The organism is Amycolatopsis sp. NPDC051102 (assembly GCF_040682815.1).
Taxonomy (GTDB): domain Bacteria; phylum Actinomycetota; class Actinomycetes; order Mycobacteriales; family Pseudonocardiaceae; genus Amycolatopsis.
This window is the reverse complement of sequence record NZ_JBFBBT010000005.1, coordinates 169,040-225,309: the sequence shown is the minus strand read 5'-3', so window position 1 is coordinate 225,309 and position 56,270 is coordinate 169,040. Positions and strand designations below refer to the sequence as shown.

Below are 56,270 nucleotides of genomic sequence, written 5' to 3'. Positions count from 1 at the left end.
GATGGGCGAGTCGTGGCACAACTCCCACCACGCGGACCCGACGTGCGCCCGCCACGGGGTGCTGCGGGGCCAGGTGGACGTGTCGGCGCGGGTGATCTGGGCGTTCGAGCGCCTCGGCTGGGCAACGGACGTGCGGTGGCCGCGGATGGAGCGGCTGGCCGCCAAGCGGGCCTGAGCCGGCAGTCACTCACCGTCACCCGCCTTCCTCCATAGTGGACAGACACCCTCAGTAACTTTCCCTTACGGCAACTCGAAGAAGGGAAACGAACCAGTGCTCGACAACGGTGGCGAAGGCAACGGCAGCGGCAACGGCGGCGGGAACACCGGCAACTAGCCGAGCCGGCCCGAAGGAAGCGGGCCACACCCCGGTGTGGCCCGGCCTCGATCACTCCGGCGGCCACCTGAAGGCGATTCCGTACTCCTCGCGCGGCTGACAGGGGCCCGCGAAGGTGTGCTGCACGAAGCCGTCCTCGACCACGAGCAGGTGCGGATCACCGGCAGGCGGCCGTCGCAGGCGTTCGTACTCGGTCTGTTCCGCGTACCACCAGCACGCCTCCGGGAGCCGGCCTGGGTCGAAATTGACCTGGATGGTGAGCCCGGCAACCGGTTCGCCCCGCCGATCGCGCGTTCCGGCGGCGATCCCGTGGTGGTCGATGTCGACGTTGATCCACCTCCGTTCCTGGTCGAGGCGATCGTCGGTCGCCTCCGAAACGAGGCTGTACGACTCCCCCTGGCGCAGCGTCTTGCGGAAGCGCAACCGGGCCATGACCGGGTCACCCGGGTGCTCCCCGGGAACGGCGACGAGACGGCAGTTCCAGATCGCCTGCACGGGGAGGCCGGCGAGGTCGCCCGTCCAGCCGGTCAAAGCGCGCACGTCATAGCCCTCGACGCCGTCCCGGCAGGCGACGAGGGTGCGCTCGGTCAACCGGCGCACCGGCGTTCTGCGGCCCATGACCACCCGCACGAGCATGCGTTCGATGAACACCGGCTGCGCCCCGCGGGACGGGGGCCGGCGGGCGGGAACGCCGGCACCGGCCCCGGCAGCCGCTCTCCCGATCTCGACGCGGCTCTGCCAGCCGGAACCGTCGTGCTGCAGGCGGGCGAGTTCGCGCTGCACGCAGCACGCCAGCCGTTCGACCGCGCGCCGCCAAGCCTTGTGCATGGGGGTCGTCGTGCTGGGTGGCGGAACACCGAAGACACCGCGGAGCGCCGTCAACTGCTTGAAGCGGTCGTCGAGGGTGCCCTTCCACGCCGCCGCCGGTCCGGGCGCCGGAGGCAGCCGGAAGGCGGCCCGCAAGGTGGTGCGGCGGCGGGAATCTTCGGCGGAGCCCACTTTGGCGACTTCTTCGACGATGAGGCCCCAGACCGCCAGGGCACGCGTCTCCGGCGTCTCGCCGGGCAGGGAAGCCGTGGGTCCGGTCAGGCAGCCGACCGCGGCGGCCGACTCACTCGCCGGATCTTCGATCGCGTACCGGAGGAACCGCAGCGGTTCGCCCTCCTTCCGGGTCGCGAGCCAGCGCAGTGCGGCTTCGACCGCACCGGGCGAAGCCACCTCGTCGACGCGTTCGAAATCCAGCTGTACGGTCACGGCGTTCCTCCGCTGCCCGGCAATGATCGACAACGAGCGACAACCCGGGACAACGGCGAGACCAGCGACGACAGGGGGCCGACGGCGAGAAACCCGCCGCGACCACAAAAGATCAGTTCCGCATCCGGCTGCCGTGGCTCACCATTGCCCACAGGTGTACTAGTACACGACACAGAGGGGTAGAACAATGGTGAAGAAGCCCGTCCGCGGATCGGCCGCCCCGGCACGCCACGACGGTTTCCGCGGGTTGCAGGAATTGATCAAGGCCGGTCTCACCGGAATCGGCGCCCTCTACCTGATCACCGGTTCCGTCGCCGTCACCGCGATCGGCGCGCTCGTCGCCCTCGCCGCCGCGCGGCGGCCCCTGCCGTGACTACGCCAGCTGCTGCCGCACCGCCGACGCGAAGCGGACCGCCGCGCTCGGGTCCGTCTGGCGGAAGCCCAGTGACGGCTCCGTCAGCTCCAGCTCCAGCAGCAGCGGCTTGCCGTCCTCGCCACGCACCAGGTCCACCCGCGCGTACAGCAGCTCCGCCCGCAGGATCCCCAGCAGCGCCGTCGCCGCGTCCAAGACGTCCTCGGCCAGCGCCACCGCGTCCGCGGGCGGGGAAGCCGGCGCCAGCTGCTCCGACAGGTACAGCCCCGAAGAATCCACAGAGGACCCCAGCATCGCACCTTTCGAGAACGCGTGCGAGTAGATTCCGCCGAGGTAAACCAAAGCCAGCTCGCCCGAAGTGTCCACACTGGACTGGTACGGCTGGATCAGCGCCGTGTGGCCCTCCGCGTGCAACGCCGCCACGTGCGCGGAAGCATCAGCCCCGGGAGCGAAGCGCGCCGCGCCACGGGATCCCGCGCCCACCGACGGCTTCACCACGAAGTCCGACGACGGGAAAGAGGCCGGCGAGTCCGGCGGGACCAACGCAGTCGGGACCACCGCGAGGCCGGCGTCGAGCAGCTCCACCAGGTACGACTTGTCCGTGTTCCACCGCACCACCTCGGCGGAGTTGAACAACGACGGCACCGACTCGCACCACGAGAGGAACTCGGTACGCCGGGCCGCGTAATCCCACGTCGCCCGCAGGATCACCGCGTCGGCCGACGCAAAGTCCGCCGCAGAATCCCACGGTGCCCACGACACCGAAAAGCCCAGCGAGGACAGCGCCGGCACCACGGCGTCGTCGTCGCCGTCACCCGAAGGGAGTTCCGTGCAGCCGACCAGGATCGCCGTGGGGCTCACTTGCCCGCCATCTTGCGGCGGTGCTCCGGGCCGATCTTCGCCTGCTTGACCGTCTCCGCGTCCCACGTGGCCGGGGACAGGTCCTCGACCGCCTCGACCAGGGCTTCGCCGGTCGCCACCGAGGGCACCACCACGTCGCCGAGGGCGCCGTCCGCGCCGACCATGACCACGCGGGTGCCCGCCCGGCCGATGTTCTCCACCACCGCGCGGGACGGCTTGCCGTGCGCCTTCACGAACTTGCGCGCCGCGCTCAGCTGCGCGCCCGAGGGCGCAACGACGGTCTCAGATGATTCAGCCACGTCCCGAACGATAACGAACAACCGGCCGGAACGCGGAACAGCGTGGCATCGGCCATAGTTGCACCCGGGAGAACCCGACCCGAGGAGGACGCATGCCCACCGCAGTGCAGGTGACGAAGACCGGCGGCCCCGAAGTGCTCGAACCGGCCGAAGTGGACGTCCGCGCCCCGCAGGACGGCGAGCTGCTGGTCGACGTCGCCGCGGCCGGCGTCAACTACATCGACACCTACCAGCGCCAGGGCATCTACCCGATGGAACTGCCGGTCGTCCTGGGCCTCGAAGGCGCCGGCACGGTCGTGGAAGCCGCGAAGGGCACCGGGTTCGAGCCCGGTGACCGCGTCGCCTGGCAGGGCTCGATCGGCAGCTACGCGGCCCGGAAGCTCGTCCCCGCGTCGGTGGCCGTCAAGGTGCCCGAGGGCGTCTCCCTCGAAACCGCCGCCGCGACCATGCTGCAGGGCATCACCGCGCACTACCTGGTCGCCTCGACCTTCGAGGTCAAGCCGGGTCACGACGTGCTGGTGCACGCGGCCGCGGGAGGCGTCGGGCTGCTCCTGGTGCAGCTGGCCAAGGCGCGCGGCGCCCGCGTCATCGGCACGGTGTCGACCGAAGAAAAGGCGAAGCTGGCTCGCGAAGCCGGTGCCGACGAGGTGATCCGCTACGACCGCGACGACTTCGCGAAGGTCACCCGCGAGCTGACGGACGGCGAGGGCGTCGACGTCGTCTACGACGGGGTCGGCAAGGACACCGTCGACGGCAGCCTGGCCAGCCTCAAGGTCCGCGGCCTGCTCGCGCTGTTCGGCGCGTCCAGCGGCCCGGTCCCGCCGCTGGACCCGCAGCGGCTCAACTCCGGCGGCTCGCTCTACCTGACCCGTCCGACGTCCGTGCATTACACGCGCACGCGCGAGGAGATCGACTGGCGGTCGAAGGAGCTGTTCGACGCCATCCTCGCCGGCGAGCTGAACGTCCGCATCGGCGGCAAGTACCCCCTGGCCGACGCGCGCAAGGCCCACGAAGACCTGCAGGGCCGCCGCACCACCGGCAAGCTCCTGCTCATCCCCTGACGCACCGAAGGCCGCCCCGGGGTGCACCCGTGGCGGCCTTCGCGCACGTCAGGCGGCGGTGACCGCGACGGCGTCGGTCACGAACACCAGCGTCTCGTTCGGCTTCATGCCGTTGCCGCCCTCGCCGTACGCGAGGTCCGGCGGGATGATCAGCAGCCGGCGGCCGCCCTGCTTGATGCCCACCAGGCCCTGGTCCCAGCCCGGGATGACCTTGCCGGCGCCGAGCTGCAGGTCGAACGTCTGCCCGCGGTCGAACGAGCTGTCCAGCTTCTGCTTGTCCGACCACGTCACCAGCAGGTAGTTCATCTTCAGCTGCTGGCCGGCCTTCGCGCCCTCGCCGGTGCCCTCGGACAGGTCCTTGGTGATCAGCTTCTTCGGCGGGTCGCAGTCGTCGGGGATGGTGATCGTCGGCACTTCGCCGAACTTCCCCGTCGTCTTGATGTCGTCCGCGGTGCACTCGCGGCCCTTGCTCTGGGTGGCCGGCGCGGCGGTCGACGACGGGGCGGCCGACGACGGCGGCGCCGCCGTCTCGGTCTTGGCCTGCTGGCCGCACGCGGCCAGCGACAGCGCCGCCGCGGCGACGACCACGATCTTCCCGATGTTCTGCATGCCGGGCACCCTAGCCAAGCACGGAGAGTGCCGGTACCTCGTCACCGGTCCGGACCACCCCGAGCCGCCGGGTCGCCCGCGTGAGGGCCACGTACAGGTCGTTGAGGCCCCGCGGCGAGCCCGCGACGACCTCGTCCGGCGCGACCAGCACCACCGAGTCGAACTCCAGGCCCTTCGACCGCTCGACCGTCAGCACGCTCAGCCGTTCGTCGTGGCCGGCCAGCAGCGCGGAAACCGCGTCGTACCGCCGTCCGGGCACCAGGACCGCGACCGTGCCACCGTCCACTTCGGACAGCTCGCGGGCCGCCAGCCCGGGCAGCTCCGCGTCCAGCGAAGCCGGGCGCACCGACCACGGCGGCACCCCGGTCTCCCGCACCGACGAAGGCGCCGACAGGGAAGGATCGACCTCGGCCAGCACCCGCGCCGCGACCGCCATGATCTCGGCGGGCGTGCGGTAGTTCACGGTCAGCTCTTCCAGCCGCCACCGGTCCGCGACGTACGGCGAGAGCACCTCGCCCCACGACCGCGCCCCGCCCGCCGCGCCGGTCTGGGCGACGTCGCCGACCAGCGTCATCGACCGGTTCGGCGACCGCCGCATCAGCAGCCGCCAGTCCATCGCCGAGAGCTCCTGGGCCTCGTCGACGATCACGTGCCCGAACGTCCAGGTCCGGTCCTGCGCGGCCCGCTGGGCGGCGGTCAGCTCGCTGCGCTCCTGCTGGCGCTCGGCGAACAGCTCGGCGTCGAGGACGTCGGAGACGCGCAGGAGCTCCTCGTCGATGATCTCCTCGTCCTGTTCGAGGATGTCGAGCACGCCCTCGGCGTACGCGCGGTCCTCGCGCTCGCGGCGTTTGCGCTCGACGCGGGCCTCGGTGTCGTCGACGCCGATCAGCTCGGCCAGCTCGTCGAGCAGCGGCACGTCGGCCGGCGTCCACCGGGCGTCGCGCGGGCTCTCCAGCAGCGCGCGGTCCTCGGCGGACAGCAGCTTGCCGGCGGCGCGGGCGAGGCGTTCGCGGTCGGCGAACAGGTCGTCCAGCACGCCTTCCGGCGTCAGCACCGGCCACAGCTCGTCCAGCGCGGCGGCGACATGGTCGTCGGCGGCCAGTTCGGCGCGGATGTCCTGGAGGTCCTGCCCGTCGAGGAGATCGTCCCCCAGCTTGCGGGCGGCCTGGCGGGTCAGCGCGTCGAGGACGTCGGAGACGAACAGGCGCCGCGCCGGGTTGTGCGGCCGCCGCGAGCGGCGGGCGCGGGTGCGGGCGTCGGTGCAGGTCTTGCGGTCCAGCCGCAGCACGTCGTGCTCGTACTCGATCTCCAGGACCGGCTCCGGCACGCGCTGGCGGTCGCGGACGGCGTTGGCGAGCACGTCGGCCAGCACCAGCCGGCCCTTGACCTCGGTGGTCGCGCGGGATTCGACGCCGTCGGCGTCCAGGCCCGGGTAGAGCTGCCCGATGGTGGCGAGCAGCACGCCGGTCTCGCCCAGCGACGGCAGCACCTGGCCGATGTAGCGCAGGAACGTGCTGTTCGGGCCGACGACGAGCACGCCGCGGGTGGTGAGCTGCTGGCGGTGCGTGTAGAGCAGGTAGGCCGCGCGGTGCAGCGCGACGGCGGTCTTGCCGGTGCCCGGGCCGCCCTGGACGACCATGACGCCCCCGAGCGGCGCGCGGATGATGCGGTCCTGCTCGGCCTGGATGGTCGCGACGATGTCGCTCATCTCGCCGGTGCGGCGCTGCTCGAGCGCGGCCAGCAGCGCGGCTTCCCCGGCCAGCCCGAGGTCCTGGCCCTGGTCGGCGGCGGTGAGGTCGAGGATCTCGTCGTCGAAGCCGGTGACCTTGCGGGTCAGCGACCGCAGGTGCCGCCGCCGTCGCACCCCTTCGGGTGACGCGGCGGTGGCGAGGTAGAAGGGCCGCGCGACGGGCGCCCGCCAGTCGACGAGCAGCGGCCGGTAGTCGTCGTCTTCGTCGAACAGCCCGAGCCGGCCGATGTAGGTGGTTTCTTCGGCGCTCTCGGGGACGAAGTCGAGCCGCCCGAAGGCCAGCCCCTGCTCCACGGAGCCGAGCTGGGCGAGCCGGTCGGTGTAGAGGGTGGTGGCGACGTCGCGTTCGGTCCGGGCCTGCGGCGTGCCGCCGGTCTGCCGGAGCGTCTCGTCGAGACGGCGCTGGGCTTCGAGGCGCTCGGCGTCGAGCTTCGTGTAGAGGGTGGTGACGTACGCCTGCTCGCGGGCGAGCTCGGCGGAGAAGTCGTCCGAGGAGACGGACAAGAGCATCCTGCTTTCGCCTCAAGGGAAAAAGAGCCAGTGAAGTGTAACGGCGGCCGCCGCGCGATCATTCCGTGCCGAGAGCGCAGTACGGGTAGACCTCGGCGGCCCGGACAGCGGCGGGCAGCACCCGCTCCCCCGGCGCGCACGACGCGCTTTCCGGCGGCAGCTGCGCACCCCCGGTGATTCGCCCGCCCGGGGCGCGGAACAGCACCGCGGCACCGCGGCTGGTCAGCGCCCGGCAGTTCGCCGAGCGGTAGCGGACCCCGCCGGGGATGACGGTCGCGGTCACCGGCGTGAAGCCGCCGAGGGCCTCGGGCGCGAGCCAGATCACCGGACCGACGGCAGGCTTGTCCAGCACGACGCCGATCCGCTGCCCCGGCGTGAGCACCGGCACCTCGACGGTCGCAGTGCCGGAGGTCACCGTGATCCGGTAAGCCGCGAGGGTGCCGGTGTTCTCCAGGACCGCGGCACCCGGTCCCTGTTCGGCGACGCGGACGGCGCCGCCGTCGGGGGCCGGTCCGGGGACCGCGGTGATCTTGGCCGGGATGGCGCAGCCGGTGCCGAGGAGCCGGTTCTGGTCGAGGTCGAACCGGCCGCGGCCGAGCAGCGCCAGCAGGGCGAACACGGCGACCGCGACCACGCCGATCCCGATCTTCTTGAGCATCGGCATTCTCACGGGATGCCGGTGCTCGAACTCGCGACGCGGTAGAGCTCGCCGGCACGGCCGTAGTAAGCCCCCTCGACGACGGAGACCACGATGTGCGCGTCCGGCTGCCAGTACGCGCGCAACTCGCCCGCTTCCGCCGGGTACGGCACCTCCCGCAGCGGCACGCCGCGGTCGGCGAGCAGCGCGCTGACCTCGCCGAACGTCACCGGGCCGGGGAAAGCGCCGTAGCGGTCGCGGATCACCCGGTTGACCAGGTCAGGCTCGGCGTACCGCAGCCGGTGGGCCTGGATCGAGAAGTGGGTCCCCACCCACGGCGCGCGCCCGCTGCCGCGCTCCCAGAAGAACTCGACCAGGCCGTGGTCTCGGCCCAGGGAGTGCTTCGACGGGTTGTCGCCGTAGTCGTCCCCGAGCAGCTCCGCCACCCGCTCTGGTGACCACGTGGGGTCGGCGCCCAGAACGGTTCCGGACTCGATGACGTCGGCGAAGAACGCCGCCGGGCTCAGAACGGCAGGCCGAGGGTCGGCAGCCCGATCGCCGAGTCGACGGCCAAGGCCACGAACACGATCATCAGGTACGTGTTCGACCGGTGGAACAGCGCCATCGGCTTGGTCTCCTCGCCGCGCCGCACCGCCGCCTGCAGGCTGTGCGCGTAGAAGAGGAACCACCCGCCCGCGAGGATCGCGAACGTGCCGTACAGCCAGGACGTCACCGGGAGCAGCAGGAGCGTCCACGCCACCATCACCCACGAGTAGATGACGATCTGCCGGGCGACGTGCTGGGCGGTGGCGACCACCGGCAGCATCGGGACGCCCGCGCGCTCGTAGTCGTCGCGGTACTTCATGCCCAGCGCCCACGTGTGCGGCGGGGTCCAGAAGAAGATCACGCCGAACATCACGAACGCCGGCCACTGCACGGTGCCGGTGACGGCTGCCCAGCCGATGACCACCGGCATGCAGCCCGCCGCGCCGCCCCAGACCACGTTCTGTGACGTGCGCCGCTTCAGGCCGAGCGTGTAGACGAAGATGTAGAAGAGGATCGTCGCGATCGCCAGGATCGCCGAGAGCAGGTTCACCGTGAGGTAGAGCACGGCGGCCGACGCGACGCCCATGACCAAGCCGAAGATCAGCGCACCGCGGCGGGGCACCGAGTCCTTCACCAGCGGGCGGCGCTTCGTGCGGTTCATCACCTTGTCGATGTCCGCGTCGATCACGCAGTTGAGCGCGTTCGCGCTGCCCGCGGCCATCGTCCCGCCGACCAGCGTGGCCAGCACCAGCCACGGCGACGGGATCTGACGGCCGGCGAGGAACATCGCCGGGATGGTGGTCACCAGGAGGAGCTCGATGACCCGCGGCTTCGCCAGCGCGGCGTAGGCGCCGACGACCCGGCGGAGGCTTCGCCGGTCACCGTGCGGTCGTTCACCGGTCGGGTGCACGGCGCTGGTGTCTTCACTGCGTCCGTGCGCAGCGTTCACCGGCGACATTTCACTCCCTGCGTCAGGTTCGGGCGGGACCAGTCCGGGTAGCCGAAGAACCAGCCCTACTGAACCCTCGAACGATGTTAGACGTGGTGAATCCCGTGGGTGATCGCGGGTCCTCGACCGGCCGAAGCACTAGGCTGGCCGCGACGGGCCGCGATTGCCCCTGCGCATGGCCGCGAGCTGGAATATCGTCCCTTCGGGATCGATTGAGATAAGTAGCCGCGCGCACGGGTAACCGGAACGAGGAAGACCAGCCGCAACCATCATCACCGGGAGTTGGAGTTCAGTGTCCGAAACCGCCACTACCAGCGAGAACAACCCACTCCTCCGGCGCAACACGCCCGCCGACTGGACCGACACCGACACCCGCGCCGTGGACACCGTCCGGGTGCTGGCCGCGGACGCGGTGGAGAACTGTGGCAGCGGCCACCCCGGCACCGCGATGAGCCTCGCGCCGCTGGCCTACACGCTGTTCCAGCGCACCATGCGGCACGACCCGAACGACCAGCACTGGCCGGCCCGCGACCGGTTCGTCCTGTCGGCCGGCCACTCCAGCCTGACCCTCTACATCCAGCTGTTCCTCGCCGGCTACGGCCTCGAGCTCGAGGACCTCAAGCAGCTGCGCAAGTGGGGCTCCAAGACCCCCGGTCACCCGGAGTACCGGCACACCGACGGCGTCGAGACCACCACCGGCCCGCTGGGGCAGGGCCTGGCGAACGCCGTGGGCATGGCGATGGCCGCCCGCCGCGAGCGCGGCCTGCTGGACCCGGACGCCGCGCCCGGCGAGAGCATCTTCGACCACCACATCTACGTGATCGCCTCCGACGGCGACATCGAAGAGGGCGTCACCTCCGAGGCCTCGTCCATCGCGGGCCGCCAGGAGCTGGGCAACCTGATCGTCTTCTACGACGACAACAAGATCTCGATCGAGGACGACACCAACATCGCGCTGTCCGAGGACACCGTGAAGCGCTACGAGGCCTACGGGTGGCACACCCAGGTCGTCGAGGGCGGCGAGGACGTCGTCGCGATCGAGGAGGCCATCAAGGCCGCCAAGGCCGAGACGCAGCGGCCGTCGTTCATCGCGCTGCGGACCGTGATCGGCTACCCGGCGCCGAAGAAGATGGGCACCGGCAAGGCGCACGGCGCGGCGCTGGGCGGCGAAGAGGTCGCCGCGGTCAAGAAGATCCTCGGCTTCGACCCGGAGCAGTCGTTCCAGGTCGAGGACGACGTGCTCAAGCACACCCGCCAGGCGGCCGAGCGCGGCCGGGCCGCGCACGCCGAGTGGCAGGAGAAGTACGAGGCCTGGGCCGCCGCGAACCCGGAGCGCAAGAAGCTGGGCGACCGGATGGCCACCCGCACGCTGCCCGAGGGCTTCGCCGACAACCTGCCGAAGTGGGAGCCGGACGCCAAGGGCATCGCGACCCGCAAGGCCTCCGGTGAGGTCCTCAGCGCGCTCGCCGAGCCGCTGCCGGAGCTGTGGGGCGGCTCGGCCGACCTGGCCGAGAGCAACAACACCACGATGAAGGGCGCCGACTCGTTCGGGCCCGAGAAGGCCGCCACCGACATGTGGCAGGCCAACCCGTACGGCCGGACGCTGCACTTCGGCGTCCGCGAGCACGCCATGGGCTCGATCCTCAACGGGATCGCGCTGCACGGCGGCACCCGCCCGTACGGCGCGACGTTCCTCATCTTCTCCGACTACATGCGCCCGCCGGTCCGGCTGGCCGCGCTGATGAAGGCGCCGGTCACCTACGTCTGGACGCACGACTCGATCGGCCTCGGCGAGGACGGTCCGACGCACCAGCCGATCGAGCAGCTCTCCGCGCTGCGCGCGATCCCGGGCCTCAACGTCGTCCGCCCGGCGGACGCCAACGAGACCGCGTACGCCTGGAAGGCCGTGCTGGAGGACACCGACCACCCGTCCGGGCTGGCGCTGACCCGCCAGAACGTGCCGGTGCTCGAGGGCACCAGCGCCGAGGGCGTCAAGAAGGGCGGCTACGTCCTGGCCGACTCCGACGGCACGCCGGACGTCGTGCTGATCGCCACCGGCTCCGAGGTCCAGCTCGCGGTCGAGGCGAAGAAGACCCTGGACGCCGACGGCGTCAAGGCGCGTGTCGTGTCCATGCCGTGCGTCGAGTGGTTCGACGCGCAGGACGCGGCCTACCGCGAATCCGTCATCCCGGCCGGCGTGAAGGCCCGCGTGTCCGTCGAGGCGGGCATCGCCCAGTCGTGGCACCGCTTCACCGGTGACGCCGGGGTGAACGTTTCGATCGAGCACTTCGGTGCGTCGGCCGACGCGGCGACACTGTTCCGTGAGTTCGGGTTCACCGCGGAAGCCGTCGTCGAGGCCGCCCGTCGCTCGATCCAGAACACCAAGAATTCCTGAAGGGGATGACAGCAATGAGCAACGACAAGCTCGCGGCTCTGTCCGAAGCCGGCGTATCGATCTGGCTCGACGACCTCTCGCGTGAACGCCTGAACACCGGCAACCTGGCCGATCTGATCCGCGACAAGCACGTCGTGGGCGTGACGACCAACCCGACGATCTTCGCCAACGCGATGTCGAAGGGTGACGCCTACGACGAGCGCACGCGGGAGCTCGCGGCCCAGGGCGCCGACGTCGAGGCGACCATCCGCGACCTGACCACGACCGACGTGCGCAACGCCGCGGACCTGTTCCGCGACGTCTACAACGCCACGAACGGCGTCGACGGCCGCGTCTCGATCGAGGTCGACCCGCGCCTGGCCAAGGACTCCGACAAGACGGTCGTCGAGGCGCAGGACCTCTGGAAGACCGTGGACCGGCCGAACGTGCTGATCAAGATCCCGGCCACCCAGGAGGGCCTGCCGGCGATCACGAAGACCTTGGCCGAGGGCATCAGCGTCAACGTCACGCTGATCTTCTCGGTCGAGCGCTACCAGAAGGTCATCGACGCCTTCTTCGCCGGCCTGGAGCAGGCGAAGGCCAACGGCCACGACCTGCGCGGCATCCACTCGGTGGCGTCGTTCTTCGTGTCCCGCGTGGACACCGAGATTGACAAGCGCCTGGACGCCATCGGCACCGACGAGGCGAAAGCGCTTCGCGGCAAGGCGGCCGTCGCCAACGCCCGCCTCGCCTACGCGGCCTTCGAGGAGATGTTCGCCTCCGACCGCTGGAAGGCCCTCGCGGCCGACGGTGCCCACGCGCAGCGCCCGCTGTGGGCCTCGACCGGCGTGAAGAACCCGGACTACTCCCCCACGCTGTACGTCGACGACCTGGTCGTGAAGGACACGGTCAATACGATGCCGGAGAAGACCCTCGACGCGGTCGCGGAGCACTCCGAGCTCAAGGGCGACCAGGTGACCGGCCGCAGCGCCGAGGCGCAGGAGGTCTTCGACAAGCTGACCGCGGTGGGCATCGACATCACCGACGTGTTCCTGGTGCTGGAGAACGAGGGCGTCGAGAAGTTCGAGAAGTCGTGGACCGAGCTTCTGGACACCGTGAACGGGCAGCTCGAGAAGGCGAAGGGCTGACGCACGACATGACGACAGGCGAAAAGACCGGCGTCGAGATCGTGGACGCCGCACTGGCGGAGCGTGCCACGCCGCTGGCCGGGCAGCTGGTCGCGGACCAGGCCGCGTCGAAGCTGGCGGCCGGGGACGCGACGCTCTGGGGGCCGGACGCCGAATCCGAGGCGTCGATCCGGCTGTCGTGGACGACGCTGCACAAGTCGTCGCGGCCGCTGATCGGCGAGATCGAAGCGCTGCGGACCGAGCTGCGGTCCGAAGGCGTCGACCGGGTGGTGCTGGCCGGCATGGGCGGCTCGTCGCTGGCGCCGGAGGTGATCACCGCGACCGACGGCGTCGCGCTGACCGTCCTCGACACCACCGACCCCGGCCAGGTGGCCGACGCGCTGGCCGGCGACCTCGAGCGCACGGTGATCGTGGTGTCCTCGAAGTCCGGCGGCACCGTCGAGACCGACAGCCACCGGCGGATCTTCGCGAAGGCGTTCGCCGACGCGGGGATCGACGCAGGCCGGCGGATCGTGGTCGTCACCGACCCGGGCTCGCCGTTCCAGGAACTGTCCGAAAAGGAGGGATACCGCAAGGTCTTCCTCGCCGACCCGCACGTCGGCGGCCGCTACTCGGCGCTGACCGCGTTCGGGCTCGTCCCGGCCGGGCTGGCCGGCGCGGACGTCGCCCGGCTGCTCGACCAGGCCGCTTCGGTGGCCGAGGAGCTCGCCGCGGACGACGCGGCCAACCCGGCGGTCAAGCTGGCCGCCGCGTGGGCCGCCGCGCACGAGACGGGCGCGGAGAAGGTCGTGCTGGCCGACACCGGCTCCGGCATCAAGGGGTTCCCGGACTGGGCCGAGCAGCTGATCGCCGAGTCCACCGGCAAGCAGGGCACCGGCCTGCTGCCGGTCGCGGTCGAGGGCCCGGAGGCGGCCGGTTTCGCCGACGCCAAGTCCGACGCCACGCCCACCGCGGTCGGCAGCCCGCAGGGTGCGGCGAAGGTCGCCGTCACCGGCTCGCTGGGCGCGCAGTTCCTGCTCTGGGAGTTCGCCACGGCGCTGGTCGGGCGGCTGCTCGGGATCAACCCGTTCGACCAGCCCGACGTCGAAGCCGCGAAGAAGGCGGCCCGCGCGCTGCTGGACGACCCGGAGAAGCTGAAGGGCGGCGAGGAGCCGTCCAATGTGGATGGTCCGGTCGAGATCTTCGGCAGTGACGGGGTTTCCACGGACGGCAGCCTCACCGACGTGCTCAGCGCGTTCTTCGCCTCGGCGCCGGACGCGGGCTACATCGCGGTGCAGGCCTACCTCGACCGGCTCGACGACGCCTCGACGGCGGTGCTGCGCGGCGAGATCGCCAAGCGCACCGGGAAGCAGACGACGTTCGGCTGGGGCCCGCGGTTCCTGCACTCCACCGGCCAGTACCACAAGGGCGGGCACCAGAACGGCGTCTTCCTGCAGCTCACCGGCGCGGTCGAGCAGGACCTCGACGTGCCGGACCGGCCGTACACCCTCGGCCAGCTGCAGCACGCGCAGGCCCTCGGCGACGGGCAGGTGCTCGCCGAGCACGGCCGCCCGGTGCTGCGCCTGCACCTGACCGACCGGGCCGCGGGCCTCGCGGCCGTCGTCCGCGCGGTACAGGAGGTCGCTGTACAGGAGGGGCAAGCATGACGTGGAGCAACCCGCTGCGCGACCCGCGGGACAAGCGGCTCCCGCGGATCGCCGGGCCGTCCAGCCTGGTGATCTTCGGCGTCACCGGTGACCTGGCCCGCAAGAAGCTGATGCCCGCCATCTACGACCTGGCCAACCGCGGGCTGCTGCCCGCGGGCTTCTCGCTCGTCGGGTTCGCCCGCCGCGACTGGGAGCACCAGGACTTCGGCGAGCTCGTGCACGACTCGGTCAAGGAGCACGCGCGGACGCCGTTCAAGGAGTCGGTGTGGAACCGGCTCGCCGAAGGCATCCGGTTCGTCCAGGGCACCTTCGACGACGACGATGCCTTCGACCGGCTCGCGCAAACGGTCCGCGACCTCGACGCCGAACGCGGCACCGGCGGCAACACCGCGTTCTACCTGTCGATCCCGCCCGGCGCGTTCCCGGTGGTGACCAAGCAGCTGGCCCGCTCCGGGCTGGCGAACGCCGACGAGAACACCTGGCGGCGGGTCGTCATCGAGAAGCCCTTCGGGCACGACCTGAAGAGCGCCGAAGAGCTCAACGCGATCGTCAACGACGTCTTCCCCGAGGAGTCGGTGTTCCGCATCGACCACTACCTCGGCAAGGAGACGGTGCAGAACATCCTGGCGCTGCGCTTCGCGAACCAGCTGTTCGAGCCGATCTGGAACGCCAACTACGTCGACCACGTGCAGATCACCATGGCCGAGGACATCGGCCTCGGCGGCCGCGCGGGGTACTACGACGGCATCGGCGCTGCCCGGGACGTCATCCAGAACCACCTGCTGCAGCTGCTCGCCTTCACCGCGATGGAGGAGCCGCTGTCGTTCGAGCCGCGGGCCCTGCGCGCGGAGAAGATCAAGGTGCTCTCGGGCACCAAGCCGCTCGGGCCGCTGGGCAAGACCACCGCGCGCGGCCAGTACGCGGGCGGCTGGCAGGGCGGCACGAAGGTGCCCGGCCTGCTGCAGGAAGAGGGTTTCGCGAAGGACTCGAAGACCGAGACCTACGCCGCGGTGACCCTCGAGGTGCAGAGCCGCCGCTGGGCCGGGGTGCCGTTCTACCTGCGCACCGGCAAGCGGCTCGGCCGCCGCGTCACCGAGATCGCCGTCGTGTTCAAGCGGGCGCCGCATCTGCCGTTCGATTCGACGTCGACCGAGGAGCTGGGGCAGAACGCCCTGGTCATCCGGGTCCAGCCGGACGAGGGCATCACGCTGCGGTTCGGCTCGAAGGTGCCGGGGACCACGATGGAGGTCCGCGACGTCACGATGGACTTCGGGTACGGCCACGCGTTCACCGAGTCCTCCCCGGAGGCCTACGAGCGGCTGATCCTGGACGTCCTGCTCGGCGAGCCGTCGCTGTTCCCGGTGAACGAAGAGGTCGAGCTCTCCTGGAAGATCCTCGACCCGATCCTCGAGCACTGGGCGAAGGAAGGCGCGCCCGAGCAGTACGCGCCGGGCACGTGGGGTCCGCCGTCCGCCGACGAAATGCTGGAGCGCACCGGCCGGAAATGGAGGCGCCCGTGATCATCGACCTGCCGTCCACCACGACTTCGGCACTCAACAAGAAGCTGGTGGAGATCCGCGAACAGGGCGGGCAGGTCGCGCTGGGGCGCGTCCTGACGCTCGTGATCGTGGCCGACGACGACAGCCACCTCGAAGCGGCGATCGAAGCGGCCAACGGCGCGAGCCGCGAGCACCCCTCGCGGGTGATCGTGGTCGCCAAGGGAGCGCGCACCGCGTCGCCGCGCATCGACGGCCAGATCCGGGTCGGCGGCGACGCCGGCGCGAGCGAGGTCATCGTGCTGCGCCTGTACGGCCAGCTGGCCTCGCAGGGCCAGAGCGCGGTGGTGCCGCTGCTGCTGCCGGACGCACCGATCGTGTGCTGGTGGCCGGGTGCCGGCCCGAAGGACCCGGACAAGGACCCGCTCGGCGAGCTGGCCCAGCGCCGGATCACCGACTCGGCGGCGGAGAAGAACCCGGTCAAGGCCCTGACCACGCGGGCGAAGGCGTACACCGAAGGCGACACCGACCTGGCCTGGACGCGCCTGACGCACTGGCGCGCCCAGCTCGTGTCGGCGCTGGACCTGCCGCCGTACGAGAAGATCACGGCGGCGACGGTGACCGGCGAGGCCGACTCGCCCTCGACCGAGCTGCTGGCGGCCTGGCTGGCCGAGTACCTGAAGGTGCCGGTCAAGCGGGTCAAGAGCTCGGGCGCGGCCGGCATCATCTCGGTGACGCTCGAGCGCAAGTCGGGCCCGGTGGAGCTGCACCGCCCGGACGGCCGCGTGGGCACGCTGACCCAGCCGGGCCAGCCGACCCGCCGGATCGCCCTGCAGCGGCGCAGCACGCAGGACTGCCTGATCGAGGAGCTCCGCCGGCTCGACCCGGACGAGGTCTACGAAGCGGCCCTGCAGGGCCTGGGCAAGATCACCTCGGGCACGAACGGCAAGACGGGCGCGCCCGCCAAGGCGGACGTGACGTCACCGGCGGCGGCCGCCGGTTCGGCTGCGTCGGGTGCCGCGAAATGAGCAAGACCGAGGTCGTGGTCTACGCGAACCAGGACCTCCTGGCCGCCGCGGCGGCCGCCCGCCTGGTGACGCGCCTGGTGGACGTCCAGGCGGCCAAGGGATCGGCGTCGCTGGTCCTGACCGGCGGCGGGACGGGGATCGCGGTCCTGTCGGAGCTGCGGGCCTCCTCGGCCCGTGACGCGATCGACTGGTCCCGGCTGGACATCTATTGGGGCGACGAGCGGTTCGTCCCGGCGGATTCGGACGAGCGGAACGAGAAGCAGGCGCGCGAGGCGCTCCTGGACCACGTCCCGCTGGACCCGAAGCGGGTCCACGCGATGGCGCCCTCGGACGGCGAGTTCGGCTCCGACGTGGACGCGGCGGCCGCGGCTTACGCCGAGGTGCTGGCGTCGAACGCGGGCCCGGAGGACCACGGCGACGTGCCGTCGTTCGACATCATGCTGCTGGGCCTCGGCGGGGAGGGGCACACCGCGTCGGTGTTCCCGGAGTCTCCTGCGGTGTACGAGACCGAGCGTTCGGTGGTGGCGGTGCGCAACTGCCCGAAGCCGCCGCCGACGCGGATTTCGCTGACCCTGCCGGCGATTCGCCGGGCGCGGGACGTGTGGCTGATGACGGCCGGCGAGGCCAAGGCGGACGCGGTGGCGTTGGCGCTGGCGGGGGCCGGCGAAGTCCAGCTGCCGGTGGCCGGGGCGCGGGGACATCGTCGGACGTTGTGGCTGCTGGACCGGGCCGCGGCTGGGAAGCTGACGAAGGTGTACCAGCCGCCCACGGCTTGAGTGCGGTTCTGGGTGAAGGCCCTCTGCTTCGGCAGGGGGCCTTCATTCGTTTGCGCCTGCTCGCAGGCTCACGCCGCGCTGTGCTCTCACTCCGTCCGCCAGCCGCGCTCCAAGCGGGCGAAGATCTCCTCCGCCGCTCGTCTCCGGTCCGGATGAGCCAGGATCAGCTCCCGGGACGCCAGCGCGAACCGCGCCAGGGACGCGCAGGCGATGTCCCCTTCCGGAGCGCCCGTCTCCTCGGCGATCGCCCTGGCCAGCGCCGTCTCGTGGCGCATCCACATGCTGCGGGCGTAGTCGCGCAGGGTCGGGGTGCTCTCGATCAGGCGGATGAACTCGTCGCTCGGGCCGCCGTCCGCGCTGTCGCGCAGCATGTGCTCGCGCAGGGCGTCCGGGATCGTGTGGGCCGGCGGGCGGCCGCGGACCGCCTGGACCAGGGCCGCCTCGATGTCGTCGTCCTGGTCGAACACCAACGCTTCCTTGCTGGGGAAGTGCTTGAACAACGTCGTCACCGAGACGTCGGCGGCGTCCGCGATCTCCTTCACCCCGACCTGGTCGTAGCCGCGCTCCAGGAACAGGGCCAGCGCCGCGTCGGCCAGCGCCTGGCGGGTCTGGGCCTTCTTGCGCTCGCGGCGCCCGATCACTTCGGTCATGCCCTCAGCCTACGTGATGGTTGACTCACTTCGAAAGTTTAGTCGTTGCACTTTTGTAGTCACTATGGTTTTCTCGTGTCAGGCCACCGGACGAGCCGGCGGCCCCGAACCTCCAGGGGGAACCATGAACTCCATCGCGATCGTCGGCGCCGGCCTCGGCGGGCTCGCCTGTGCGCGCGTCCTGCAGCTGCACGGCGTCGACGTCACCGTCTTCGAGCAGGAGGCGTCGGCCGGCGCCCGGCCCCAGGGCGGCACCCTCGACATGCACGGCGACACCGGCCAGGTCGCCCTCCGCACCGCGAAGCTGTACGACGAATTCCGCGAACTCGCCCGGCCGGAGGGCCAGCAGATGCGCGCCCTCGATCCCCGCACCGGCGAGGTCGTCATCGACGAAACCCCCGAGGGCGACTTCCGGCCCGAGATCGACCGCGGCCAGCTCCGCGAGATCCTGCTCGGCTCCCTCTCCCCCGGCACAGTCCGCTGGGGCAGCCCGGTCGCCGACGTCAGCAGGACCGGCGACGGCGCACGCCTGACGTTCGCCGACGGCGCCGCCCACGACTTCGACCTGGTCGTCGGCGCGGACGGCGCGTGGTCCCGCGTCCGGCGCACGCTCACCGGCGTCCGGCCCGTGTACAGCGGCGTCACGTTCGTCGAGTTCGGCCTCGACGACGCGGACCGCCGTCACCCGGCGCTGGCCGCACGGACCGGCCGGGGCACGATGATGACGAAGGCCGGCGGGCAGGCCATCGTCGCGCAGCGCACCAGCAGCGGCCACATCCGCTGCTACGCGACGTTCTACGCCCCGGAGGACTGGGCCGCCGGCCTCGACTTCGCCGACGCGGCCGCGGTGCGCGCACACCTGCTGGAGCGCTACGCCGGCTGGCACCCCGACGTCCTCGCGTACGTGCGCGAGCACGACGGCGGGTTCGCCCACCGGCCGCTGCACGTCCTGCCGGTCCCGCACGCCTGGACGACCACGCCGGGGCTCACGCTGCTCGGCGACGCCGCACACCTGATGCCGCCGCTCGGGGTCGGCGCGAACCTCGCCATGCTGGACGGCACCGAGCTGGCGACCGCGCTGGCCACGGCGTCGAGCGTCGAGGAGGCGGTCCGGGTCTACGAGACGGACATGCTGCCCCGGTCGATCGAGACCGCGAAAGCCTGCGCGTCGGGGCTGCACGACCTGCTGAGCGACGACCTGGGGTCGATGGCGGCTTGAGAGCTATCGCCGGGCGACCACTCGTGGGTAACATGATTCCCACGATGTGGTCGTCTTGGCGCACACTCGGAAATCGAACTCCCACTCTGGGTAGCACCACTCGTCGGCTATCCCCCGGACGGCCTAGTCAATTGCGGAATTCGGACGCCGAGACGTCGACTGCGGGTGAAACTTACCGTCCTCGTACGTGACTTCGTTAGCATCCGCACATTTGTCTGCCGCTGCGCGTCCCGATCGGGCCCTGAGCGCCTCTCACCAACAAGTCCACAAGACGAATGGGGTCGCCAGCGATGAGTACAGAGGGACTCTCGATTCCAGGCATCTCGATCGCGAGCTCGGGGCCGTCGGCCGCCGAGCGGGTGCGGAGGCGAGGGCTGAGCGTGTTCGGCTCGGTGCCGCGCCCTGCTGTCGTCACGTTCGCCATCGAGGCGGCCGCGGTCATCCTGGCCGTGCTCGACGTCTGGCTGGTGATCCCCGAGAAGGCCCAGCCCTACTCGATCTGGCTGTCCGGCGCCGCCTGTCTCGCGGTGGTGTTCCGGCGCAAGTTCCCGTTCCTCGCGGTGCTCGTCGCGGTCCCCGGCTTCCTGGCCGGGTGGGCGCAGCTCGCGTCGATGATCACCCTCGGCATGCTCGCCACCCGCCGTCAGCTGCACTGGCAGGTCTGGGTGGGCGCCGCGCTGGTGTGGATGTGCCGGTTCGTGCAGTGGCCGCTGGAGGACTTCGCCCAGCTCAGCTGGCGCGAGCACATTCTCGACGGCATCTACGGCGTGCTGGTCGCCGGCATGCCGATCGCGATCGGCCTGCTCATCGGGGCGCGGACCGAGCTCGCGAACAAGCTGGCGGAGCTGGCCACGAGCCGCGACCGCGAGCGCCGCTTCCACGCCGACGCCGTCCGTGCGGAGGAACGCGCCCGGCTGGCCCGCGAGATGCACGACGTCGTCTCCCACCAGATCACGCTGATCGCGATGCAGGCGGGCGCGCTGCAGGCCCAGACGACCGACGACCGCGCGCAGGAGACCGCCCAGGTCATCCGCACGCTGTCGAAGCGGACGCTGGAGGAGCTGCGGTCCCTGGTCAGCGTGCTGAGAGCGGGCTCGGACGACGACGGCCCGCGGCCGGGCATCAACGAGCTCGACCGGTTGATCCGCACCTCGGACGTCCCGGTGCACCTGACGGTGGAGCACCTCCCGGAAGCGCTGCCCAACCAGGTGTCGGCGGCGGCCTACCGGACGGTCCAGGAGTGCCTGACGAACGTCCACAAACACGCCCCGGGCGCCACGGCGACGATCCGCATCCAGGGCGAGCACGGCGCACTCAAGATCGAGGTCCGCAACGAGCGGGCGAACCGCCCGACCGAGGGCCTGCCCTCGGGCGGCCACGGCTTGACGGGTCTGGCCGAGCGAGCCCGCCTGCTGGGTGGAAGTTTCGAGACGTCGGGCATGGAGGACGGCGGTTTCCGCGTCCGGGCCCGGTACCCGCTGGATCGCTGACCCGGGCCGCCGGCCCCCGGATTCCAGCCTAGTGCCAGGGGCCGACAGTTCCGGCGGTGCGGAATTCGCGAACGGTGGTTCGAGGGCCATTTCGGTCCGGAAACCGCCGTTCGCGGCTGTCTTCGATCCCGAATTGTCGGTGGCCGCCGGTAAAGTGGAAATCGGGGGCTGCTCAGCACCGGAACGCCGTGGCGCCGGCCGAGCGCGCGAAAAGCCACCTCGAGGGGGTCCGCATCCCTCGGGGTGGCTTTCTGCCGAAACCGGTTAGATGATTTCCCGGCGCTTGCGCAGGCGGTCGAGCGCCTCCGCCAGGATGGCCTCGCCGTCGGCGTCGCTGCGCCGCTCCTTCACGTAGGCCAGGTGCGTCTTGTACGGCTCGGTCCGCGGCGCGGCCGGCGGGTTCTTCTCGTCCTGACCGCCCGGGAGCCCGCAGCGGGGGCAGTCCCACTCGTCGGGGATCTCCGCGTCGAGCGCGAACGACGGGCGAGCCTCGTGCCCGTTGGCACACCAGTAGGAAATACGGCGCCGCGGCGCCGACTCACCCCGTTCCGATTCGCCCGTAGGACCGGCACCCACCCGGGTGCCCCGAATCGCGTTACCGCCAACCATGAATCCTCACACCTAGGAATCGGCGGCGCGCCCCCCAATAGGCACGCCGAATCGCTGCACTCCGCCGTCTCGACCCGGTCGCGGCCCGCCGACGGAACGCCGGACGCCTCACACCTTGAGCAGCAGACCCAGGCCCACGATGCTGATCAGCCAGACCGCGCCCAGCAGCAGGGTGATCCGGTCGAGGTTCTTCTCGGCCACGCTCGACCCGGCCAGGCTCGACTGCATCCCGCCGCCGAACAGCGACGACAGGCCACCGCCCCGGCCCCGGTGCAGCAGCACCGCGACCACCAGGAAGACGCTGGTGACGATCAACAGGATTTGCAGGAACAGCTTCATGTCATCCTCTGGGCTCTAGGAGAATGCAGGGGCACGGCATGGTCGTTTCCGACCACCACCGTACCCCTGGACTCGTCCACTGCTGTGTGACGGACCGAATACACAGGCTACCCGGTCGTGGCCTCGATCAGGGCAGCGGCCCGCCCGCAGCGAGTGCGCAGAGTTTCGTGAACTCCTCGCCGTCGAGGCTCGCTCCGCCGACCAGGGCACCGTCGATGTTGTCGCAGGCCACCAGCTCGCTGATGTTGCCCGACTTCACCGATCCCCCGTAGAGCACCCGGACGGACGAAGCGACCTCGTCGCCGTACTTCTCCTGGAGGGTCGCGCGGATGGCCTTGCAGACCTCTTCGGCGTCCGCCGACGACGCGACCTTGCCGGTGCCGATCGCCCAGACCGGCTCGTACGCGACGACCACGCCCGAGACCTGCTCGGCCTTGAGGCCCTTCAGGCCCTCGATCAGCTGCGTCGTGGTGTGGTGGATGTGCTCGCCGGCCTCGCGGACCTCGAGCTTCTCCCCGATGCAGAGGATCGGCGTGATGCCGTGCTTGAGCGCGGCCTTGACCTTCTTGTTGACCAGCTCGTCGGTCTCGGCGTGGTACTCACGCCGCTCCGAGTGCCCGACCGCGACGAACTTGCAGCCCAGCTTGGCCAGCATCAGGCCGGAGATGTCCCCCGTGTAGGCCCCGGAGTCCTGCGGCGCGATGTCCTGGGCACCGTAGGTGAGCGACAGCTTGTCGCCGTCGACCAGGGTCTGCACGCTGCGGATGTCGGTGAACGGCGGCAGCACCGCCACGTCGACCTTCGCGTAGTACTTCTCCGGCAGCGCGAAGGCGATCTTCTGGACGAGCGCGATCGCCTCGAGGTGGTTCTGGTTCATCTTCCAGTTGCCGGCGATGAACGGCTTGCGTGCCACTAGTTCTTCTCCTCCCCGCCCCGAAGGGAAAGCGCCGTCACGCCCGGCAGTTCCTTGCCCTCGAGGTACTCCAGCGAAGCCCCGCCACCGGTGGAGATGTGCGAGAAGCCGTCCTCGGGCAGGCCCAGCTGCCGCACCGCGGCCGCCGAGTCGCCGCCGCCGACCACGGTGAACGCGTCGCTCTTCACGAGCGCCTCGGCCACGGCACGCGTGCCGCCCGAGAACGCCTCGAACTCGAACACGCCCATCGGGCCGTTCCAGAACACGGTCTTGGCGTCGGCCAGCTTGCCCGCGAACAGCTCGCGCGTCTTCGGGCCGATGTCCAGGCCTTCGCGGTCGGCCGGGATGGCCGTGGCCTCGACGACCTCGTGCTCGGCGTCGGCCGCGAAGCCCGTGGCGGCCAGGACGTCCACCGGCAGGACCAGCTCGACGCCGCGCTTCTCGGCCTCGGCGAGGAAGCCCTTCACCTGGTCGAGCTGGTCGGCCTGCAGCAGCGAGTTGCCGACCTCGTGGCCCTGGGCCTTGAGGAAGGTGTACGCCATGCCGCCGCCGATGAGCAGCCGGTCGACCTTGGTCAGCAGGTTCGCGATGACGCCGAGCTTGTCGGACACCTTCGCGCCGCCGAGCACGACCACGTAGGGCCGCTGCACGTCGTCGGTGAGCTTCTTCAGCACGTCCAGCTCGGCCAGCACCAGGCCGCCCGCGTACGCCGGGAGCACCGACGCGACCTCGTAGACCGAGGCCTGCTTGCGGTGCACCACGCCGAAACCGTCGGAGACGAACGCGCCACCCGGGACGAGCGCGCCCAGCTCGGCGGCCAGCTCGGAGCGGTCCACGGCGTCCTTGCTGGTCTCGCGCGCGTCGAAGCGCACGTTCTCCAGCAGGACGACACCGCCGTCGGCCAGGTCGCCGGTAAGCGCCTTGGCGGACTCGCCGACCAGGTCACCGGCCAGCGCGACCTCGGCGCCGAGCAGCTCCGAAAGCCGCTTCGCGGCGGGCGCGAGGGTGTACTTCGCGTCCGGCTCGCCCTTCGGACGGCCGAGGTGCGCGGTGACGACGACCTTCGCGCCCGCGTCGGCGAGCTTCTTGATCGTCGGCAGCGCGGCGCGGACCCGGCCGTCGTCGGTGATGCGGTCCCCGTCGAGCGGGACGTTCAGGTCGCTCCGAACGAGCACGTAGCGGCCCTGAACGCCCTCGCCCAGCAGGTCGTCGAGGTTCTTGACGCTCATCGGGGTCAGGACAGCTTCGAACCGACGAGGGTGACCAGGTCGGCGAGGCGGTTGGAGTAGCCCCACTCGTTGTCGTACCAGCCGACGACCTTGACCTGGTTGCCGATGACCTTGGTCAGCGGCGCGTCGTAGATGCAGGACGCCGGGTCGGTGACGATGTCGGCCGAGACGATCGGGTCGTCCGAGTAGCGCAGGATGCCCGCGAGCGGGCCCTCGGCGGCGGCCTTGTAGGCGGCGTTGATCTCCTCGACCGTGGCGGCCTTGGAGAGCGTCACGGTGAGGTCGGTGGCCGAGCCGGTCGGGATCGGGACGCGCAGCGCGTAGCCGTCCAGCTTGCCCTGCAGCTCCGGCAGGACGAGGCCGATGGCCTTGGCGGCACCGGTCGAGGTCGGGACGACGTTCAGAGCGGCGGCGCGGGCGCGGCGCAGGTCCTTGTGCGGGGCGTCCTGCAGGTTCTGGTCCTGCGTGTAGGCGTGGACCGTGGTCATCAGGCCCTGCTCGATGCCGAAGGCGTCGTGGAGGACCTTGGCCAGCGGGCCGAGGCAGTTGGTGGTGCACGAGGCGTTCGAGATGATGACCTGCGAGCCGTCGTACTTGTCGTCGTTGACGCCGAGCACCACGGTCAGGTCCTCGCCCTTGGCGGGCGCGGAGATGATGACCTTCTTGGCACCGCCGGCGATGTGCGCCTTGGCCGCGTCGGCGTTGGTGAAGAAGCCGGTCGACTCGAGGACGACGTCCACGCCCAGGTCGCCCCAGGGCAGGTTGGCCGGGTCGCGCTCGGCGAGGGCCTTGATGGTCTTGCCGTCGACGACGATGCCCTCGTCGCTGACGCTGACCTCACCCGGGAACCGGCCCAGGATGGAGTCGTACTTCAGCAGGTGGGCCATGGTGGCGACGTCGCCGAGGTCGTTGAAGGCGACGACCTCGATGTCCTGGCCGCTGGCCTGCACGGCGCGGAAGAAGTTGCGGCCGATGCGGCCGAAGCCGTTGACACCTACGCGAACGGTCACTGCTGCCACTCCTCTGAGGATCGGCCGGGACCCCCGGCCGTGACTTGCGGGCTCGCGGTCACCCTAGCGTGCGGGCATACGCGTCCCTGACTGCCCTGACGAGACTTCCACCACTTGGCGAACGGGTCAAGAATCGATTAAGAAGCGACGCCGCTCCGGAGCGTTTCCGCCGGGTGGACCACGGCGGACCGCAGCGGGTGGGCGGTCCGGGCGGCGGGACCGGTTCCGGCTGATCACGCGGGGTGTGGTCGCGGCGACGACGAAGGGCCGTCCGGGCGACTCGAACGATTCAGGAGACCGCGCGCCCCGGGAGGCTTCGAAGGCGCCTCGGAGGCGGGTTCGGCCGCGGACGTGAGGTCGATGACTCGACCGATCCAGCGACACCTCCGGGCGGGCAGCCGTCGCTGCGCCGGGCGGCCGCCCGGCCGTCGTCCCGCTCATCCGGCCAGCTCGCGTTCCAGCGGGGTGCGGAACCGCGGCGTCGCGCGGACCTCGCCGAACCAGGCCGCGCACCGCGCCGACTCCGCTTCGATCGCCGCCTTCGTCTCCGCTCCCACCGGCTCCAGCAGGCGGTAGGCGATCTCCCCCGACGGCCGTTGTGCCCAGCCGCCGACGACCTTCCCCGACGCCCAGATCGTCGGGCCGACGTTGCCGCTCCGGTCGAACAGGGCCGCCCGGTGCGGGCCGAGGAACCAGTCGCGGTCCTGCCAGCCCATCGGGGTCGGGTCCAGTGCCGGGAGGAACGCCACCCACGGCGGCGGTTCGGGCACCGGATCGAGGTCGTCCGCCAGCGCCACCCCGGCCGCCTCCGCCAGCTCGACCGGGACCGCGCCGAGCGCCGCCAGAGCTTTCTTCGTCTGCCCCGCCGTCCAGCCCGTCCACCACCGCAGGTCCGTGACCGGGGCCGGGCCGTACGCCCGCAGCCAGCGCCGGGCCAGCTCCACCCGGGCCGCCTCCGGCTCCCACTCCTGCAGCCCGCCCGGGACCCACTCGTCCAGGGGCTGCCAGACGTACTGCGTGCTGGTCCAGCCGCCGCGGGGGCGGCCTCGCGCGATGCGGCCGCCCGCGGCCAGCAGGAACAGCACGCGGCTCGTGACGTTGCCGATCGCCTCGTACGGCTTGCCCGCCGCCATCAGCAGCTGCTGGCGCAGGCGCGGCTCGTCCTCGCTCAGCTGCTGCGCCGTCGCCGAACCGCGGGCCCGCAGCGCCGCCTCGACCGACGCTTCGACGTCGGCCAGCCACTTCCCCGGCTCCGGCACGTTCTCCGGGTAGCCCTGCCGCCCGAGGTGCTGCTCCAGCAGTTTCCGCTGCTTGACCAGGATGTCCGCCGCGCAGCCGGCCTGCACCAGGGCCGCCGTCTCCAGGTCCGTCACGAACACCGTGCGGCGCATGCCCAGCAGGCGCAGCAGCGACCGCTCGTCGTAAAGCGCGCGCTCGACGTCGGCGACCGCCGGACCGGCGAGCCGCGCCGACGCCGACAGGTGGACCGTCGCCGGGTCGGTGGCGTGCAGCGCGACGACCCCGGCGACGGCGTCGGTCACCGAGGCCGCGGGCGCGGCCAGGTGGTGCCGGACGGCGAGGCGGGCCCGGCGCTGGTCGGTGCTGATCCTCGGAGGCACCCGCTTTTCCTACCACCCGGCACCGACAAAACCGCTCGTCATCGCGGGCGAGCAGGCGATAGCCTCGCGAGATGGTCTCCGGTGCGCACCTCGCGGCCTTCGCCGCGCTGACGTTCCTCATGGTCGTCGTCCCCGGGCCGAGCGTGCTGTTCACGATCAGCCGCGCGCTCACCGTCGGGCGGCGCGACGCCCTGCTGACGGTCGTCGGCAATTCCACGGGCGTGTACACGCAGGTCGTCGCGGTGGCGTTCGGGCTCGGCGCGCTCGTGACGACGTCCGCGGCGGTGTTCACGACGATCAAGGTCGCCGGCGCGATCTACCTGGTGTACCTGGGGATCCAGGCCGTGCGCCACCGCCGGAAGCTGACCGAGGCGATGACCGCGCGGGTGCGCGCGACGCCGGGGCGGGTGCTGACGGTGCTGCGCGACGGCTTCGTCGTCGGCTTCGCGAACCCGAAGTCGATCGTGTTCCTGGCGGCACTGCTGCCGCAGTTCGTCGACCCCGCGGCCGGGTCCGTGCCCGCCCAGATGCTGGTCCTCGGCCTGTGCCTGCCCGCCATCGCGCTGGCCACCGACAGCGCGTGGGCCCTGGTCGCCGGCACCGCCCGCGCGTGGTTCGCCCGCTCGCCGAAGCGGCTGGAAATGGTGGGCGGCACCGGTGGCCTGGTGATGATCGGCCTGGGCACCACCTTGGCCTTCACCGGCCGGGGCGACTGAGCACCGGATCGGCGACGGCGGCCGGCGCGGCTTGCAGGCCGGCCGCCGTCGAGCACTCCGGAAGGAGCTAGTTCAGCGCCTTCACCAGCTCCGGCCACCACTCCCGCGGGAGCCCGCCGAGCGGGACGACCACCTGGTCGGCTCCCGCGGCCCGGTACTCCCGCAGCCGCGTGACGACGGTGTCGAAGTCACCCCACACGGTGAGGCCGTCGACCAGCCGGTCGGACCGGTCCGCGATGTCGGCGTCGGTGAAGCCCATCCGCCGGAAGTTGGCCGCGTAGCCCGGCATCCCGGCCAGGAACCCCAGCGAGCCGCCCCGGACGATCTCGCGCACCTTGGCCCGGTCGGTCTCCGCGACCACGCTCAGCAGGACCGCGAGCTGCCGGTCCGCGCCGAGGATTTCGCGCGCCGAAGCGACGTAGTCCGTCGTCACCAGGTACGGGTAGGCGCCGGCCGCGCGGTCGCGCGCCAGTTCCAGCATCCGCGGGCCGAGCGCGGAGAGGATCCGGGCGGACGACGGCACGACGTCCTCGATCTCGTCGAGGTAGTCGCCGAGCGTGGCCAGCGGACGCGCGCCGTGTGCCCCGCCCAGGCCGACCACGAACCGGCCGGCCGGCAGCTCCGCGTACGCCGAAGCCACCGAAGCCGGCGGCACCCGGTCCACCGACAGGATCCCGCTCGCCACCTGGATCCGCGAGGTACCGCGGACGACCTCGGCGATCTGCGGCAGGTTGTTGCCCTGGCCACCGGCCAGCCAGAGCGTGGCGTAGCCCAGCTCTTCGAGCTCGGCCGCCAAGGCCGTGTCGGTGTCCAATGCGGTGTGGGTGGCCCCCAGCGGCCCCAGTTTCGTCATGCGCCCGGCAACCACGGAACCCGGGAGAATGTTCCCGTCAGGCCGGCTGTTCGTCCTGGGCGGAATCGGCGGAATCGGTTTCCTCGGCCGCCCGCGTGAACATGCGGGTCGCCGACAGCCGCGCGACGCCGTCGGGCTCGCCCAGGTCCTCCAGCGAGTTCCGGATCGTCGAGTCCACCGACAGGTACTTCCGGCCCGCCCGCAGGTCGGCGTCGTTGCGCAGCCGCACGATGAGCGGGAACTCCGACAGCGCGCCCGCGTCGAACAGGCCCGTCGTGTAGATCAGCTGCACGCCCAGCGCTTCGGCCACCGCCCGCTGCAGTTCCAGCAGGTACCCGGCCGACGCGCGGCCGATCGGGTTGTCCAGGAACAGCACGCCCGAGTGCCGGTTGCGGGCCTTGCCGCGGTTGTTGGCGCGCAACGCGGCCAGCGTGCAGTACAGGATGATCGCCGCGGTCAGCTGCTGGCCGCCGGAGAAGACGTCCCGGATCTCCGAGACGCGCTGGCGTTCGGTGCGCAGCACCGAGTCCGGCTTGAGCATGTCGACGCGGAACCCCTTGGGCGCCGCGGCCCGGACTCCGCGCAGCACCAGGGAAAGCCCGTCGCGCTTGACGTCCCGGCCGTCCGCGGTCTTGCCGACGGCGGCCTCGTCGACGACCTCGCCGAGCTTCTCGGTGAGCGCGTTGTCCTCCAGCTCGGTGAAGCGGATCCGGAGGAATTCCTGCCCGGACCAGTCGCCGAGGCCGTCCGGCAGCCGGGAGACGCGCTGGGCCGACCGCAACGTCCGGAGTGCGCCGTCGACCATGCCCTGCAGGCGGGTGATGATGCCGCCGCGGTGCCGGTCGATCTGGGCGAGGTCGTCGGTCAGGGACCGCAGCCGCGGCCGCAGCGCCTCCGCCCACTCGGCGGCGTGTGCGGGCAGCTGGTCGCGCTTGACGGAGATGACCTGCTGCCGCACCGGCGTGCTCAGCTTCTCGAACCGCTTCTCCGTCGCGTATTGCGCGAGCTGGTCCGCGGCCGCGCGCACCCGGCGGTCGCCGGCGTCGGCGGCTTCCTGGGCCTCGTTGAAGGTCGTGTTCAGCCGCGCGTGCTGGGCGCGCGCGGTCTCGACGTCGCCGTCGTAGGCGGCCGCGGTGTCCTTCTCGGTGCCGGTCACCAGGTGCGCCATCGACTCCGCGAGCAGCGAGAAGCCGGACGCCGAGCTGCGCGCCGACTCCAGCGTCGCCTCGGCCGCCGCCCGGCGTTCCTGCAGCTCTTCCCACTTCCGCGCGGCCGCGGACGCTTCCAGCCCGGCCGCGTCGATCAGCTCCAGGCCGTGCTCGATGTCCCGCGGCTTTTCGCCGTTGACGCCGTTCTGCAGCGGCAGCGCGTCCAGCTCGGCGCGCCGCGTCGAGACGAGCCCGATCGCTTCGGTGCGCTCGTCCTCCAGGCCGTCGACGACCCGGCGGGCGCGGGCCAACGCGGCCGCGCGGGCCGACGCGTCGGAGCCGTCGGGCGTCTCCAGGAGTTCGGCGGCCCGCGCGCGAACCGCCTCGTCCAGGGACTCCACGGCCGAACCCGCGGCGGCTTCGGCGGACTCGGCCTGTTCCAGCTCGCTCCGCAGGTCGCTGCCGACCTCGACCTTCGCGTAGGCGTCGGACGCCGACGCGTACGTCCGGCGCAGCGCGTCGACCGGTTCGGACGGCGCCGGGCCTTCGGCCGCGTCGGCCGCGCCGGGCACCTCGGCGAGCTCGGCACGGGCGGTGGTCGCCGTCCGGCGGTGACCGTCGGCGGTGCGCTGCTCCTCCCCCGCCTGCTCGCGCAGCCGCGCGGCCTTGCCCGCCGCGTCGGACGCCTGGAGGTCCGCCCGCTCGGCGATCTCGGTGGCACGCTCGGCTTCTTCGGTCCACTCTGCGATCCGCGCGCTGCGGACGCCCAGCTCGCCGAGCCGCCGGGCCTTCTCCTCGGCCTCGGCGGCGGCCGCCCGCAGCTCCGGAACGCGCTCGCGCAGGACGACGGCCTTCTCGCTCAACCGCGCGAATTCCGCGTCGGCCTGCTCCAGCGCGGTGCGCGCGGTCTCCCGCGCGGTCCGCGCCGCCTGGGCCTGCTCCGCCAGCGTCGCGATGGCGCCGGGCGGGTAGTCCTCGCGCCACGTCGTGAGCTTCCACGTCAAGGCGCCGTCCGCGGACAGCTTGGCGGACAACGCTTCGAGGCGCCGCTGCCGCTCGGTGTGCCGCCGCGCGACGGCTTCCCGCTCGGCGTCGGCGGCTTCCTCGTCGTACATCGCCGGGTTCGGTGGCACGAGGAACTCGACGCCGGGCGCGGACGGCGTCTCGGCCTGCAGCGCCCCGGTCGTCCCGACGGCGATGATCGCGCTCGGCAGCAGCCGCCGCCGCGTCAGCACGTCGCGGGCGCGATCGGCGTGCGCGGCGTCGTTGAGCAGGACCCCGGACACGAGCTGCGGCAGGCTCTCCAGCACCTCGGCGCGCCGGGTCGAGTCCAGTTTGGACAGATAGCGCCAGCCGGACCACGCGGTGATCCCGGCTTCTTCGAGCGCGTCCAGGGCCGCCTGGACGTCCTCCGGCGGCGGCAGCAGCCCGCCGGAACCCAGCGCGGCCAGGGCGCGCTCGTCGGCGGACTCCTCCATCCGCAGCGCGGTCTGCTCCTTCTCCACGGCCGCGCTCGCCTCGCGCAGCCGTTCCAGGAGCACCGGAAGGTCGCTTTCGAGGGTGACGTCGTCCGCGCCGAGCAGCTCGACCAGGCGGCTTTCGGCGGCGAGGGCGTCGGTCCGGCGGTGGGCGCGGCCGAGGTCTTCGGTGGCGCGTTCCAGGCGGTCCTGGGTGGTGCCCGCGAGCTGGTGCGCTTCGTTCACGGCCCGTTGCGCCGCTTGGAGATCCGTCGCGACGCGGTCCAGTTCCTGTTCGCGCCGGGTCAGTTCCGCAGCAGCCTGCTCGGCCGCGGCACGAGCGGCGCGCGAAGCCTCGGCGACGTCGGCGCCCGAAGGCAGCAACCCGGCGCGGACGGCGGCCTGGACCTCTTCGCGCAGTTCGGTGATCCGCCCGGTGAGGCCCCGCGCTTCGGCACGGCGGGCGGCCGCGAGGTTCGCGGCTTCGTCGCGTTCTGTCTGCGCCTTCTCGGCTTCGGCACGCAACGCGCCCGCGTGCGCTTCGGCCTTGTCGGCCTGCCGCTGCGCGTCCTGGGCGAGCGCGTGCAACCCGCGTGCCAGCGCCGAAGCGGCGTCGTTGCGGGCCTTCAGCGCCGGACGCGCCTTTTCCTCCCGGCTGCCGACGAGCTCACGCAGGTCCTTCGCCTTGCGCGCCGCGTTCAGGGAGTTGAGGACGGTCGCCGTCTCCCGCCACGCTTCCGCCTCGGTCTTGGCCGCGGCGAGCTCGGCGTCGACCCGCTTGCGGGCCTCCTGGGCCTCGTCCAGGCGCAGCACGGCGACCAGGCGGCGCAGCTCCGTGACGGCCGCGGCGAGCCGCCGGTGGTCGCCCTCGGCGAGCTTCTCCGCGGACTTGACCTCGGTGACGTGGTCTTCCAGGCCGGACAGCCGCGCGTTCTCGAGTTCGTTGCGCGCGACCACCCGGCCGGCCAGCTCGGCCATCGCAGCCTTCGCGGCGGCGGCGATCTTCCGGGACTCGGCGGCGACGCCCTCTTCCGCGGCCAGCGGCCCCAGCAGGTCCAGCGCACCGGCGACGAAGTCGCGCTCCGACAGCAGATCGCCGCGCTGCGCGAGGTTGTGCGCGTAGGTCGCGACGACCTCGGCGAGGTCTTTCGGTTCCTCTTCGGAGATGACCGCGCGCAGCAGGAATTCGACGAACGCTTCGTCGGTGCCGAAGGCGAACGCGTCCGCCGCCTCGCCTTCGCCCGCGTTCATCGCGCGCTGGTAGCGGAACAGCTCGGTGTCGAGGCCGAGGCTGTCCAGGCGGCCGGTCCACTCGTGGTGGCGGCGGGTCCAGGACAGTTCGAGCTCGGGTTCGGCCAGCTGGGCCGCGGTGAGCTTGTCGTGGAAGCCGGACATCGTCAGCAGCCGGCCGTCCTGCGTCATCGGCAGGGAGTCGAGCCCCAGCGCGGCGGTCGGGCGGAAGCAGTACCAGGAGTCGGCGAGGTTCTCGGAGTCGGCGGACACGACGTGCCCGCGCCATTCCGAGACCTTGCCGGTGATGATCCGGTGCCCGCTCTCGACGTGCAGCCACTCCAGCACGACGTGCGAGACGTCCTTGGCGGCGACGAACTTCTCGAGGACCTTCGTGCTGGTGGTGCCGACGACCTGGCGGCGGCCGGGCAGCATGACCGAGAAGATCAGCTTGATGAGCACGGACTTCCCGCCGCCGTTCTCGAGGAACAGCACGCTCGCCGGCGACGGGCGGCGCAGCTCGGCCGGGCCGGTCGCGTGGATGCCCGCGCTGAACAGCGCGTCCTGCTTCGGCGCGGTGATCTTGGCGCCGACGCCGCTGAAGTCGAGCACGACGTCCTGGTAGCGGGCACCCGCCGGGCCCACCGAGTGCAGGCGGACCCGCGAAAGCTCGTACATCGATTCCCCTCTACAGCGTGTCGGACGCCGCTGCGCGCAGCGTGCCCCCGGCGTTCGCGACGGCCACGACGTCGAGCGCGAGCAAGTCGTCGAAGGCGGCGTCGGCGGCGAGCTCGCGGACCTGGATCTGGTAGCGCGGTGTGGTCCGGTAGGTGCCGCCCTGCTCGTCGCTCACCGGGACCAGGAAGCCCTGGTCGGCGAGGAAGCGCAGGGCGCGGCTGACCATGCCGCGGGTGGTGTCGGCGGCCAGCCGGCCGTCCTTGGTGGCGGCCGCGGCGGGCCGGCGGGCGTACGCGCGCCACGCCTGTTCCAGCTCGGGCGCGTCGGCCAGGGGGTCGTTGTTGGCTTCGGCCGCCGCGGCGCGTTCGTCCAGCATCCGCGCGGCTTCGCGGACCATCGCGTCGACCTGCTCGACGCTGACGCGGCCGATGTAGGTGTCGTTGGCCAGGTCGTCCGGACGCGGGTAGCCGAGCGCCGCGGTGGCGAGGTGGATCAGGCCGTGCAGCACCTTTTCGGTCTCGCGGCGCTCGCGGATCTTGGCCTGGCGGGCGTAGGAGTCCATCTTGATCTCGAACACGGACTCGTCGGTGGCCGCGAGGACCGCGCCGGCCTGCTGGTTGACCTCGAGGACCATCAGCCCGAGACCGGCCGCGACGGCGTGGGTGAGGGCCTTGAACGCGTTGTCCTCGCCGTAGCGGCGGACGAGGTCGCCGTACACGACGTCACGCGCGGGCAGCTGCTTCGGCCGCATGCCGAAGGCGACCAGCCGGGCCGCGGCTTCGGCGTCCACGCTGCTGTGGGACAGCGCCATTACGCGACCTCCTCTTCTTCGTCGGCCCGCTCTACGGCGGCGGTGGACAGGAGCAGGTCGGCGCCGCCGAACTCCGGGTCGTCCAGGAGCGTGCCGTCGTCGACGGCCAGCAGAACGTGCCGGTCGCCCTGGCGGCGGGCCGCGCCGACCCCGGGACTGTAGGCGTGGACGGCCCGCAGCGCGACCAGGGCCGCGAGGCCGGGCTGGCGGCTGCGGCGGGCCTCTTCGAGCAGCCCGGAGAGCCGTCGCGGCACCTCCGGCAGGTCGAGCAGCTCGTCGGCGGCGCGCCAGACGTCGTCGCCGAACTTGTCGGTGACCTCGGCGGGCATGAGCTCGGGTTCCGGGATCTCCCCGACCAGCTGGTCCCGTTCCGGCGCGGGCCGCAGCAGGAGCGACACAAGGGACGACAGCGACGGCACGACCGGGGCGGAGATGCCCGCGACGGCGTGGAAGAAATGCTCGGCCGGGGCGACGGCGTCGGCCAGCGGCAGGCCGAGGGTGGGGACGAGGAGCTGGCCGAAGAGGTCGATCGTGGCGCGCTGGGGCGGGCCGGAGAACTGCTGGCGGTCCTGTTCGGCGCGGAACACCGCGCCCGCGTCGGCCAGCCGGGACTGCAGGCGGGTGTGGCGGCGGATGCAGTCGCCGACGATGTCGACGAGCTCGGCGGCGCGGCGCTTGCGGTCCAGGTCCTCGGTCTCGTCGCGGGCCGTGGTGATGTTCTTGAGGATGGCGTTCTCGGCGCGGAACCGGGCTTCGATGTGGCTCAGCGCGCTGTCCAGCAGCTCCGGGACCTCACGCTCCCAGTCGACCGAGCGGACGTCCCGGCGGGTCGCGTCGAGCTTGGCGCGCAGCGTCTCGCCGTACTGGACGGTCCGGTAGCGGGCCTGCTCGGCGGCCAGCTTGGCGTCGGCCAGGCGGCCGCGGTTGATGAGGTTCTCGAGCTTGACCTCGGCGGCGATCTGCGCGGACTCGACGTCGGTGTCGAGCGCGCCGACCAGGACGTTGATCGCCTCGTCGGTGGCGCGCAGGTACACCTCGCCGTCCGGGGCGGCGAGCTCGACCAGCAGCTTGAAGTCGAACTGGCGCCGCTGGTAGCCGCCCGGCCCGACCGAGCCGTAGACGCGCCGGAAGCCGCGGTCGGTGGTGCCGACGTTGATCAGGTTGTCCAGCACCCACTTGGCCACGCGGACGTGCTCCTCGGGCATCCGCGACGGCGCCTGCTGGGCGATGAACGGCAGCAGCCGGTCGATGACCTCGTCGTGGCCGGCGCCGGTGTCGAAGTCCATCGCGATGGTGACCTGGTCGATCGTGTGCAGCGCGATCTCGGCCATCTGGTAGACCGTGGCGTCGGCCCAGTCGAGCTTCGCCTTCCGCGCGTCCAGGTCGTGCAGCGGCGCGGTGCAGGCCAGCGCCTTGAGGCGGCGGGTCAGCCCCTCGTCGGCCAGTCCCATGGCGGCCCTGTCGTCGTCTCGCACAGCAGGCCAGGCTAGTCGGCCACCCTCTGCGCACGCTCGGGTGACGGGCTAACGTCCTCCTCATGCGTGAGATGAGCCGTGACGAGTGGTGGAAGTTCGCCTCCGAGGGCACCCGGACCGGCATGTTGGGCCTGGTCAGGAAGGACGGCTCCCCGATCGTCACCCCGATCTGGTTCCTGCTGGACGAGGGCCCGGACGGCGACGAGCTGATCTTCACCACCGGCACCGAGACGCTCAAGGGCAAGGCCATCGCCCGCGACGGCCGGATCTCGCTGGCCGTCGACGACCAGAAGCCGCCGTACTCGTACGTCCAGTTCACCGCCGAGGCGCGGCTGACCCACGACCTCGACGAGATGCTCGAGTGGGCGACGAAGCTGGGCGGCCGGTACATGGGGGCCGAGCAGGCCGAGGCGTACGGCAAGCGCAACGCCGTCCCCGAGGAGTCCCTCGTCCGGGCGAAGATCACCAAGGTGATCGCGCGGGCCGACATCGCCGGCTGACCCCGGTTCGCTGGTAATCTGGCCCCGGGGGTGGGGGTATGCCTTCAGGGGACAGACGCGACGCCGTCAAGGCGATCGTCAGCGCGGGCCAGCGGGAGCTGGTGGCGGAACTGGAACGCCTCGACGGCGGGCGCTTCGGCCGGTCCGGCCGCACGCGACTGCTCGAAAACGGTGACGTCTTCGAGCGTGCCGTCGTCAGCGCGGCCTTCTCGGACGAGTACTTCGCGGCCGGGCTGTCGGTCGTGCTGCACCCGCGCAACCCGTACGTCCCGGCGTTCGAGGCGCACTTCCGCTACCGCGAAGCCGCGGACGCGTGGTGGTTCGGCGGCAGCGTCGACCTCCTCCCCTGCTACGGCTTCGCCGCGGACGCGACGCACTTCCACCGCGTCCTGAAGAACCACTGCGACACGCTCGACCCGGCGTTCCACGCCCAGGCGAAACGAGCGTGCGACGACCGCTTCCGCCTCCCGCACCGCGACGAGGCCCGCGGCATCGGCGGCATCCTCTTCGACCACCTGAGCCTCCCGGGCCCGGACGGCTGGCGGCGTTCGGCCGCGTTCACGGCGGCGGGCATCGCCGCGATCGCCCCGGCGTACTTCCCGATCGTCCGGCGGCGCAAGGACGTGCCGCACGGCGAGCGCGAACGGCAGTGGCAGCTCTACCGCCGCGGCCGCTACGTCGAGTTCACCCTCGTCCACGACGCGGCGACCGCGATCCAGGCCGACGCCGAGGCGGTCCTGGCGGCACTGCCGCCGCTGGCGCGGTGGGAGCCGGACTTCACGCCCGAGCCCGGGAGCGCGGAGGCGGAGCTCGCGTCGTTCCTCGTCCCGCGCGATTGGGCGGCCGAAACTGTCGGTGCCCGCCGGTAGAGTCGGAACCGGGGGGCGCCCCGCGACCTGCTTGCGCTGGCGGAGCACGGTTTCCGGCCGGCTGCGGCAGGACCGTGTCCGCGGCGGTGGTGCCGGGCCTGGTGACCACAGCTCCTCGATCAGCAACCACGAAGACGGTGACGGCGCCCCGCTGAGCGGGAAACCGTTGGCACCGTGGGTGACCCGCCGTGTCGAGTATTGACAGGGCCCGCTCGGAGGGTGTGTGATCTGTTCCATAGATAGGAAACTTTCCTAACTATCGCCGCCGGTGGTCCGCCGACCATTCCGCCCCCGGTCACCCCCTGTCCCCCGACCCACGCAGGAGGCTCCCAGTGGCACCCCGTCCACCGTGGCGCGCGGTACTGGCCGGCACCGCCGTCGCGGCGCTCGGCCTCACCGTCGTCACTCCGGTAAGCGCTTTCGCCGCCGACACGGACTACGAAGCCGAAAACGCCACGATCTCGCAGGGCGCGGTCGAGTCGAACCACGCCGGCTACAGCGGCACCGGCTTCGTCAACTTCGACAACGTCGCCGGCAGCTACGTCGAATACTCCGTGAACGCCGCCCAGGCGGGCACGCACACCCTGACCTTCCGCTACGCCAACGGAACCACCGACAACCGGCCGGTGAAGCTGACCGTCGACGGCGGTGACAAGGGCACCGTCGACTTCCCCGCCACCGGCGCGTGGACGACGTGGAAGACCGTCACCGCGACCGTCCAGCTGACCGCCGGGGTCAACAAGGTCCGCACCACCGCGACCACGGCCAACGGCGGCCCGAACGCCGACAAGCTCACCGACACCTTCACCGCGCCGGTGGACACCGAGCCGCCGTCGCCGCCGTCGAACCTCAAGGCGAGCGACATCCTGCCCACCGCGGCCACCTTCACCTGGACCGCCGCGACGGACAACGTCGGCGTCGTCCGCTACGAGATCAACCGCGGCGGCAACATCCTCAAGACCGTCGACGGCAACACCACCAGCGCGACCGTCGACAACCTGACCCCGAATACGGCCTACGACATCTCCGTCGGGGCGTACGACGCCGCGGGCAACCCGTCGCAGCAGAGCAACGTCGTCACCTTCACGACGCCGCAGAGCAACGACACCACCCCGCCCAGCGTGCCGGGCAACCTGCACACCACCGGCGTCACCGCGAACAGCGTCTCCCTGGCGTGGAACGCTTCCACCGACAACAGCGGCACGATCGCCGGCTACGACGTCTACCAGGGCGCCACGAAGGTGGCGACGACGACGTCCCTGAGCACGACGATCACGGACCTCAGCCCGAACACGTCCTACACCTTCACCGTGAAGGCCCGTGACCCCGACGGCAACACCTCGGCCGCCGGCAACGCCGTCACGGCGAAGACCAGCGCTCCGGGCGGCGCCGGGGGCATCCCCGAGTACGACAAGGACATCGCGAAGGTCGACCTCGCCTGGGCGGTGGACTTCCTGCCGAACGGCAACGCGCTGGTGACCGAGCGGGACCGCTTCGAGATCCTGCTGGTGACGCCGTCCGGTCAGAAGACCACGCTGGGCAAGGTGCCCGGCGCGGTCGGCACGAACGGCGAAGGCGGCCTCCTCGGCCTGGCGATCTCGCCGAACTGGGCGTCCGACCACGCGATCTACCTCTACCACACCGCTTCCGGGGACAACCGGATCGTCAAGATGACCTACGACGGCTTCACGCTGTCCTCGACGTCGACGCCGGTGCTCACCGGGATCGCGAAGAACCGCTACCACAACGGCGGCCGGCTCAAGTTCGGCCCGGACGGCAAGCTCTACGCGACCGTCGGCGACGCCAAGAACAGCGACAACGCGCAGAACAAGAGCTCGCTCAACGGGAAGATCCTGCGGCTCAACCCGGACGGCTCCGCGCCGGGCGACAACCCGTTCTACGCCACCGGCGGCAACGCCCGGTACGTCTGGAGCTACGGCCACCGCAACCCGCAGGGCCTGGCCTGGGACTCCCGCGGCCAGCTGTGGGCGGCGGAGTTCGGCGAGAGCAGCCAGGACGAGCTCAACCTGATCCAGAAGGGCGGCAACTACGGCTGGCCGAGCTGCGAAGGCACGCAGGGCAGCTGCAGCGGCTTCATCGCGCCGAAGAAGACCTGGCCGACGTCGCAGGCCGGGCCGAGCGGGGTGGAGATCGTCAACGACTGGATCTACATCGCCGGCGTCACCGGCGAGCAGCTGTTCGCCACGCAGATCAACTCCGCCGGCACCGGCGTCGGCACGGTGTCGACGCTGTTCTCCGGCCGCTGGGGCCGGCTGCGCTCGGTCACCAAGACCCCGGACGGCGGGCCCTGGCTGACCTCGACGAACAACGACAAGAACGGCGGCACGCCGTCGGTGCTGGACAACGTGATCGTGCGGCTGAAGTTCCCCGGCGGCAGCACGCCCGGCGGCTTCAAGCTGACCAGCTCGGCCTTCGCCGACAACGCCACCATCCCGGACAAGTACACCTGCGCCGGGGACGGCACGGCGGGCCAGGACCCGTCGCCGCCGCTGGCGTGGGGTGCCGCCGACGGTGCCAAGGGCTACGCCGTCGTGTTCGCCGACGTCGCCAACGGCGGCAACAAGCTGCACTGGGCGATCTGGGACGTCCCGGCGGCCACGAAGTCGCTGCCGGAAGGCCTCGGCGCGGGGTACACCGTGCCGAACCAGGGCGGCGCGAAGCAGAAGGCGATGGGCAGCGGCGCGAACGCGCAGAAGTTCTTCGGCCCCTGCCCGGGCGGCTCCAGCCACCCGTACACGTTCACGCTCTATGCCCTGAACACCGCCACGGTCCCCGGCCTGACGTCGTCCTCGACGATGGCGCAGATCGAAACGGCGATCAAGGGCGCATCGACGGGCAGCGTCGTGCTGCGCGGCAAGTCCAGCGCGGCGGCCTGAAAGCCGCGGCAGGGGTGACCGGAGCGGCGCCGGTCACCCCTGCCGCCCTCACTGCGTCCCCGCCACCCGGCGCAGGTGGGCGTCGACGTCGAACCCGTGTTCCTCCAGCCGGCGGCGGGCCAGCAGCAGCTCGTCCGGGGTGAACAACTCGGCGTACTCCTCGCGGAGCATGACCGCCTCGGAGCTGCGGCCGAGCTGGTTCTTCTCCCACAGCATGGTGAACCCGCCCGCGGTGCCGGCCCCGCGCAGCAGAAGCCGGGCCGCTTCGACACCACCGTGCTCGCGCACCATGCGTTCGAACTGGGCGGGCCGGTAGCCGTAATCCTTGGCCAGGACCCGGCAGCCGTCGAGCAGATCCTCGGTGAACCGCGCGGCGAGCCGGGGATCGGCCGGGATGGATGCGGCTGGTTCGGGCATGGGACACCTCTCGACGAACGGCTTCCCTGATTAATCGCGAACGGGACCGATTTCGCTACGCCGTTCGGGGCACCAATCGCCGGGACGCACTCTCCGTATCGCCGGACCGGACAAACCGGAGATAACCTCGTCCGTCCACAGTGGACATAACGCGGTCACCAGCCGAACAGGCCGCCCATGATCCGGGCGCAGCGGGCCGCCATCGCCGCGGCATCTTCGTCCGGACGGTCGATCCACCAGCTGATCAGCGAGTCGACCACACCGGTCCAGACCTGCGCGACGGCCTCGATGTCGACCGGGTCGGCCAGGCCTCGCGAGGTCAGCAGCTGCGTCGCACCGAGGACCGCGAAGGCGTCGAGCCGGCGCCGGTAATCCGCGGCCGCGGCCGCGATGTCGCCGGTGGCCGGCACGGTGGCGTCGCGCAGCAGGCGCCAGGCGTAGCGGTCGTGGTCGAACGTCGTGAAGATCGCCGCCAGCACCTTCAGCGGCATCTGCTCGGGCTCCCCGCCGGCGGCCATGGTCGTCGCGACGCCCTCGGTGAGCCGGTCGCCCGCGCGGTGCAGGCAGGCCAGGTAGAGCCCGTCCTTCGAACCGAAGTACTGGTACAGCAGCGGCTTGGTGACCCCGACTCGGCGCGCGATCTCGACCATCGACGCGCCCGCATACCCGGCCCGGCCGAACTCCTCGGTGCCGGCCACGACGAGCTGCGCCTCGCGCTCTTCGCGGGGCATCCCCTTGGTCCCGACCGGCCTTGACTCCGTCACACGCGAGAGCCTACCGTGCGTAAAGTGACCCTTGGGTAAGTTACCATCAGGTCAGATGAAGGAGGCGACGTGGCCGAGTTCCTGGCGCACCTGCGCGACCCCGTGCTGTTCGCGGTTCCGGTGTTCCTGCTGTTCGTGACGATCGAAATCGTCGCCGTGCACGTGCTCGGCCACGACGACGGCGTGATCGGCTACAGCGTCGCCGACACCCGCACGAGCATGCTGATGGGCACGGTCGCGGTCGGCGTGAACGCGCTGTTCCGGCTGGTGATGCTGGTCGTGTTCGCGGCGCTGTTCGAGCTGGCGCCGGTCCGGTTCGACCCGCGCGACTGGTGGACGTGGGTCCTCATGCTGCTCGGCCAGGAGCTGGTCTTCTACGCCTACCACCGGGCCAGCCACCGCGTGCGGCTGCTGTGGGCCGGGCACCAGGTGCACCACTCGAGCGAGCACTACAACTTCTCGACGGCGCTGCGCCAGAAGTGGACGCCGTACTTCCAGCTGCCGTTCTGGTCGGTGCTGGCACTGTGCGGGATCCCGCCGTGGATGATCCTGACCGGGCTGTCCATCGACCTCGTCTACCAGTTCTTCGTGCACACCGAGAAGATCGGCAAGCTGCCCCGCTGGTTCGAGTACGTGTTCAACACGCCGTCCCACCACCGCGTCCACCACGGCAGCGACGCCGAGTACCTGGACGCGAACTACGGCGGCATCCTCATCATCTGGGATCGGCTGTTCGGCAGTTTCGTCCCGGAAGGCCACCGGCCGACCTACGGGCTGACGACGAACATCGGCACGTACAACCTGCTGAAGGTGGGCTTCCACGAGTACGGCTCGATCCTGCGCGACCTGCGCGGCGCGCAGACGTGGCGGGAGCGGGCCGGGTACGTGTTCGGGCCGCCTGGCTGGCAGCCCGAACACGTGGCCGCCTGAGTTACGCGATGTCCCGCAACCGGAGGCTCTTCAGGGGCGGGCGTTCCGGCGACGTCAGATCGGTCAGCACGAGTTCGCGGTCCAAGCCGTCCGAGGTCCCGCGGCGGAACTGCGCCAGCAGCGTCGCCGGCGGAACCGCCGTGACCAGGCGGCCGTAGCGCTCCAGGCGGTCGAAGAGCGTCTGCATGATCTGGCCGGACATCCGGCCCAGCGCCTGGGTGCTCTGGTGGCGGTGCGCGCGGTGGCCGAGGTCGACCTGGGCGAGTGCGTCGAGGCCGCGCAGTTCCAGGAGGTCGATCAGGTGGCCGATCTCGACGCCGTAGTTCGCGACGAACGGGATGCTCTCCAGCACCTCGCGGCGGCCCGCGTACTCGCCGGCCAGTGGCTGGACGAAGCCGGCCAGCTCCGGCCAGAACATGTTGAGCAGCGGCCGGGCGACGAGCTCGGTGACCCGGCCGCCGCCGTCCGCCTCCGCACCCAGGGGGCGGTGGTAGAAGCCCTTGACGTAGGCGACCGACGGGTCGGTGAGCAGCGGGCCGAGCAGCCCCGTGACGTAGTCCGTGGTGAAGTCGTGCAGATCGCCGTCGACGAAGACGACCAGGTCGCCGGTCGTGGCCGCGACGCCCTTCCAGAGCGCTTCGCCCTTGCCGGCCAGCCCGGTGAGCGCGGGGAAGACGGCGTCCTGCGCCACGACCCGCGCACCGGCCGCGGCGGCGACTTCGGCGGTGGCGTCGGTGGAATGGCTGTCGACGACGAGGATCTCGTCGACGAGCCCGCCGTGGAGTTCCTCGCGGATGGCGGCCACGATCGCGCCGACGGTGGCTTCCTCGTTGCGGGCCGGGATGACCACGGACACCGTGGTGCCACGCTTGGCCGCGGCCAGCTCCCGGGTGGTCCAGTCCCCGGCCTTGCTGCTGCGCCGGGTGAGCCAGGTGCCGATCTCCGGCGAAACCTGCAGCATGCGCTTCCCCTTCCCTCGTTCGCTTCCGAGGTTCGGGGTCCCGCGTTTCGGCGCCCGGTCCGCGGTGCTACCGGGGTGTTACGAGATGGCGCACCGCGTTAACGCAGTGTGCGGAAAACCGGCTGACCAGCGCCGGCGGCCGCCCTAAGCTCGGTGCCGATGAGCCAGTACTTCAGCATCGACGGCCCCGACGTGTGGAACCCGTCCAACGGACCGGGAACCCTGTTCACCCGCCTCGCCGAGGCCTTCGTCCCGCTGGCCGGGGGTCCGTCCGGCCTCGGGGTGACCCCCGGCGATCCCGGCGACCACCCGATCGACGGCGCGGCCTTCGCGGCCTTCACCGGCGCGCTGGTCGCCGAGTACCGCGCGACCTCACACCCGATCAACCGGGCGCTCCTCGAAGGGTTCGTGGTGACCGCGGCGGTGCTGGCCCGGCGCGGCGGGCTCGCGCTGCCCGCCCTCGACGGGCCGATCGCAAGCTCGCCGCGCGACATCCCGGGCGGCGGCGCGGCCGGCCCGGACCGGCTCGCGGAGCTCATGGCCGAGTACGAGCGCGCGATGCCGGTGTGACCCGCGAGCCCCGCGATCGCCGAGCCGTGGCTGCGGGACCTCGTCAGGCGTCTTCCTCTTCGAGCATCTCCGGCGTGACCGCGGACTCCGTGTCCGGGATGCCCAGGTCCTTCGCGCGCTTGTCCGCCATCGCCAGCAGCCGCCGGATGCGGCCGGCCACCGCGTCCTTCGTCATCTGGGGGTCCGACAGCTGGCCCAGTTCCTCCAGGGACGCCTGGCGGTTGGACAGCCGGAGCCGGCCCGCCGCCAGGAGGTGGTCCGGGGCCGTTTCGCCGAGGATCTCCAGGGCGCGCTCCACCCGGGCCGCCGCCGCCACCGCCGCGCGGGCCGAACGCCGCAGGTTCGCGTCGTCGAAGTTGGCCAGGCGGTTCGCCGTCGCACGGACCTCGCGGCGCATGCGGCGCTCTTCCCACTGCAGGACGCTCGTGTGCGCGCCCAAGCGCGTCAGCAGCGCGCCGATCGCGTCGCCGTCGCGGACCACCACGCGGTCCGCGCCCCGGACCTCGCGGGACTTCGCCTGGATGCCCATCCGGCGCGCGGCGCCCACCAGCGCCAGCGCCGCCTCCGGGCCGGGGCACGTCACCTCCAGCGACGACGAGCGGCCCGGTTCGGTCAGCGACCCGTGGGCGAGGAACGCGCCCCGCCACGCCGCTTCCGCGTCCGCCACGCCCCCGGACACCACCGCCGCGGGCAGCCCGCGCACCGGGCGGCCGCGCTGGTCGATCAGCCCGGTCTGGCGGGCCAGGCCTTCACCGTCCTTGACCACGCGCACGACGTACCGGGTGCCCTTGCGCAGCCCGCCGCTGGCGGTGATCACGTGGACGTCCGAGTGGTGGCCGTACAGCTCGTGGATCTCCTTGCGCAGCCGTCGCGCGACCGAGCCCGTGTCCAGCTCCGCCTCCACGACCACCCGGCCGGCCACGATGTGCAGGCCGCCGGCGAAGCGAAGCAGCGACGCGACCTCCGCCCGGCGCGGCCCGATCTTCGTGATCTCCAGCCGGCTCAGCTCGTCCTTCACCGCGGCGGTCATCGCCATTACTGCCCCTCCCTGCCTTTCGCTCCTCCCCCGTGCTCCCCGCCGAGACCGAGAGCCTCCCGCATGCACAACGCGAGCGCATCAGGATCATGCCGTCCCGCCACTTCGGGGTCGGCCACCGCCCCCAGGTGCGCCCGGCCGCCCAGCCGTTCCGCCGCGCGGCGGAGATTCGCCGGGTCGGGGACGGAATCCCGGTCCGCGATCACCGCGTCGACCCGCAGATCGGGCGCGTGCTCGAAGAGTACGTCGAGGTGGCGCTCCGGGGAGAATCCCGCGGTTTCCCCCGGCTGGGGGACAAGGTTGAGCACGAGCACCTTCGTCGCGGCCGTCCGCACGAGCGCGTCGCGCAGCCCCGGCACGAGCAGGTGCGGCAGCACGCTGGTGAACCAGGAGCCCGGCCCAAGGAAGACGACGTCGGCGTTCAGCACCGCTTCCACGGCCTCTTCGCACGCCAGCGGCGGGCGCCCGGCCCGGCCCGGCGAGCGCAGGCTGACCCGCCGCACCTGACCCGGCGTCGTGGCCACCGCGACCTGGCCGCGGATCGTGCGCAGCGCCGCCGGGTCCTCGCTGTCGAGGCCGCTGACCTCGCCCTCGATCTCCAGCGGCTCCGGCGACATCGGCAGCACGCGCCCCGAGACGCCCATCAGCCGGCAGGCTTCGTCGAGCGCGGCGACCGGGTCGCCGAGCACCTCGAAGAGCCCGGCCAGCAGCAGGTTCCCCACCGCGTGCCCGGCCAGTGCGCCGTCGCCGCCGAAGCGGTGCTGGAAGACCTCGGCCCACAGCGTGCCGCCGTCCTCCGCGGCGAAGGCGGCGAACGCCTGCCGCAGGTCGCCCGGCGGGAGCAGGCCGAGTTCGCGCCGCAGCCGGCCGGACGATCCGCCGTCGTCGGCCACGGTCACGACCGCGGTGACGTCGGGGGTCACCCGCCGCACCGCGGACAACGTGGCGTGCAGCCCGTGGCCGCCCCCGAGGGCGACCGCGCGCACGTTATTCACGACCAAGGTCGCGGTGCACCACCTTCACGGCCATACCGTCCTCTTTGGACAGACGCTGGGCGAGCTCCACGGACAGCGCCACGCTGCGGTGCTTGCCGCCGGTGCAGCCGACGGCGAGCGTCAGGTACCGCTTGCCTTCGCGCTTGTAACCGGCGCCGATCAGCCGCAGCAGCTGGTGGTAGCGGTCGAGGAACTCCTCGGCGCCCTCCTGCGAGAGGACGTAGTTGCGGACCTCACCATCGAGGCCCGTGTGTTCGCGCAGCTCCGGGATCCAGAACGGGTTCGGCAGGAACCGGACGTCCATCACCAGGTCGGCGTCCATCGGCAGGCCGTACTTGTAGCCGAAGGACAGCACGGTGACCCGGGTCTGGGTGCTCGCTTCCGAGCCGAACGCGTCCTCGATCTTCGCGCGCAGGTCGTGCACCGACAGCGACGAGGTGTCGAGCACCAAGTCGGCCTCTTCGCGCAGCGGCTCCAGCAGCGTCCGCTCCGCGGTGATGCCGTCGGCGAGCCGGCCGTCGCCCTGCATCGGGTGGCCCCGGCGGACGGCCTCGAACCGCCGCACCAGCACCGCGTCGGTCGCCTCCAGGAACAGCACCCGCGGCTTGTAGCCCCGCGCGTCCAGGTCCTTGATCACCGAGGCCAGGTCGTCGGTGAACGCGCGCGAGCGCACGTCCATCACCACCGCCACCTTCGTGATCGCGCCGCGCGCCTGCGCGCCCAGCTCGACCATGGTCGCGATCAGCTCCGGGGGCAGGTTGTCGACGACGAACCAGCCCAGGTCCTCCAGGCACTTGGCCGCGGTGCTGCGGCCGGCGCCGGAAAGCCCGGACACGACCGCGACCTCCATGCCGGACCCGCGGATCTCTTCTTGCGCACTCACTGTCTTTCCCTACTCCCCTGCTCCTGTGCCGTTGCTCGCGCCGGACTCCCCGGCCAGCGCGGCGACCACGGCCTCCGCGGTGCGCCTGCCGAAGCCGGGCACCGCCTCGATCTCTTCGACCCTGGCCTGCTTGAGCTTCTTCACCGAGCCGAAGTGCTTGATCAGCGCGGTGCGGCGAGCCTGCCCCAGCCCGGGCACACTGTCCAATTCGGACGTGATCAGCCGCTTGGAGCGCTTCTCGCGGTGGTAGGCGATGGCGAAGCGGTGGGCCTCGTCACGCAGCCGCTGCAGCAGGTACAGCCCCTCCGAGGTCCGGGGCAGGATCACCGGATCGGGGTCGGCGGGCAGCCAGACCTCCTCCAGCCGCTTGGCCAGCCCGACCACGGCGATGTCGGTGATGCCGAGCTCGGCCAGCACGTCCGCGGCCGCGGTGGCCTGCGGGCCCGCGCCGTCGACGACCAGCAGGTTCGGCGGGTAGGCGAACTTCTTCGGCCGCCCGGTCTCCGGGTCGAGGCCCGGCTTCGACGAGTCCGGCTCCTCGGCGGTTTCCTTCAAGTAGCGGTAGAAGCGGCGCCGGACGACCTCGGCGATCGAGGCGACGTCGCCCTCCGTGGCCGCCTCCCGCAGCGCGAAGCGCCGGTACTCCGACTTGCGCGCGAGGCCGTCCTCGAACACGACCAGCGACGCCACGACGTCGCTGCCCTGGATGTGGCTGATGTCGATGCACTCGATGCGCAGCGGCGCGGAGTCGAGGGCGAGGAACTCCTGCAGCTCGGTGAGCGCCGCCGAGCGGGCCGTGAGGTCGCCGGCGCGGCGCAGCTTGTGCTGGGTGAACGCCTCCCCGGCGTTGCGCTGGACGGTCTCGGCCAGCGCCTTCTTGTCGCCGCGCTGCGGCACCCGCAGCTGCACCCGCGACCCGCGCAGGCCGGTGAGCCACTCCGCGACGGCGTCCGCGTCGGCCGGCAGCTCGGGCACCAGGACCTCGCGCGGCACGACCGGGCCGGAGTCGACCTCGTCGCGCGCCCCGAGGTCGGCCTCGTCGCCGTAGAACTGGGTGAGGAAGTGGTCGACCAGCGCCGGGACGTCCATCTCCTCGGCCTTGTCGATGACCCAGCCGCGCTGCCCGCGGACCCGGCCGCCGCGCACGTGGAAGACCTGGACGGCGGCTTCGAGCTCGTCGTGCGCGAAGGCGACGACGTCGGCGTCCGTGCCGTCGCCGAGCACCACGGCCTGCTTCTCCATGGCGCGACGCAGCGCGCCGAGGTCGTCGCGCAGCCGGGCGGCGCGCTCGAACTCGAGCTCCTCGGACGCGGCGGCCATCTCGCCTTCGAGGCGCTTGATCATGACGTCGGTCTTGCCCGCGAGGAAGTCGCAGAAGTCCTCGACGATGTCGCGGTGCTCGTCGGCCGAAACGCGGCCCACGCACGGCGCCGAGCACTTGTCGATGTAACCGAGCAGGCACGGCCGGCCGATCTGGCCGTGCCGCCGGAACACCCCGGCCGAGCAGGTGCGCGCGGGGAAGACCCGCAGCAGCAGGTCGAGCGTCTCGCGGATGGCCCACGCGTGCGCGTACGGGCCGAAGTACCGGACGCCCTTCTTGCGCGCGCCGCGGTAGACGTGCAGCCGCGGGAACTCCTCGTTCAGCGTCACCGCGAGCATCGGGTAGCTCTTGTCGTCGCGGTAGCGGACGTTGAACCGGGGGTCGAACTCCTTGATCCAGTTGTACTCGAGCTGGAGCGCCTCGACCTCGGTGGTGACGACGGTCCATTCGACGCTCGCGGCCGTGGTGACCATCTGCCGCGTGCGCGGGTGCAGGCCGGCGAGATCGGCGAAGTAGGAGTTCAGCCTGCTCCGGAGGCTTTTCGCCTTGCCGACGTAGATGACCCGCTTGGTCGCGTCGCGGAACTTGTACACGCCAGGGGCATCCGGGATGCTCCCCGGCGAGGGACGGTAGGTGGTCGGGTCAGCCACTCCCCCAGACTATGCAGCGGCGCGAAGCGCCTCCGCTGAGGGTGGTGGCGGGGGCATGGATGGACTATTTGCCACCACCGACAGTTCTCGCACGCCCCCGTCCGGGCCCGCCGGAAGTAGGGTGTTCGTCCGCTTCCGACCTTCGTCGGTGTCCGCGCCGCTGACGCGGTGGTTACTTTCCGACGGCGATCCGGTCCCCCACCGAAAGGATCACCGTCGTGAGCTTCCTCCGCTCCCTCGGCGCCGCTTCCGCGGCCGCCGTCGCCCTCACCCTCGCGGGCGGCGCGGTCGCCTCCGCGGGCGTCCAGCCGAACATCGTCGGCGGCACCACCGCGCCGGCGGTCTCCTGGGGCGCCCAGGTGTACGTGAACACCCCCGGGCGCGACTACCAGGGCTTCAACTGCTCGGGCACGGTCATCGCCGGCCGCTGGGTGCTGACCGCGGTGCACTGCCTCGACCAGGACGGCTCGGGGATGTACGTCCGGGTCGGCAGCAACACGCTGCTCTCGGGCACGAAGATCGCCGTCGACAACGAGTACGAGTCCCCGAACGGCGACATCGCGCTGCTGCACCTGGCCTCGGCGACCAGCACCGCGCCGATCTCACTGGGCAGCGCCGACCCGGCGACCGGCAGCACCAACCAGATCTACGGCTGGGGCCGCTCCACCCCGACCGGCCCGCCGGCGACGTCGCTGAAGACGGCGAACGTCCAGGTGACCGGCCGGTCCACGGACGCCTACGGCGGCCGCGCGATCCAGAGCGTCGGCATCAACGGCTCGGCGTGGAAGGGCGACTCGGGCGGACCCGAGGTCGCGAACGGCGTGCAGGTCGGCGTCGCGTCGACGGTCCAGAACCAGAGCGGGTCGAACACGCGCGGCACGAACAACTACGCCAGCGTGGCGGCGAGCCGGTCCTGGATCCGGACGACCGCGGGCGTGTGAGTTCCCGGGGCGGCGCTGCGGCGCCGCCCCGGTTTTGTCGGTGGCCTGTGGGATGCTCGCGGGCATGCGGATCGCCACCTGGAACGTGAACTCCATCGTCCCCCGCCTGCCCCGCGTGCTGGGTTTCCTGGAGGAGACGGCGCCGGACGTGCTGTGCCTGCAGGAGCTGAAGACCACGACGGAGAAGTTCCCGCTGGCCGAGGTCGAGGCACTCGGGTACGAGGTGGCGGCGTACGGGCTCGGGCGCTGGAACGGCGTCGGGATCGTGTCGCGGGTGGGGCTGTCCGACGTGGTCCGCGGGCTGCCGGGCGAGCCGCAGTTCGAGGGCGCCGCGGAGGCGCGCGCAGTGGGCGCCACCTGCGGGGGCGTGCGGGTGTGGTCGGTGTACGTGCCGAACGGGCGTGAGCCGGACAACCCGCACTACGCCTACAAGCTGGAGTGGCTCTCGTCGCTGCACTCGCTGGTGGCGTCGGAGGTGTCGTCCGGGCCGTTCGCGGTGCTGGGCGACTTCAACGTGGCCCCGACGGACGCGGACGTCTGGGACATCGCGTTGTTCGCGGAGTCGACGCACGTGACGAAGCCGGAGCGCGACGCCCTGGCCCGGCTGCGGGACCTCGGTCTTTCGGACGTCTTCCCGCGGCCGCTGAAGTACGACCACCCGTTCACGTACTGGGACTACCGGGCCGGCAACTTCCCGAACAACAAGGGCATGCGGATCGACCTGGTGTACGGGAACGAGGCGTTCACGTCCGCGGTGACGGATTCCTATGTGGACCGCAACGCGCGCAAGGGGAAGGGCCCGTCCGACCACGCACCGATCGTGGTGGACCTGGACCTCTGACGCGCGTCAGCCGCCCGTGGCCGCGCGGTGCAGCTTCCGCAACGCACGCACCGCTTCCACCGCGCGGTCGCGGTCCACGGCCTGCACCGCCATCACCGCGTGGTACTCGTCGTCCGGGAGCTCCAGCCGCGCCCACGACGCGCCGTCCGGGAAACTCACCGACAGCACGTCGCTCCACGCGAAGCGGCGGGTGATCAGCACGTTCCGGACCTCGATGCCCTCGGCGTCGGCCCGGACCCGGGCGATCGCGAACAGCATCACGCCGCACGCCAGCAGGATGCCGATGCCGACCATCGCCGCCTGGTCCGAGCGCTGGAAGCGGACGCCGGTGTCGCCGTTGCGCAGCAGGACCGCCACCACGACGAACACCGCGAGCAGCGCCACCGCCAGCACGCTGCACATGATCATCGCCCGCCGCGGGCGGATCACCAGGAGAGTCTTCACGGTCACACGAAACCCCGCTCGGTCCACGGCTGGCGCAGGCTCCGCAGCACGTGCGCGGAGTCCAGGGCGGCCACCGTCGCCTCGTAGCCCTTGTCCTCCTTGGCGCCCGGGCGGCCCGACCGGTCGAGCGCCTGCTCGTGCGTGTCGCACGTCAGGACGCCGTTGCCGACCGGGGTGCTCTCGTCCAGGGCCACCCGGGTCAGACCCGCCGTCACCGCGTCGCACACGTACTCGAAGTGCGGGGTGCCGCCGCGGATGACCACGCCGAGCGCGACCACCGCGTCGTGGCTGCGGGCCAGCGCCTGCGCCACCACCGGCAGCTCGACCGCGCCGGCGACGTGGACCACGGTCGGCGTCTCCTCCAGCTCGGCCTCGCGGGCCGCGGCCAGGGCCCGCTCCAGCAGGACGTCGGTGATGTCCGCGTTCCACCGGGTGGCCACGATGCCGAGCTTCAGCGCCTTGCAGTCGGAGAGGTCCAGCTTGACGTCAGGACGGCCTTCGCCGCTCACAGTGCTCCTCCGTCGGGGTGCTCGGTGGCCGCGCCGACCTGGTCGTAGTGTTCGAGCTGGGCCAGGTCGTGGCCCATCCGGTCGCGCTTGGTCCGCAGGTAGCGCAGGTTCTCCGGGTTCGGCGAGATCGGCAGCGGGACCCGCCCGGTGACGCGCAGGCCGTAGCCCTCCAGGCCGATCCGCTTGGCCGGGTTGTTCGACAGCAGCCGCATGGTGCGGACGCCGAGGTCGCACAGGATCTGCGCGCCGGTGCCGTAGTCGCGGGCGTCGGCCGGGACGCCGAGCGCGAGGTTCGCGTCGACGGTGTCGGCGCCGTCGTCCTGCAGCTGGTAGGCCTGCAGCTTGTGCAGCAGGCCGATGCCGCGGCCCTCGTGGCCGCGGATGTAGAGCACGACGCCGCGGCCCTCGGCGGCCACCGCTTCCAGCGCCGCCTCCAGCTGCGGGCCACAGTCGCAGCGCAGCGAGCCGAAGACGTCGCCGGTCAGGCACTCGGAGTGGACGCGGACCAGGATGTCCTGGCCGTCGCCGATCTCGCCGTAGACGAAGGCGACGTGCTCGATGCCGTCCAGGAGCGAGTCGTAGCCGACCGCGCGGAAGGTGCCCGCGGCCAGCGGGATCCGGGCCTCGGCGACCCGCTCGACCTGCTTCTCGGTGCGGCGGCGGTAGGCGATCAGGTCGGCGATGGTGATGATCGCCAGGTCGTGGTCGGCGGCGAACACCTCGAGCTCGTCGCGGCGCGCCATGTCGCCTTCGTCCTTCTGCGACACGATCTCGCAGAGCACGCCCGCGGGCGCGAGGCCGGCCATCCGGGCCAGGTCGACCGACGCCTCGGTGTGCCCGGGGCGGCGCAGCACGCCGCCCTCCTTCGCGCGCAGCGGCACGACGTGGCCGGGGCGGCGGAAGTCCTTCGCGGTCGACGCCGGGTCGGCCAGCAGCCGGATCGTGCGCGCGCGGTCGGCCGCGGAGATGCCGGTGCTGATGCCCTCGGCGGCGTCGACCGTGACGCTGTACGCGGTGCCGCGCGCGTCCTGGTTGGTGTGGTACATCGGCGGCAGGTCCAGCCGGTCCGCTTCGGACTCGGTCAGCGCCACGCAGACGTACCCCGAGGTGTAGCGGACCATGAAGGCCAGCAGCTCCGGCGTCGCCTTCTCGGCGGCGAAGATGAGGTCACCCTCGTTCTCGCGGTCTTCGTCGTCGACCACGACGACCGCGCGGCCCGCCGCGATGTCCGAGAGCGCCCGCTCGATGGCGTCGGCGTCGAACACCGCCCCGGCGCCGCACGGGGTCCAGCCCGCCTCGGGCGTGGGCGCACTCGTCTCGCTCATGACCGCTCCTCCGTGCCGCTGTCCCGATTGTGCCCCTGGTCGCGGATGTGCGCCTCGGCCAGCTTTTCCACGTACTTCGCGACCACGTCGACCTCGAGGTTGACCAGGTCGCCGGGCTCGCGGCGGCCGAGGGTCGTCGCTTCCAGGGTGGTCGGGATCAGGGCCACCGAAAACCGGTCGGTGCCGACCGCCGCGACGGTCAGCGACACGCCGTCGACCGCGATGGAGCCCTTCTCGACCACGTACCGCGCCAGGTGTTCCGGCAGCGCGAACGTCGTGACGCCGTTTTCGTCCCGGCCGAGGAACGCGCCGGTCCCGTCGACGTGGCCCTGCATGATGTGCCCGCCGAGGCGGCCGCCCGCCGGCGTCGCGCGCTCGAGGTTGACCCGGTCGCCGGTCGCCACCTTGGCCAGGCTCGAGCGCTGCAGTGTCTCGTCGACGACGTCCACGGTGAACTCACCGCCGGTGACCTCGACGACGGTCAGGCACACCCCGCTGACCGCGATCGAATCGCCGTGCCCGGCGTCGCTGGTGACCAGCGGGCCGCGGACGCGCAGCCGGGCCGCGTTGGTCAGCTGCTCGACGGCGGTGACTTCGCCGATCTCCTCGACTATGCCGGTGAACACGTGCGCTGCCTCCTTGTGAGCCGGTCCTTCCATCCAACACCCGCCGCGGCCCGGTGGCTTCTCCGGTGCCGCCGCGAGCGTCAGCCGGCCCGGCCGCGGGCCGCCTGCTCGCGCAGCGCGGCGACCGCCTTGCCCGGGTCGGCCGCCCCGTAGACGGCGGATCCGGCGACGAAGCAGTCGACGCCCGCTTCGGCGGCCTGCTCGATGGTGTCGGCGTTGATGCCGCCGTCGATCTCGACGACCAGCGTCAGGTGCCCGGTGTCGACCAGCCGCCGCGCGGTGCGGACCTTCTCCAGGACGTCCGGGATGAACGACTGCCCGCCGAAGCCCGGCTCGACCGACATGACCAGCAGCGTGTCGTAGTGCTTGAGCGCGTCGAGCCACGGCTCGAGCGCGGTGCCCGGCTTGATCGACAGGCCGGCCTTGGCGCCCGCAGCCCGCAGGTTCTTGGCCAGCGCGACCGGGTCCTTCGCGGCTTCGGCGTGCACGGTGACGTTGTAGGCGCCGGCCTCGGCGTACCCGATCGCCCAGCGGTCCGGGTCGTCGATCATCAGGTGGCAGTCGATCGGCAGGTCGGTGCTGTCGATCAGGGCCTTGGCGACCGGCAGGCCGAGGGTCAGGTTCGGCACGAAGTGCGCGTCCATGACGTCGACGTGGACCCAGTCGGCGCGGGCCTCCCCGTCGCCGGCGACGGCGGCGATCTCCTCGCCGAGCCGGGCGAAGTCCGCCGCGAGGATGCTGGGTGCGATCAAAGGTCGGTCTGCCACGTCCCGAGTGTAGGAGGCCCGCGCTAACGGTCGCTAACCGGTGACATCCGAGGCTTCGCCTCGGGCCGGGGGCTCCGCCACCCGGACCCCCGAAAGCGTGGTGGTGACCAGGATCTGGCTCCGGAGAGGGAGGTCACGGGAGGCCAGGACCCATAACCTCGGCCGCATGTCCGGATTCCTCCAGTCCCTGGCGCGGATCGGCAGCTACCGCAGCCTTCCGTTCGCCGTCGCGGGTGCCGTCTTGACGGTGCCGGTGTCCCCCTTCGCCTTCGCCGTGGCGGTGTCCGTCGACGCCGACTCGCGGGTCCGGGCGCTCCTCGCCCTGCTCGCCCTGGCGGTGCTGATGGGGCTGCTGGGCCTGCTGGGACCGGTGCGGCGCGCCGGCATCGCCCTGGCGAACCTCCTGCTCGGCACCGCCGTCCCCGCCCCGGCCGGGCGCCCCGACGCCGGCTCCCGGCTGCGCTCGGGCCTGTGGCTCGCCCTGCACACGGCGCTGGGCGGGCTGCTGCTCACCGCGCTCGCGTTCCTCGGCCTGGGCCTGCTCGTGCCCGCCGTGTGGCTGGCCGGCGGCCAGAACTCGATCAGCCTCGTCTGGGAAGACGTCCCGATCGGGGCGTGGACGGTCCCGTTCGGCGTCGTGCTGCTCTTCGGGGCGCTCGTGCTGCTGGCAGCCGCCACCCGTCTCTTCCGCGCCGGTGCGGAAGCACTGCTGGGCCCGTCCGTCACCGAGCGCACGGCACTGGCCGAACGCCGGTCGGCGGTCCTGGCGCAGCGCAACCGCCTGGCCCGCGAGCTGCACGACTCCATCGGGCACACGCTCACGACGTCGACCATCCAGGCGGCGGCCGCGGCCGAGCTGGTCGAGACGGACCCGGCGCAGGTCCGGCGCGCACTCGGCACGATCGAAGACGCGTCTCGAAGCGCCCTCGAGGACCTCGACCACGTCCTGGGGCTGCTGCGCGACGAGCCGGCCGCGAAGGCGCCCACGCGGACGCTGGCCGAGGTGGACGTCCTCGCCGTCCGCGCCCGCGAGGCCGGGCTCGACGTCCGCCTGGCCGTCACCGGGCCGGTCGCCGCGCTGCCGGCGACGGTGTCGCGGGAGGGCTACCGGATCGTCCAGGAAGGGCTGACCAACGCGCTGCGCCACGCCGGCCCGGGCACGGTCGACGTCCGGGTCGAGGCCGGGCCGGACCACCTCGGCATCGCGGTCGTCAACGCGCTGCCCGGCGGCGGCCCGCGGACCGGGCGGCGCGGGCTGGCCGGGCTCGCCGAACGCGTCGAAGCCCTGCGCGGCGAGCTCGACGCCGGCCCGGACGGGCAGCAGTGGCGGCTGACCGCGTCCATCCCGCTGCGGGCGGGCGCGTGACGCCGTCGGTGCTGCTCGCCGACGACGAGCCGCTGGTCCGCACCGGGCTGCGGGCGTTGCTGGAACAGCAGGGCGTGCCGGTGGTCGGCGAGGCGGCCGACGGCGGCGAGGTGCTGGCCGCGGTGCGGCGGACGCGGCCGGACGTCGTGCTGATGGACGTCCGGATGCCCGGCGTGGACGGCATCGAAGCCACCCGGCAGGTGCTCGCGGCGCTCGCCGACCCGCCGAAGATCCTGGTCGTCACGACCTTCGACAACGACGACTACGTGCACGAAGCACTGCTGGCCGGCGCGAGCGGATTCCTGCTGAAGCGGGCGCGCAAGGAGGAGATCGCGCACGCCGTGCGGACGGTCGCGGCGAGCGAGTCGCTGCTGTTCCCGGAAGCGATCCGGCGGCTGGTGAGCGGCCGGACCGCGGACGGGAAGCACGCGCGGGCGGCGAAAACCCTGACCCGGCGCGAAGCCGAGGTGCTCCGGCTCGTCGCCACCGGACTGTCCAATCAGGACATCGCGGCGGCACTGGTGATCAGCCTCGAGACCGTGAAGACGCACGTGGGCAACATCTTCGTCAAGCTCGGGGCGAGCAACCGCAGCCAGGCCGTGGTGATCGCGTACGAAGCCGGGGTGGTCAAGCCGGGACACCTCGCCGGTCAATAACCGACGTGCTCCCGGTCACCGGCGGGAAGTCATGAGTTCGGCCAGCGGCCACCCGCCGGTCACCTTCAGTCCCTCCGCGGCACACATGCGGGAGGACTAATAGCCCGTGTCCGGAATCCGGACCTTGACTCCCGAAGTCCCCGAAGTTCGCGAATGAGGAGAAACATGGCTTCGCTGTTCACCGGCCGCCGCCGGTGGCTGGTCGCGGGCGCGCTCGGCGCCGCACTGGTCGCCGCCGCCCCCGTCGCCCTGGCCACCAACGGCTCCGACAACGCCGACGCGCGCTCGTCGGCCGGCACCGGTGACCGCACCGCCGACGTCCGTGCCGCGATCCAGGGCGGCCACGCCCGCAACGTCATCCTGTTCCTCGGCGACGGCATGGGCCAGTCGGAGATCACCGCCGCCCGCAACTACGAGCGCGGCGCCGCGGGCCGGCTCGCCATGGACGAGCTGCCGCTCACCGGCGACTACACGACGTACGCGGTCGAGCAGAACAACCCGGCCAAGCCGAACTACGTGACCGACTCGGCCGCCTCCGGCACCGGCTGGGCCACCGGCACCAAGACCTACAACGGCGCGATCTCCGTCGACGCCTACGGCAACGACGTCCCGACGATCCTGGAGATCGCCAAGCGCAACGGCCTGCGCACCGGCGACGTCACCACCGCCGAGGTCCAGGACGCGACTCCGGCCGTGCTCGGCGCGCACGTCGTCAACCGCGACTGCAAGGGCCCGGTCGAGACGACCGCCAAGTGCGCGAAGAACGCCAAGGAGAACGGCGGCCTCGGCTCGATCGCCGAGCAGCTGGTGCAGACCCGCCCCGACGTCCTGCTGGGCGGCGGCGCGAAGTACTTCAACCAGCAGGTGACGGCCGGCAAGTTCAAGGGCAAGACCGTGCTGGACCA

53 protein-coding genes (2 of these 53 running past the window's edge) are annotated in these 56,270 nt (G+C 71.8%); 22 read left to right on the top strand and 31 right to left on the bottom strand.

Annotated features, from left to right (window positions below; genetic code table 11):
- On the top strand, positions 1–175 hold the 3' portion of the coding sequence (locus AB0M93_RS18285; RefSeq protein ID WP_364274856.1) for an acyl-CoA desaturase. The gene continues 743 nt to the left of window position 1, outside the view; the window shows 175 of its 918 coding nt (coding positions 744–918); its start codon lies off the left edge, out of view; it ends in the stop codon at positions 173–175.
- Between the two features lie 210 nt (positions 176–385).
- Here AB0M93_RS18285 and AB0M93_RS18280 read toward each other — a convergent pair whose 3' ends face one another.
- Positions 386–1,588: a hypothetical protein gene (locus AB0M93_RS18280; protein ID WP_364274854.1), complete on the bottom strand. Its 1,203-nt coding sequence runs from the start codon at positions 1,586–1,588 to the stop codon at positions 386–388.
- 187 nt (positions 1,589–1,775) lie between these two features.
- On the opposite strand from AB0M93_RS18280, the gene AB0M93_RS18275 reads away from it, so the two are divergent.
- Positions 1,776–1,961, top strand: a complete 186-nt coding sequence (locus AB0M93_RS18275) for a hypothetical protein (RefSeq protein WP_364274852.1) — start codon at positions 1,776–1,778, stop codon at positions 1,959–1,961.
- Here AB0M93_RS18275 and AB0M93_RS18270 read toward each other — a convergent pair whose 3' ends face one another.
- Positions 1,962–2,822, bottom strand: coding sequence for a hypothetical protein (locus AB0M93_RS18270; protein WP_364274850.1), 861 nt, complete (start codon positions 2,820–2,822; stop codon positions 1,962–1,964). It abuts the gene before it with no gap.
- Positions 2,819–3,121, bottom strand: a complete 303-nt coding sequence (locus AB0M93_RS18265; protein ID WP_364274848.1) for a hypothetical protein — start codon at positions 3,119–3,121, stop codon at positions 2,819–2,821. Before AB0M93_RS18265 ends, AB0M93_RS18270 begins: the two co-directional genes overlap by 4 nt.
- A gap of 92 nt (positions 3,122–3,213) precedes the next feature.
- On the opposite strand from AB0M93_RS18265, the gene AB0M93_RS18260 reads away from it, so the two are divergent.
- A complete protein-coding gene (locus AB0M93_RS18260) occupies positions 3,214–4,182 on the top strand; it encodes a quinone oxidoreductase (protein ID WP_364274846.1) in 969 nt (322 codons plus the stop codon).
- A gap of 48 nt (positions 4,183–4,230) precedes the next feature.
- On the opposite strand, the gene AB0M93_RS18255 is transcribed toward AB0M93_RS18260, so the two are convergent.
- The 5 genes from AB0M93_RS18255 to AB0M93_RS18235 form a co-directional block, all read right to left on the bottom strand.
- On the bottom strand, positions 4,231–4,791 hold the full coding sequence (locus AB0M93_RS18255; protein ID WP_364274845.1) for an FKBP-type peptidyl-prolyl cis-trans isomerase: 561 nt from the start codon (positions 4,789–4,791) through the stop codon (positions 4,231–4,233).
- Positions 4,792–4,801: 10 nt separating this feature from the next.
- Entirely contained in the window at positions 4,802–7,051 is a 2,250-nt protein-coding gene (locus tag AB0M93_RS18250) for an ATP-binding domain-containing protein (RefSeq protein ID WP_364274844.1), read from the bottom strand.
- 58 nt (positions 7,052–7,109) lie between these two features.
- Entirely contained in the window at positions 7,110–7,715 is a 606-nt protein-coding gene (locus AB0M93_RS18245; RefSeq protein WP_364274842.1) for a hypothetical protein, read from the bottom strand.
- A gap of 2 nt (positions 7,716–7,717) precedes the next feature.
- The gene (locus tag AB0M93_RS18240; protein ID WP_364274840.1) at positions 7,718–8,134 is read right to left on the bottom strand and encodes a hypothetical protein; all 417 of its coding nucleotides are present in this window, start codon (positions 8,132–8,134) and stop codon (positions 7,718–7,720) included.
- A 77-nt stretch (positions 8,135–8,211) separates the two neighbouring features.
- Positions 8,212–9,192, bottom strand: coding sequence for a heme o synthase (locus AB0M93_RS18235; RefSeq protein ID WP_364274838.1), 981 nt, complete (start codon positions 9,190–9,192; stop codon positions 8,212–8,214).
- A 283-nt stretch (positions 9,193–9,475) separates the two neighbouring features.
- Between AB0M93_RS18235 and tkt the strand changes: the two genes are divergently transcribed.
- The 6 genes from tkt to pgl are packed head-to-tail and all read left to right on the top strand — an operon-like array spanning position 9,476 to position 17,651.
- Positions 9,476–11,578, top strand: coding sequence for a transketolase (gene tkt / locus AB0M93_RS18230; protein ID WP_364274836.1), 2,103 nt, complete (start codon positions 9,476–9,478; stop codon positions 11,576–11,578).
- A 14-nt stretch (positions 11,579–11,592) separates the two neighbouring features.
- Positions 11,593–12,705, top strand: coding sequence for a transaldolase (tal, locus tag AB0M93_RS18225; protein WP_364274834.1), 1,113 nt, complete (start codon positions 11,593–11,595; stop codon positions 12,703–12,705).
- An 8-nt stretch (positions 12,706–12,713) separates the two neighbouring features.
- Complete coding sequence (locus AB0M93_RS18220) at positions 12,714–14,351, top strand: glucose-6-phosphate isomerase (RefSeq protein WP_364274832.1); 1,638 nt, start codon at positions 12,714–12,716, stop codon at positions 14,349–14,351.
- The gene (gene zwf / locus AB0M93_RS18215) at positions 14,348–15,871 is read left to right on the top strand and encodes a glucose-6-phosphate dehydrogenase (protein ID WP_364274830.1); all 1,524 of its coding nucleotides are present in this window, start codon (positions 14,348–14,350) and stop codon (positions 15,869–15,871) included. Before AB0M93_RS18220 ends, zwf begins: the two co-directional genes overlap by 4 nt.
- The gene (gene opcA, locus AB0M93_RS18210; RefSeq protein WP_364274828.1) at positions 15,868–16,875 is read left to right on the top strand and encodes a glucose-6-phosphate dehydrogenase assembly protein OpcA; all 1,008 of its coding nucleotides are present in this window, start codon (positions 15,868–15,870) and stop codon (positions 16,873–16,875) included. The genes zwf and opcA overlap by 4 nt, the downstream gene beginning before the upstream one ends.
- A complete protein-coding gene (gene pgl / locus AB0M93_RS18205) occupies positions 16,872–17,651 on the top strand; it encodes a 6-phosphogluconolactonase (RefSeq protein WP_364274826.1) in 780 nt (259 codons plus the stop codon). The genes opcA and pgl overlap by 4 nt, the downstream gene beginning before the upstream one ends.
- Before the next feature lie 86 nt (positions 17,652–17,737).
- Here the strand turns inward: pgl and AB0M93_RS18200 are convergent, their stop codons facing one another.
- Positions 17,738–18,301 carry a TetR family transcriptional regulator gene (locus AB0M93_RS18200; RefSeq protein WP_364274824.1) on the bottom strand — a complete coding sequence of 188 codons (564 nt, stop codon included), beginning with the start codon at positions 18,299–18,301 and terminating at the stop codon, positions 17,738–17,740.
- 124 nt (positions 18,302–18,425) lie between these two features.
- On the opposite strand from AB0M93_RS18200, the gene AB0M93_RS18195 reads away from it, so the two are divergent.
- On the top strand, positions 18,426–19,520 hold the full coding sequence (locus AB0M93_RS18195; RefSeq protein ID WP_364274822.1) for an NAD(P)/FAD-dependent oxidoreductase: 1,095 nt from the start codon (positions 18,426–18,428) through the stop codon (positions 19,518–19,520).
- Positions 19,521–19,810: 290 nt separating this feature from the next.
- A complete protein-coding gene (locus tag AB0M93_RS18190) occupies positions 19,811–21,010 on the top strand; it encodes a histidine kinase (RefSeq protein WP_364274820.1) in 1,200 nt (399 codons plus the stop codon).
- 264 nt (positions 21,011–21,274) lie between these two features.
- Here the strand turns inward: AB0M93_RS18190 and AB0M93_RS18185 are convergent, their stop codons facing one another.
- The 6 genes from AB0M93_RS18185 to AB0M93_RS18160 all read right to left on the bottom strand — a co-directional run bounded on the left by AB0M93_RS18185 (position 21,275) and on the right by AB0M93_RS18160 (position 26,729).
- A complete protein-coding gene (locus AB0M93_RS18185; RefSeq protein ID WP_033262808.1) occupies positions 21,275–21,619 on the bottom strand; it encodes an RNA polymerase-binding protein RbpA in 345 nt (114 codons plus the stop codon).
- A 108-nt stretch (positions 21,620–21,727) separates the two neighbouring features.
- Complete coding sequence (gene secG / locus AB0M93_RS18180; protein ID WP_086845181.1) at positions 21,728–21,958, bottom strand: preprotein translocase subunit SecG; 231 nt, start codon at positions 21,956–21,958, stop codon at positions 21,728–21,730.
- Positions 21,959–22,085: 127 nt separating this feature from the next.
- Positions 22,086–22,871: a triose-phosphate isomerase gene (tpiA, locus tag AB0M93_RS18175; RefSeq protein ID WP_364274818.1), complete on the bottom strand. Its 786-nt coding sequence runs from the start codon at positions 22,869–22,871 to the stop codon at positions 22,086–22,088.
- The gene (locus tag AB0M93_RS18170; RefSeq protein WP_364274817.1) at positions 22,871–24,100 is read right to left on the bottom strand and encodes a phosphoglycerate kinase; all 1,230 of its coding nucleotides are present in this window, start codon (positions 24,098–24,100) and stop codon (positions 22,871–22,873) included. Before AB0M93_RS18170 ends, tpiA begins: the two co-directional genes overlap by 1 nt.
- A 5-nt stretch (positions 24,101–24,105) precedes the next feature.
- A complete protein-coding gene (gene gap / locus AB0M93_RS18165) occupies positions 24,106–25,110 on the bottom strand; it encodes a type I glyceraldehyde-3-phosphate dehydrogenase (RefSeq protein WP_364274815.1) in 1,005 nt (334 codons plus the stop codon).
- Between the two features lie 437 nt (positions 25,111–25,547).
- The gene (locus AB0M93_RS18160; protein ID WP_364274814.1) at positions 25,548–26,729 is read right to left on the bottom strand and encodes a winged helix DNA-binding domain-containing protein; all 1,182 of its coding nucleotides are present in this window, start codon (positions 26,727–26,729) and stop codon (positions 25,548–25,550) included.
- A 71-nt stretch (positions 26,730–26,800) separates the two neighbouring features.
- Here AB0M93_RS18160 and AB0M93_RS18155 point away from each other — a divergent pair, with 71 nt between their 5' ends.
- Positions 26,801–27,445 carry a LysE family translocator gene (locus tag AB0M93_RS18155; RefSeq protein ID WP_364274813.1) on the top strand — a complete coding sequence of 215 codons (645 nt, stop codon included), beginning with the start codon at positions 26,801–26,803 and terminating at the stop codon, positions 27,443–27,445.
- 67 nt (positions 27,446–27,512) lie between these two features.
- Here AB0M93_RS18155 and AB0M93_RS18150 read toward each other — a convergent pair whose 3' ends face one another.
- Genes AB0M93_RS18150 through AB0M93_RS18135 form a run of 4 tightly spaced genes read right to left on the bottom strand, consistent with a single transcriptional unit; the run spans position 27,513 to position 35,073 of the window.
- Positions 27,513–28,298 carry a TIGR03620 family F420-dependent LLM class oxidoreductase gene (locus AB0M93_RS18150; protein WP_364274811.1) on the bottom strand — a complete coding sequence of 262 codons (786 nt, stop codon included), beginning with the start codon at positions 28,296–28,298 and terminating at the stop codon, positions 27,513–27,515.
- A 37-nt stretch (positions 28,299–28,335) separates the two neighbouring features.
- The gene (locus AB0M93_RS18145) at positions 28,336–32,811 is read right to left on the bottom strand and encodes a hypothetical protein (protein ID WP_364274810.1); all 4,476 of its coding nucleotides are present in this window, start codon (positions 32,809–32,811) and stop codon (positions 28,336–28,338) included.
- Positions 32,812–32,821: 10 nt separating this feature from the next.
- The gene (locus AB0M93_RS18140; RefSeq protein ID WP_003077197.1) at positions 32,822–33,622 is read right to left on the bottom strand and encodes a hypothetical protein; all 801 of its coding nucleotides are present in this window, start codon (positions 33,620–33,622) and stop codon (positions 32,822–32,824) included.
- Positions 33,622–35,073: a hypothetical protein gene (locus AB0M93_RS18135; protein WP_364275165.1), complete on the bottom strand. Its 1,452-nt coding sequence runs from the start codon at positions 35,071–35,073 to the stop codon at positions 33,622–33,624. The genes AB0M93_RS18140 and AB0M93_RS18135 overlap by 1 nt, the downstream gene beginning before the upstream one ends.
- A gap of 86 nt (positions 35,074–35,159) precedes the next feature.
- On the opposite strand from AB0M93_RS18135, the gene AB0M93_RS18130 reads away from it, so the two are divergent.
- The 3 genes from AB0M93_RS18130 to AB0M93_RS18120 all read left to right on the top strand — a co-directional run bounded on the left by AB0M93_RS18130 (position 35,160) and on the right by AB0M93_RS18120 (position 39,363).
- A complete protein-coding gene (locus AB0M93_RS18130; protein WP_364274809.1) occupies positions 35,160–35,597 on the top strand; it encodes a PPOX class F420-dependent oxidoreductase in 438 nt (145 codons plus the stop codon).
- A 38-nt stretch (positions 35,598–35,635) separates the two neighbouring features.
- Complete coding sequence (locus AB0M93_RS18125) at positions 35,636–36,466, top strand: coproporphyrinogen III oxidase (protein WP_364274808.1); 831 nt, start codon at positions 35,636–35,638, stop codon at positions 36,464–36,466.
- 332 nt (positions 36,467–36,798) lie between these two features.
- The gene (locus tag AB0M93_RS18120; RefSeq protein WP_364274806.1) at positions 36,799–39,363 is read left to right on the top strand and encodes a PQQ-dependent sugar dehydrogenase; all 2,565 of its coding nucleotides are present in this window, start codon (positions 36,799–36,801) and stop codon (positions 39,361–39,363) included.
- 48 nt (positions 39,364–39,411) lie between these two features.
- Here AB0M93_RS18120 and AB0M93_RS18115 read toward each other — a convergent pair whose 3' ends face one another.
- Together AB0M93_RS18115 and AB0M93_RS18110 are read right to left on the bottom strand one after the other, a co-directional pair.
- Positions 39,412–39,780, bottom strand: a complete 369-nt coding sequence (locus tag AB0M93_RS18115; protein WP_364274805.1) for a hypothetical protein — start codon at positions 39,778–39,780, stop codon at positions 39,412–39,414.
- Positions 39,781–39,935: 155 nt separating this feature from the next.
- Positions 39,936–40,544, bottom strand: coding sequence for a TetR/AcrR family transcriptional regulator (locus AB0M93_RS18110; RefSeq protein WP_364274803.1), 609 nt, complete (start codon positions 40,542–40,544; stop codon positions 39,936–39,938).
- Between the two features lie 69 nt (positions 40,545–40,613).
- On the opposite strand from AB0M93_RS18110, the gene AB0M93_RS18105 reads away from it, so the two are divergent.
- Positions 40,614–41,474, top strand: coding sequence for a sterol desaturase family protein (locus AB0M93_RS18105; RefSeq protein WP_364274802.1), 861 nt, complete (start codon positions 40,614–40,616; stop codon positions 41,472–41,474).
- A 1-nt stretch (position 41,475) separates the two neighbouring features.
- Here the strand turns inward: AB0M93_RS18105 and AB0M93_RS18100 are convergent, their stop codons facing one another.
- Positions 41,476–42,435, bottom strand: a complete 960-nt coding sequence (locus tag AB0M93_RS18100; protein ID WP_364274800.1) for a glucosyl-3-phosphoglycerate synthase — start codon at positions 42,433–42,435, stop codon at positions 41,476–41,478.
- Between the two features lie 159 nt (positions 42,436–42,594).
- On the opposite strand from AB0M93_RS18100, the gene AB0M93_RS18095 reads away from it, so the two are divergent.
- A complete protein-coding gene (locus tag AB0M93_RS18095; RefSeq protein ID WP_364274798.1) occupies positions 42,595–43,005 on the top strand; it encodes a DUF6086 family protein in 411 nt (136 codons plus the stop codon).
- A gap of 43 nt (positions 43,006–43,048) precedes the next feature.
- Here the strand turns inward: AB0M93_RS18095 and whiA are convergent, their stop codons facing one another.
- The 4 genes from whiA to uvrC are packed head-to-tail and all read right to left on the bottom strand — an operon-like array spanning position 43,049 to position 47,890.
- Complete coding sequence (whiA, locus tag AB0M93_RS18090) at positions 43,049–44,041, bottom strand: DNA-binding protein WhiA (RefSeq protein WP_364274797.1); 993 nt, start codon at positions 44,039–44,041, stop codon at positions 43,049–43,051.
- Complete coding sequence (gene yvcK / locus AB0M93_RS18085) at positions 44,041–45,027, bottom strand: uridine diphosphate-N-acetylglucosamine-binding protein YvcK (RefSeq protein ID WP_364275163.1); 987 nt, start codon at positions 45,025–45,027, stop codon at positions 44,041–44,043. Before yvcK ends, whiA begins: the two co-directional genes overlap by 1 nt.
- Before the next feature lies 1 nt (position 45,028).
- Positions 45,029–45,886, bottom strand: a complete 858-nt coding sequence (gene rapZ / locus AB0M93_RS18080) for an RNase adapter RapZ (RefSeq protein ID WP_003101350.1) — start codon at positions 45,884–45,886, stop codon at positions 45,029–45,031.
- Between the two features lie 42 nt (positions 45,887–45,928).
- The gene (gene uvrC / locus AB0M93_RS18075) at positions 45,929–47,890 is read right to left on the bottom strand and encodes an excinuclease ABC subunit UvrC (RefSeq protein WP_364274795.1); all 1,962 of its coding nucleotides are present in this window, start codon (positions 47,888–47,890) and stop codon (positions 45,929–45,931) included.
- 218 nt (positions 47,891–48,108) lie between these two features.
- On the opposite strand from uvrC, the gene AB0M93_RS18070 reads away from it, so the two are divergent.
- Complete coding sequence (locus AB0M93_RS18070) at positions 48,109–48,831, top strand: trypsin-like serine protease (RefSeq protein WP_364274793.1); 723 nt, start codon at positions 48,109–48,111, stop codon at positions 48,829–48,831.
- 64 nt (positions 48,832–48,895) lie between these two features.
- Positions 48,896–49,672, top strand: a complete 777-nt coding sequence (locus AB0M93_RS18065) for an exodeoxyribonuclease III (protein ID WP_364274791.1) — start codon at positions 48,896–48,898, stop codon at positions 49,670–49,672.
- A gap of 6 nt (positions 49,673–49,678) precedes the next feature.
- Here AB0M93_RS18065 and AB0M93_RS18060 read toward each other — a convergent pair whose 3' ends face one another.
- From AB0M93_RS18060 to rpe, 5 genes are all read right to left on the bottom strand, one after another.
- On the bottom strand, positions 49,679–50,122 hold the full coding sequence (locus AB0M93_RS18060; protein ID WP_285990022.1) for a PH domain-containing protein: 444 nt from the start codon (positions 50,120–50,122) through the stop codon (positions 49,679–49,681).
- Positions 50,119–50,625, bottom strand: coding sequence for a 6,7-dimethyl-8-ribityllumazine synthase (gene ribH, locus AB0M93_RS18055; protein WP_364274788.1), 507 nt, complete (start codon positions 50,623–50,625; stop codon positions 50,119–50,121). The genes AB0M93_RS18060 and ribH overlap by 4 nt, the downstream gene beginning before the upstream one ends.
- A complete protein-coding gene (locus AB0M93_RS18050) occupies positions 50,622–51,950 on the bottom strand; it encodes a bifunctional 3,4-dihydroxy-2-butanone-4-phosphate synthase/GTP cyclohydrolase II (RefSeq protein ID WP_364274785.1) in 1,329 nt (442 codons plus the stop codon). Before AB0M93_RS18050 ends, ribH begins: the two co-directional genes overlap by 4 nt.
- Positions 51,947–52,576: a riboflavin synthase gene (locus AB0M93_RS18045; protein ID WP_364274782.1), complete on the bottom strand. Its 630-nt coding sequence runs from the start codon at positions 52,574–52,576 to the stop codon at positions 51,947–51,949. Before AB0M93_RS18045 ends, AB0M93_RS18050 begins: the two co-directional genes overlap by 4 nt.
- An 80-nt stretch (positions 52,577–52,656) precedes the next feature.
- Positions 52,657–53,328 carry a ribulose-phosphate 3-epimerase gene (rpe, locus tag AB0M93_RS18040; RefSeq protein ID WP_364275162.1) on the bottom strand — a complete coding sequence of 224 codons (672 nt, stop codon included), beginning with the start codon at positions 53,326–53,328 and terminating at the stop codon, positions 52,657–52,659.
- Positions 53,329–53,509: 181 nt separating this feature from the next.
- Between rpe and AB0M93_RS18035 the strand changes: the two genes are divergently transcribed.
- The 3 genes from AB0M93_RS18035 to phoA all read left to right on the top strand — a co-directional run.
- A complete protein-coding gene (locus tag AB0M93_RS18035; RefSeq protein ID WP_364274779.1) occupies positions 53,510–54,709 on the top strand; it encodes a histidine kinase in 1,200 nt (399 codons plus the stop codon).
- Positions 54,706–55,365: a response regulator transcription factor gene (locus tag AB0M93_RS18030; protein WP_364274776.1), complete on the top strand. Its 660-nt coding sequence runs from the start codon at positions 54,706–54,708 to the stop codon at positions 55,363–55,365. Before AB0M93_RS18035 ends, AB0M93_RS18030 begins: the two co-directional genes overlap by 4 nt.
- Positions 55,366–55,530: 165 nt before the next feature.
- Positions 55,531–56,270, top strand: partial view of an alkaline phosphatase gene (phoA, locus tag AB0M93_RS18025; RefSeq protein ID WP_364274773.1) — the 5' portion only. Its footprint extends 655 nt past the window's final position; the window shows 740 of its 1,395 coding nt (coding positions 1–740); the start codon lies at positions 55,531–55,533; its stop codon lies beyond the right edge, outside the window.

Bases quoted from the DNA above. Each gene is read 5' to 3' on its own strand.
- AB0M93_RS18275 (WP_364274852.1), top strand. From the start codon at position 1,776: ATGGTGAAGAAGCCCGTCCGCGGATCGGCCGCCCCGGCACGCCACGAC.
- AB0M93_RS18260 (WP_364274846.1), top strand. From the start codon at position 3,214: ATGCCCACCGCAGTGCAGGTGACGAAGACCGGCGGCCCCGAAGTGCTC.
- AB0M93_RS18255 (WP_364274845.1), bottom strand. From the start codon at position 4,791: ATGCAGAACATCGGGAAGATCGTGGTCGTCGCCGCGGCGGCGCTGTCG.
- AB0M93_RS18250 (WP_364274844.1), bottom strand. From the start codon at position 7,051: ATGCTCTTGTCCGTCTCCTCGGACGACTTCTCCGCCGAGCTCGCCCGC.
- AB0M93_RS18245 (WP_364274842.1), bottom strand. From the start codon at position 7,715: ATGCCGATGCTCAAGAAGATCGGGATCGGCGTGGTCGCGGTCGCCGTG.
- AB0M93_RS18235 (WP_364274838.1), bottom strand. From the start codon at position 9,192: ATGTCGCCGGTGAACGCTGCGCACGGACGCAGTGAAGACACCAGCGCC.
- tal (WP_364274834.1), top strand. From the start codon at position 11,593: ATGAGCAACGACAAGCTCGCGGCTCTGTCCGAAGCCGGCGTATCGATC.
- AB0M93_RS18220 (WP_364274832.1), top strand. From the start codon at position 12,714: ATGACGACAGGCGAAAAGACCGGCGTCGAGATCGTGGACGCCGCACTG.
- zwf (WP_364274830.1), top strand. From the start codon at position 14,348: ATGACGTGGAGCAACCCGCTGCGCGACCCGCGGGACAAGCGGCTCCCG.
- pgl (WP_364274826.1), top strand. From the start codon at position 16,872: ATGAGCAAGACCGAGGTCGTGGTCTACGCGAACCAGGACCTCCTGGCC.
- AB0M93_RS18200 (WP_364274824.1), bottom strand. From the start codon at position 18,301: ATGACCGAAGTGATCGGGCGCCGCGAGCGCAAGAAGGCCCAGACCCGC.
- AB0M93_RS18195 (WP_364274822.1), top strand. From the start codon at position 18,426: ATGAACTCCATCGCGATCGTCGGCGCCGGCCTCGGCGGGCTCGCCTGT.
- AB0M93_RS18190 (WP_364274820.1), top strand. From the start codon at position 19,811: ATGAGTACAGAGGGACTCTCGATTCCAGGCATCTCGATCGCGAGCTCG.
- AB0M93_RS18185 (WP_033262808.1), bottom strand. From the start codon at position 21,619: ATGGTTGGCGGTAACGCGATTCGGGGCACCCGGGTGGGTGCCGGTCCT.
- secG (WP_086845181.1), bottom strand. From the start codon at position 21,958: ATGAAGCTGTTCCTGCAAATCCTGTTGATCGTCACCAGCGTCTTCCTG.
- AB0M93_RS18170 (WP_364274817.1), bottom strand. From the start codon at position 24,100: ATGAGCGTCAAGAACCTCGACGACCTGCTGGGCGAGGGCGTTCAGGGC.
- AB0M93_RS18155 (WP_364274813.1), top strand. From the start codon at position 26,801: ATGGTCTCCGGTGCGCACCTCGCGGCCTTCGCCGCGCTGACGTTCCTC.
- AB0M93_RS18150 (WP_364274811.1), bottom strand. From the start codon at position 28,298: ATGACGAAACTGGGGCCGCTGGGGGCCACCCACACCGCATTGGACACC.
- AB0M93_RS18145 (WP_364274810.1), bottom strand. From the start codon at position 32,811: ATGTACGAGCTTTCGCGGGTCCGCCTGCACTCGGTGGGCCCGGCGGGT.
- AB0M93_RS18140 (WP_003077197.1), bottom strand. From the start codon at position 33,622: ATGGCGCTGTCCCACAGCAGCGTGGACGCCGAAGCCGCGGCCCGGCTG.
- AB0M93_RS18135 (WP_364275165.1), bottom strand. From the start codon at position 35,073: ATGGGACTGGCCGACGAGGGGCTGACCCGCCGCCTCAAGGCGCTGGCC.
- AB0M93_RS18130 (WP_364274809.1), top strand. From the start codon at position 35,160: ATGCGTGAGATGAGCCGTGACGAGTGGTGGAAGTTCGCCTCCGAGGGC.
- AB0M93_RS18125 (WP_364274808.1), top strand. From the start codon at position 35,636: ATGCCTTCAGGGGACAGACGCGACGCCGTCAAGGCGATCGTCAGCGCG.
- AB0M93_RS18115 (WP_364274805.1), bottom strand. From the start codon at position 39,780: ATGCCCGAACCAGCCGCATCCATCCCGGCCGATCCCCGGCTCGCCGCG.
- AB0M93_RS18100 (WP_364274800.1), bottom strand. From the start codon at position 42,435: ATGCTGCAGGTTTCGCCGGAGATCGGCACCTGGCTCACCCGGCGCAGC.
- AB0M93_RS18095 (WP_364274798.1), top strand. From the start codon at position 42,595: ATGAGCCAGTACTTCAGCATCGACGGCCCCGACGTGTGGAACCCGTCC.
- whiA (WP_364274797.1), bottom strand. From the start codon at position 44,041: ATGGCGATGACCGCCGCGGTGAAGGACGAGCTGAGCCGGCTGGAGATC.
- rapZ (WP_003101350.1), bottom strand. From the start codon at position 45,886: ATGGAGGTCGCGGTCGTGTCCGGGCTTTCCGGCGCCGGCCGCAGCACC.
- AB0M93_RS18065 (WP_364274791.1), top strand. From the start codon at position 48,896: ATGCGGATCGCCACCTGGAACGTGAACTCCATCGTCCCCCGCCTGCCC.
- AB0M93_RS18050 (WP_364274785.1), bottom strand. From the start codon at position 51,950: ATGAGCGAGACGAGTGCGCCCACGCCCGAGGCGGGCTGGACCCCGTGC.
- AB0M93_RS18035 (WP_364274779.1), top strand. From the start codon at position 53,510: ATGTCCGGATTCCTCCAGTCCCTGGCGCGGATCGGCAGCTACCGCAGC.